This is a genomic window from Limnohabitans sp. Rim8 (genome assembly GCF_945869175.1).
Taxonomy (GTDB): Bacteria; Pseudomonadota; Gammaproteobacteria; order Burkholderiales; family Burkholderiaceae_C; genus Limnohabitans_A.
The window spans coordinates 1-42,230 of the sequence record NZ_CAMBNZ010000015.1 but is presented as its reverse complement, the minus strand read 5'-3'; the positions used below and the strand labels follow the sequence as shown (position 1 = coordinate 42,230).

The window sequence follows — 42,230 nt, the reverse complement described above, 5'->3', positions numbered from 1 at the left end:
ATTGGCACTTTGTGGACGTGGTGTGGTTGGGCCTGTACATCTTGGTTTATTGGATGTAAGCCGGCTACGGCCCTGTAAAAAAAGCGCCCCAGGGCGCTTTTTTAATGTCATAACTGCCCGATTCAGTAGGTGCTTCGTCGCTCGCAGCGATGCTCAGCGAGGAGCTTTAAGGCCCCTGATCATGCTCATGCACCCGGTGGAATGCCTGTAGGCTGAATCCAGCCCATCTTCCAGGACACCAGAACGCAGATGAAGAGGACAATCGAGAAACCGACCCGAAAGGCGAGGGCAGTGGCCATATTGCCTTTAGGGCGGGCTTGACCCTCCGCAGGTGGGGCACTGCCCCGCATCATGTAAAACAAAGCCGAGCCTAAGCTCAACACAATGCCAATGAAGGCGATAGCAACCAGTATTTTCATGATCGCATTATCCAATGACTGACAAAAACCCAAGTTGGCACAGATGGCTTGTTCTGGGCGTGGCGGCTTTGGGTGTGGCCATCACTTTTTCGCTGGGACTGTGGCAGGTGGGGCGCGCTGCCGAAAAAACAGCCTTGCAAAATGCCAAGCAACAGCAAGCAGACCAATTGGTTCTGGATGGCCGCAGCCTGGGCACGGAACTGAATGAGGCGCCACAGCGGCGAGCCTTGATTTACCGGCGCATGACGCTGAAAGGCCACTGGTTGCCTGAACACACGGTGTTTCTGGACAACCGGCAAATGAACGCGAAACCGGGCTTTTTTGTACTGACCCCAATCAAGCTAGAGGGCACGGGTGCGGTGGTGTTGGTGCAGCGCGGCTGGGCACAAAGGTCATTCACCGACCGAACGGCCTTGCCTGTGTTGCAAACACCCGAGGGCTTGGTGGAGGTGCAGGGTCATTTGGCCCCATGGCCATCAAGGCTCTATGACTTTGGTGGGGCCGAGACAGGCCCAATACGGCAAAATCTTGACTTGACGGCTTATCGGGAAGCGACGGGTTTGCAGTTGCTCGAAGTCACCTTGTTGCAGTCCGGCACAGCCTCCGAGGGCTTGTTGCGTGAATGGCCTCTGGTGGCCAGCGGTGTCGAAAAGCACCACGGATACGCTTTTCAATGGTTTGGCCTGAGTGGTCTGATCGCATTACTTTATGTCTGGTTTCAAATTGTCCAACCCCGTCGAAAAAAACAATCTGCCTAACAGCCCACTGGCCATGACGGTGCACGAGATGCCCCGTCCAGGCGATGTGGTCCAGGCCGATGCGCAACGCACACGCGCGGGGCGCTGGAAAATGATTGCCCTGATGCTGGTCTGCGCCTCCCCCGTCATTGCCTCATATTTCACCTATTACGTCGTGCGGCCTGAAGGACGTCGCAATTACGGTGAACTCATCCAGCCGCAAAAAGACTTGCCAGGGGTCAGTGCCACAAATCTGCAGGGCGAAACGGTGCCTTTGGTCGGCCTGAAAGGCCAGTGGTTGTTGGTGAGTGTGAGCTCGGGGGCCTGCGCCGAGCGTTGCCAGCAAAACCTTTACTTTCAGCGCCAGTTGCGAGAAATTCTGGGTCGTGAAAAAGACCGAGTTGACCGTGTCTGGTTGATCACCGACAACGCGCCAGTGCCCGAAGCCTTGATACCCTTACTCGACACGGCGCAAGTTTTGCGCATGGATGCGAAGGCCGTGCAAAGCTGGATAAGTCCTGCGAAAGACCAGCAACTCCAAGACCATTTGTATGTGATCGATCCCATGGGGAACTTCATGATGCGCTTTCCCGCCCACATGGATGTGCCCGGTGCTTCCAAAGCCAAGCGCGATCTGGAGCGTTTGCTCAGGGCCTCGTCGTCTTGGGACCGGGCGGGGCGCTGAAGCATGACCGAAGTGGACCTTTACAACTTGGCACCTGTTTTCCAATTGATGGCGGTGGGCTTGGCCGTAGCGGCTTTGCCGCTGGCCTGGTGGTTTTGGCGCCAACGCAAGGCCACACCTGCCAGCCGTTTGAAGGCCTTGACCCTGATCACCTTGTTCCTGACCTTTGACTTGGTGTTGTTCGGTGCTTTCACCCGTTTGACCGATTCTGGCTTGGGCTGCCCGGATTGGCCGGGCTGCTACGGCAGTGCCACGCCCATTGGGGCCAAAGTCGAAATCACCGCAGCCCAGACCGCCATGCCTACCGGACCGGTCACGCACGGCAAGGCCTGGATCGAGATGGTGCACCGCTATCTGGCCACCGGAGTGGGTGTCTTGATCCTGACGCTTGCCGCCATGACTTGGTGGTTGCGCCGCCAAAGCCGAGAGGTCAGACCTTGGCTGCCCACGTTGACGCTGGTTTGGGTGTGTATGCAAGGTGCGTTCGGGGCGCTCACGGTCACCATGAAGTTGTTCCCGGCCATCGTGACCTTGCATCTGATGTTTGGCATTGGCTTGCTGGCTTTGTTGATGGCGCAGGCCGTGCGTTACGACGGGGCGGGCACACGGCCTTTGCCTTTGGCATTGCGACTCGGTTTGTGGGCGGGCTTTGCCTTGTTGTGGTTCCAAATCGCTTTGGGCGGTTGGGTCAGCACCAACTACGCTGTGCTGGCCTGCCCGGATTTTCCGACTTGCCATGGCCAATGGGTACCCGAGATGAACTGGCAAGGCTTCAGCGTCTGGCGCGAGCTGGGTTATACGCCTGAGGGCCAGTTACTGCCTTTTACAGCACTCTCATCCATCCACTTTGTGCACCGATCGGCCGCTTGGCTGGTGCTGGGTGTCTTGGTCTGGTTGGGCTGGCGCTTGCGTCAACAACCGGGCTGGGTGGTTGTTGGTCAATGGTTGTTGGGTTTGTCCGCCCTTCAATTCATCACGGGTTTGAGCAATGTGGTGCTGGGCTGGCCCTTGTTGGCCGCCGTGATGCACACGGGCGGAGCTGCTGCCATGGTCCTCACCTTGACCTGGGCCTTGAGCATGGGTCGCGCCGATAATTCACGTTCACCCTCCCTTTTGAAAAAGTCTCTCACATGACTGCCGTCACAGCCCCGATGCCTCACTCCACTTGGCGTCAATATTACGCATTGACCAAGCCGCGTGTGGTGCAGTTGATTGTTTTTTGTGCGCTGATCGGCATGGTGCTGGCCGTGCCCGGCGTGCCGAGTCTGGCCGAGTTGAAGCTGGGTTTGTGGTCATGCATCGGTATCTGGCTGGTGTCTGGTGCAGCGGCGGCCTTCAACTGCTTGGTTGAAAAAACCATCGATTCCAAAATGAAACGCACCGCTTGGCGACCCACCGCCAAAGGCGAGCTGAGCGACCGCCAGGCCTTGGTGTTTTCTGCTGCCTTGTGTGCCTTGGGATCGTTCGTGCTTTATGTGTTTGTCAATCCCCTCACGATGTGGCTCACCTTTGCCACCTTTGTGGGTTATGCCATCGTCTACACCGTGATTTTGAAGCCGCTCACGCCTCAAAACATCGTGATTGGCGGCGCCAGTGGCGCCATGCCGCCGGTGTTGGGCTGGGCGGCCATGACAGGACAAGTCGGCCCCGAGGCGCTGATCTTGTTCTTGATCATCTTCTTGTGGACCCCACCGCACTTTTGGGCGCTGGCCTTGTACCGGGTGGAGGATTACCGCAAGTCGGGCCTGCCCATGTTGCCTGTGACGCACGGCAACGAATTCACCCGTCTGCAGATCTTGCTTTACACCATCGTGCTGATGGCGTCTTGTTTGATGCCGTTTGTCTATGGCATGAGTTCGTGGCTTTACCTGGTGGTGGCGGTGCTGCTGAGCATCGGCTTCATCGGCTATGCGGTGGCGCTTTACCGCGCTTACTCTGACGAGTTGGCCCGCAAGACCTTCCGTTTTTCCTTGATCCACCTGAGCGCCTTGTTTGCCGCTTTGCTGCTGGACCACTACATTTTCTGAGGCCCCAGGCATGTTGCAACGCAGACTATTGACAAGAGCCGCCCTGGTCTTGGGTTTGGCCAGCGTGGTGTGGGGCTTGAGCGGCTGCGGCGAGGACAAGCCTTCATTTCGCGGCGTGGACATCACCGGAGCCGACTATGCCCAAGGCTGGGAACTGAGCGACCAAAACGGGCAAGTGCGCACGCTCAAGGATTTTGCGGGCAAGGCGGTGGTGGTGTTTTTTGGTTTCACCCAGTGCCCCGATGTGTGCCCCACGGCTTTGCAGGAAATGGCCCAGGCTCAACAGCTCTTGGGTGCCGACGGGGCCAAACTCCAGAGCGTCTTCATCACCGTCGACCCCGAGCGTGACACGCCCGAATTGCTCAAAGCCTATATGGCCAATTTCGGTCCGGATTTTGTGGCCTTGCGACCCACAGCGGAGCAACTGCCCAAAGTGACCAAAGACTTCAAGATTTACTACAAAAAGGTAGAGGGCAAAACGCCCACCAGCTACACCATGGACCACTCGGCGGGCAGCTTCACTTTCGACCCGCAAGGCCGAATCCGCTTGTACAACCGCCATGCCAGCGGCGCGGAAGCTTTGGCGGCGGATGTGAAAATTTTGTTGAGTGGGAAATAAATCCTGGCATGGCCAAGATGTACCCACACCGCGTCAAAGCCTCAGTTTTGTTCGATTTTCTGGCTGCGGATGATGTCGCCCAGCGCTTGGGTGTCGGACAAGACCCGATTGCGCAAGCCCTCGGGCGAAGAGCCCACAACCTGCCAGCCTTGCTGGAATAAACGCGCGCGCATCTCCGGCGATCGCACGATCTCGCTCACCACCGCAGACAAGCGACTGGCCACGGATGCTGGCATCGTCACAGGGGCAGCCACCGCGTTCCAGATTTCGAGTTGGTAATCTTTCACGCCGATCTCTGACAGACTGGGCACCTCAGGGGCTACAGGGCTGCGGCCTGTGCTGGACGCACCGATGGCCCGCAGCTTGCCGCCGCGCACCTGTGCGGCCGACAGGGCCGGTGGCAGCAAAGCCAGTTGCACCTGACCACCCAGCATGGCGGTGATGATTTGCGGGTTCCCGGGGTAAGGCACATGCACGGGCGCAATGCCCGCTTTGGTCTTGAGCAGTTCCATGCCCAAATGCGCCACGGTGCCTACACCGGGCGAGGCATAGCTCAGTTGGTCGCCCGCTGTTTGGGCCAAGCTCAGCCACTCAGCTGCGGTTTGGCCGGGGGCATTGGCGGGTACGGTGAGCACCAGTGGTGCTTTGCCGATCAAGCTGATGGGTGCAAGGTCTTTGAGGGGGTCATAAGGCACCTTCGGGTTCAAAATCCGGGCAATGGTCATGTTGCCGTTGATCATCAGACCCAGGGTGTGGCCGTCGGTGGATTTGGCCACGAAGTCTGCCGCGATGTTGCCGCCCGCGCCGACTTTGTTCTCGACGATCACGTTTTGGCCCAAGGCTTTAGACAATGGCTCGGCCAGGGCGCGGGCCGTCAGGTCGGGGCTGGAGCCTGCCGGAAAACCCACCACCAAGCGCACAGTTTGTGTGGGCCATTGAGCGGCCGATGAGACGCCCCAAGAGGGCGTCAGTCCCACAGCCAAAGCAGCGCCAAGGGCTTGGGCCAAACGGCGGCGAGAAAAACCTGGGGATGTGCGGGCAGCCATGGTGGTGTCTTTCAAAAAACAGACCTGACTTTAGCGCACTGTGGACGAAAAAACACCCGGACCAAGCCGGGTATCAGAACCAGAGGTCAAACACTTGGCTGTATTCAAGCAAACTCGACCAACGCCTTCTTCATTTTCTTCATGGCCGCCACCTCGATCTGGCGGATGCGTTCGGCGCTCACGCCATACTCATCGGCCAAATCGTGCAGGGTCATGCCGCCCGAGCCGTTGTCGTTCACCTTGAGCCAGCGCTCTTCCACAATGCGTCGGCTGCGTTCGTCCAACACGTTCAGAGCGTTGGCCAAGCCGTCACTGGCCATCACATCCCGCTGGTGTGCTTCGATCATTGCGGTGGGCTCGTGGTTCACGTCGGCCAAGTAAGCGATGGGGCCAAAGGCTTTTTCGCCATCGTCAGAGGGTGCCGGGTCCAACAGCACGTCACCGCCGGACATGCGCATTTCCATCTCCAACACTTCTTCGCGCTTGACGTTCAGGCTGTGCGCCATCGAGGCCACTTGCTCGGGCGTCAAGGTGTCACGGTGTGTGCCATCGGCCGCATCGGCCTTGAAGCCCTGCTTCATGGAGCGCAGATTGAAAAACAGTTTGCGTTGGGCCTTGGTGGTCGCCACTTTGACCATGCGCCAGTTTTTCAGGATGTACTCGTGGATTTCGGCCTTGATCCAGTGCAAGGCATAGCTGACCAGGCGCACGCCTTGGTCGGGGTCGAAACGCTTGACGGCCTTCATCAGGCCCACATTGCCTTCCTGGATCAGGTCGCCTTGCGGCAGGCCGTAGCCCAGGTATTGGCGTGAAACCGACACCACCAAGCGAAGGTGCGAGAGCACGAGTTTGCGAGCGGCTTCCAAGTCATCATTGGCTTTGAGTTGGCGGGCGGCTTCCTGCTCTTCCTCGAGGGTGAGCATGGGCATGCGGTTGACCGCAGAAATGTAGGCATCGAGGTGGCCAAGCGAGGGCACCACCGCCCATGGGTTGCTCAGCGTGATCGCAGAGGTGGGCGAACCAGTTTGAATGTTCATACCAGAACTCCTTTCAGAATACTCCAATATTAGCACTCTCTGGTGAGGAGTGCTAAAGACCCGCATCGGAGGGCCGACAGGTCTAGGGGTTTCACTGATTTTGAAGGAGAGTGGTTGGCGCGTCTGTGCGCTGGGAAACGGCGCAGGCTGGCGTTCAATTCAACAGGGCTTGGGCAAATTCGCGGGCATTGAAGGTCTCCAAATCTTCAAGTTTTTCGCCCACGCCAATGAAATACACCGGAATCGGCTTTTCCCGTGCAATGGCGCACAGCACACCGCCCTTGGCCGTGCCGTCCAGTTTGGTCACAATCAGACCGGTGAGGCCCAGTGTGTCGTCAAAAGCTTTGACCTGGGCCAAGGCGTTTTGGCCTGTATTGCCGTCGATCACCAACAACACCTCGTGCGGGGCGCTGCTGTCGGCCTTTTGCACCACGCGCTTGATTTTTTTCAGCTCTTCCATCAGGTGCGTTTGTGTGGGCAGGCGGCCTGCCGTGTCCACCAGCACCACATCGCGGCCCCGGGCACGGCCAGCGCTCACCGCATCAAAGCTCACGGCGGCCGGGTCACCGCCTTGTTGGCTGATGATTTCGACCGTGTTGCGGTCGGCCCAGACGGCCAACTGCTCTTTGGCGGCGGCGCGGAAAGTGTCGGCGGCGGCCAACAGCACGCTCAGGCCTTCGTCGGCCAGGTGTTTGGTCAGCTTGCCAATGGAGGTGGTTTTGCCCGCACCGTTGACCCCTGCCACCATGATCACCGTCGGGTGGTGGTCGCCAATGGCCAAGGGCTTTTGCAGGGGTTGCAACAAGTCGGTGATGGCATCGGCCAGCAGGGCTTTGACCTGAGAGGGGTCTGTGGCCTTGCTCTCTTTGACGCGGCGTTTGAGGTCTTGCAGCAAATGCTCGGTGGCTTTGACCCCGGTATCGGCCACCAGCAAAGCGGTTTCCAGCTCTTCATACAGTTCGTCGTCGATGCGCGTCCCGGTGAAAACCGTGGTGATGCTGGAGCCGGTCTTGCGCAAGCCCGCCTTCAGGCGGTCCATCCAGCCTTGGCGCGCCTCAGGTGCGGCAGGCATTGTTTCACGGGGTGCGCTGGCGGCTTGAGGGGCTGTTGAAACTGCAGGTGCTGGCTTCGTTGAAGCCACAGCCAAGGCCGTTGGCGCTGGCTGGGCCGCAGAAGTGCCCTCGGTGGTGGGGGATTTTTTTTTGAAGAAACTGAACATGGTGAGGATTTCAAGGATCATGCATTCTATGAAACCGAACTTTCTTTTGGCGCTTTGTTGGACAGCGGCCTTGTTGGCCACCCCCTGGACCGCTTGGGCGCAGCCTTCAACAAGCCCGCAAAACACCCAGGCTTCGCCCGTTCTCACCTATACCTTGGCCAACGGCATGGCGCTGTGGGTGAAACCGGACCGCCGAGCCCCCACGGCGGTGCACATGGTTTGGTTGCGTGTGGGTTCGATGGACGAAGTCGATGGCACCAGTGGGGTGGCCCATGTGCTGGAGCACATGCTCTTCAAAGGCACCCCCACACTGGCGGTGGGCGAATTTTCAAGGCGGGTGGCGGCCTTGGGTGGGCGCGACAACGCCTTCACGGCCAAAGACTACACCGGCTATTACCAACAAATCCCGTCCAGCCAACTTGAAGCGGTCATGCGACTGGAGTCGGACCGCTTTGCCAACAACCAGTGGCCCGATGCTGAATTTGTCAAGGAACTGGAAGTGGTGAAAGAAGAGCGCCGCCTGCGCACCGAGGACAACCCCCGCGCCCAGTTACACGAAATGCTTTCGGCCACCGCCTTGTCGGCCTCGCCCTACCGCCGCCCCATCGTGGGCTGGATGAGCGATCTGGACGCCATGACCCCCCAAGACGCCCGCGACTTTTACCGCAAGTGGTACACCCCCGCCAACGCGGTCGTGGTGGTGGCGGGCGATGTCGACCCGCTGCAAGTCAAGGCGCTGGCCGACAGGTATTACGGCAGCATCCCCACGCGCGCTGTCCCTGAGCGCAAGCCCCGGGAAGAGCCCGCACAACAAGGTCTGCGCCGCTTTGAATTCAAAGCTGCGGCTGAGCAGTCGTACGTGGCGCTGGCCTTCAAAGTGCCACGTCTGGCCAGCTTGGCGGCTACACCTGAGCACGAAGATGCCCTGGCTTTGACGGTGCTGGCTGCCGTGCTCGACGGCTACAGCGGTGCCCGCCTCGACCGCGCCCTGACGCAGGGTGACAACCGCTTGGCCGACAGCGCGGGGGCCTACAACGGGCTGATGGGCCGCGGCCCGCAATTTTTTTACCTCGAAGGCGTGCCTGCCAAAGGCCAAACCCCCGAGGCGCTTGAATCCGCCTTGCGTGCCCAGGTCCAGCGCGTGGCCACCGAAGGCGTGGACGAGGCCGAGCTGCAGCGTGTCAAAACCCAGTGGGTGGCCAGCGAAATTTACAAGCTGGACTCGGTCTTCAACCAAGCCCGTGAATTGGGTGTGGCCTGGACGCTGGGCTTGCCGCCGGACCACGGTTCGCAGTTGATCGCTCGCTTGCGTCAAGTGACCCCAGCCCAAGTGCAAGCCGTCGCCCAAAAATACTTTGGCGACGACAGTTTGACCGTTGCCACCTTGCGGCCTCAGCCTTTGTCGGGCCAGTCCCGGCCTCGCCGTGCACCCGCGGCTGCGCGGCATTGAACCCGGTGAATGCCATGCCAAACCACAGCATCTTGCGATTGACTTCTTCTTTGTCCCAAGCTGGGAAAACCTGCTTCAAGTTCAGCTGGGCGCTGGCCTGCTGGAGTGTCTGCACCTGGGCGCAAGCCGCGTTGCCCATCCAGCACTGGACCTTGCCCAGTGGTGCACGCGTGTACCTGGTTGAAAGCCATGCCATCCCCATGGTCGATGTACAGATTGACATCGACGCAGGCAGCCGCCGTGACCCTGCTGCACAAGCGGGCCTGGCCTCGGTCATGGCTGGGCAAATGGCCAACGGCACGCGGGCCGAGCCAGATGGCCAAGGTCCTTACCCGAAAGCCATGGACGAAAACCAGATCGGTGAGGCTTGGGCCGACTTGGGGGCGAGCTTTGGGGCGAGTGCGGGGGGCGACCGCATGAGCTTTGCCCTGCGCAGCCTGAGCTACCCCGACTTGCTGGACAAAGCCGTGGCCTTGGCCGCACGCCAAATGGCCCACCCGGCGTTTCCTGAGGCTTTGTGGCTGCGAGACCGCGAACGCATCAGCGCTTCCATCCGTGAGTCCTTGACCAAGCCGGGTACCTTGGTGCAGCAACGCTTTGCACAGGCCGTTTATGGCACGCACCCTTATGGCTTTCGCATGACGCCTGAAAGCTTGTCGCGCATTGGGGTCCAAGGTCTCCAAAGCCTGCACGCCCAAGCCCTGCGGGCTTGTCGTGCCACCGTCAGCGTGGTGGGTGCTTTGACCCGCAACCAAACCGACGCCTTGGTGCAGCGCCTGCTGGCGCAGTGGCCGCGCGAATCCGGCTGCCAGAGCTTGCCGCCCGTGCCCGAAGTGGCCCCTTTGGCCGCAGCGCAAAGCCTGAGTGTGCCGTTTGAATCGGCCCAAGCCCATGTGCTGATCGGCCAGCCCGGGTACAAACGCACCGACCCTGACTTTTTTGCACTGCTCTTGGGCAACCACATTTTGGGCGGTGGCGGCTTTGTCTCTCGCTTGACCGAGCAGGTGCGCGAAAAACGCGGACTGAGCTACAGCGTGTACAGCTATTTCTCTCCGGGCCTGCACGCGGGGGCCTTTGCTGTGGGCTTGCAAACACGGCCCGATCAAGCCGCGCAAGCGGTGGGGGTGGCCAAAGAAGTGGTGCAAGCGTTTGTGCGCGATGGCCCCACCGAGGCCGAATTGCTGGCCGCCAAATCCAATTTGGTGGGTGGCTTTGCGCTGCGCATCGACAGCAACCGCAAGTTGCTGGACAACGTGGCCAACATCGCCTGGAACCGTTTGCCCTTGGATTACTTGGACACTTGGACCCAGCAGATCGAGCGCGTGACTGCAGCCCACATTCAAAGGGCCATGGTTCGTGTGCTGCAACCTGACCGCATGGTCACCGTGGTGGTGGGCGGTCAACCCTGAAAGGCCTGGAGGTTTGGGGCCTTTACACTCGCAAGCTATGTCTTCAGCTTCCACCCAACGCCCCCCCCTCAGCGGTGCAGCCCGCCATGCGGCGGCCAAAAAGCCCAAAAATCCGGTGCCCAAAGGTCCGTCCTCGCACGAAGTGCGCATCATCGGTGGGCAGTGGCGGCGCACGCGCCTGAAGGTGTTGGACAAGCCGGGCCTGCGCCCTACACCTGACCGCGTGCGCGAAACACTGTTCAACTGGCTGGGCCAGGACCTGAGCGGCTGGCGCTGTGTGGATGCGTTTGCGGGCACGGGCGTGCTCGGCCTTGAGGCCGCCTCGCGCGGCGCGGGCCATGTGTTGATGGTCGAGCAAGACGCTGTGCTGGTGCGCGATTTGCAAGGCAACGCCGCCCGCCTCCAAGCCAGCATGGTCAGCGTGCAACGCGGCGATGGTGTGGCCGCCTTGCTGCGTTTGCCCTCGGGCAGTGTGGACTTGGTTTTCATCGACCCGCCCTTTGACGGCCCTTTGTTTGAGCCTGCACTGAAAGCTGCTGCCCGTGCGGTGCCTGAGGGCGGCTGGATTTACCTGGAAGCCCCCGTGGCTTGGCCCACTGAGGCGCTCGGCGCTTTGGGCTTGCACTGCGAGCGCCACCTCAAAGCGGGCGCAGTGCATGCGCATTTGCTGCAACATGTCAGTCTGGACGCCTTGCCCAGTTCACCGCCGCTGGCCACCGACACCACCCAGACCCGCGCCACCATGAACCCCTCCAAGGAAGGAGACGCTGCATGAACCCACCTGCCAAAGAAGGCGTGACCGTTGTTTATTCCGGCACGTTTGACCCGCTGACGCTGGGCCACGAAGACGCCATCCGCCGTGCGGCCCAGATGTTTGACCTGGTCATCATCGCCGTGGCCCGGGCGCACCACAAAAACACGATGTTCACCTTGGACGAGCGCTTGGCGCTGGCCCAAGCTGCGATGGCCGACTGCCCCAATGTGAAAGCGTTGCCATTTGAAGGCTTGATCGTGGAGTTTGTGCGTGCGCAACATGCCCAGGTGATCGTGCGCGGCCTGCGCTCGGTGACCGATTACGACTACGAAACGCAAATGGCCGGCATGAACCGCCATTTGGCCCCTGAGCTGGACACCGTGTTTTTGCACACCAGCGCGGGCGTGCAGCACATCAGCAGCACACTGGTGCGCGAAATCTCCAAACTCGGTGGTGATGTGTCGGGTTTGGTTTCGACGCCCGTGCTCAACGCCTTGCAAGCCAAGGTCGCGACCCAGCACTGAAACTCAAAACTCTGCGCCTTCCACCAAAAAGCGCACGCGCTTTTGGCCTTGCCATTCGTCGGCGTCCAGTCGGTAAGCCAGTTTCACCTTGGCAGGCAATGGCTCGGTGCGGCCAAACCAGATCCCGTCGACTGGCTGGCCCTGGTGCTTCATCTTGAGCGACAGGTGTTTTTCGCCCACCAAGCGCTGCGACAAAACCTCGATCTCCTCGCAAAACACGGGCGGTGCAAAGCCTTGACCCCAGACTTCGTGGTGCAGCATCTCCACCAGGTCGACCCGGCGGTACTCCGCAGGCAATGGGCCATCGGTTTCCAGGCGGCGTTGCAGCGTGGCCGCGTCGAGCCACTCCAAGGCCACCTGGTTCAGGGTTTCTTCGAACACCTCCAGGTGTTCTTCGGCAATGGTGCAACCTGCTGCCATGGCGTGGCCGCCAAAGCGCAGCAACACGCCCGGGGCGCGTTTGGCCACCAAATCGAGCGCGTCGCGCAAATGAAAACCTGCAATCGAGCGACCTGAGCCCTTGAGTTCGTGCTCTTTGCCCGGGGCGCTGCTGGCTGCAAACACAAAGGTGGGGCGGTGCAGTTTGTCCTTGATGCGCGAGGCTACGATGCCCACCACGCCTTCGTGAAAATCCGGGTCGAACACACAAATCGCGGGGGGCGGTTCGTCGCCTTCGTCAAACAGCGATTCGGCCATGTCCATGGCCATCTCGCGCATGTCGCCTTCGATCACGCGGCGCTCGCGGTTGATCGCGTCCAGTTGCCTGGCCAACTCGTCGGCGCGGCCCGCGTCGTCGGTCAGCAGGCATTCGATGCCCAGCGTCATGTCGGCAAGCCGTCCTGCGGCGTTGATGCGTGGCCCCAAGGCGAAGCCAAAATCAAACGTGCTGGCTTTGGCCGTTTCGCGGCCCGCTGCCCGCATGAGCGCAGACATTCCGGGTGGCAAAGCCCCGGCCCGTACGCGGCGCAGGCCCTGGGCCACCAGGCGGCGGTTGTTGGCGTCGAGCTTGACCACGTCGGCCACCGTGCCCAAAGCGACCAAGGGCAGCAGGGCGTCTAATCGGGGCTGGTTGCTGGCGTCAAAAATGCCACGCTGGCGCAGCTCGGCCCGCAGGGCCAGCAGCACGTAAAACATGACGCCCACGCCGGCGATGGATTTGCTGGTGAAGCTACAACCGGGCTGGTTGGGGTTGACAATGACTTCGGCACTGGGCAATTCGTTGCCGGGCAAATGGTGGTCGGTCACCAGCACCTGCAGACCCAAGGCTTGCGCCTTTTGCACGCCCGCTACGCTGGCGATGCCGTTGTCCACCGTGATCAGGACATCGGCACCTTGCTGGTGCACACGCTCGGCAATCGGAGGTGTGAGGCCATAGCCATCGACTACGCGGTCGGGCACCAGGTAGCTCACGTTGCGTGCCCCCAGCATGCGCAGGCCGCGCACGCCCACGGCGCAGGCGGTCGCACCGTCGCAGTCGTAATCGGCCACGATGCACAGGCGCTTGTTTTGCGCCATGGCGTCGGCCAGGAGCTTGGCCGCCTCTGAAGTGCCCAACATGCTGGCTGGCAGCAGCAGCAGGTTCAGGGCATCGTCGAGTTCGTCTTTGGACTGCACGCCACGGGCGGCGTAAATGCGGGCCAGCAGCGGGTGGATGCCCGCTTGTTCCAGCGCCCAGGCGCTGCGGGGGGGCACATCTCGGGTGAGCAAATTCATGGGTGGATCAGGCGGTGATGAGGGCTTGGAGTGCCGCTGCAGGGGATGGGGGTTTGAACAGCCGGGAGAGCCGCTGGTGCCAGGCGACAGGCGCAGCGTTGTAGGTGTGGGCGGTGTGCTCGCTGCACAGGCTGAGTGTGCCTTGGCCCGTGGTTTTGATGTGTTGCAACAGGTCGGCCACGGCCGTGGCATCGAGCTGCTGCCAAGCTTGGCACCAGACCTGAGCGCGCCCATGCAAGGCACTGGAGCGCAAGGCGGTGGTCAGGCTCACGGGCTGCGCCATGGCAGGAGTGCCCTCTTGCAGCTGACCCGCGCCATGCAGCCAAAACGCGTTCACGGTGTGCTGCCTGCGGGCATCGCGGGCGTCGTTCACCGGGTGGTTGTACAGCAACATCTGCATCTCGCTTTGCAGGCGTTGCAGGTGCCGGGCCGGGGGGTTATGGGGTATCCAGTCTTTCACGTTTTGGCCAATCACCCGGTCGAGCGAGGCGCTGGGCAGGTCGGCCAACATGGTGCCTTGCGCATGCCAGAGCAAAGCGCTGTGCCAAGTCACTTGCAAGCCGTCTTCTTGTAAAAACGGTTGCATGGCCTGCAGCAGTTGCTGCGACTCTGGGTCTGACAGTTGCAAATGCTCTGGGTCGGCCATCACCACCTGGTCCATGCCGACTTGCCAGTGGCAGGGCGTCATCCAGGCTTGGGCTTGGGTGCTGTGCAGGCCTTGTTGCGCCGAGTTCCATGCGGCCCAGGGGAGGGCGGGTGCCTCAAGGGGCCAGCCCAAGGCTTGGGCTTGCAGCCGTTCGTGCGGCAGGTGCAGTGCGGGATTTTCAGGCGTTTGCAGCACCTGCTGGCGCTGCATCAAGCCCAGCAGGGCTTGCAAATGGGGCAGTTGCAAACTGGCCCAGACCTCAGGGCCGTTGAGGTTGTGACTGGCTGCATAGGGAATGATCAGGTGCATGGGCTGTGATTGTCGCAGGCCCCCCATGACCTTTCAGGTTTGAATGGGGAGCGCTTCAAGCCGCGTTCATGGCGTAGATCACCGCCAGCGCGATGGCAAAAATGACCGCCCATATGGCCCGGTTGTTCTTTTCAATGAATTTGAGCACCACGTCTTCGAGGCTTTTGGAGGTGTGCGGGGGGCGATCGGGTTCCATGGGTGGCTTTCAGGGCGTGGCGGGTTTTTAGTACTTGGGATCAAGCCCAGTCTTCGCCGGTGTCCCAAGAGGCGTCGCCCGCATCGTCTGCCGAAGCCTGTGGCGTGTCCAGACCGTGCAATGTTTCATTTTGGGTGTCGCTCAGGGGTGATGCGGCCTGTGACTCGGGCGAGGGTTTGTGGCTCCCCATCAGGTTTTGCATGCCCTGAAACAACAAGCCGCCGGCCACCACGCCCGCTGCGGTGGTGGCCATTTGGGCCATCATGCCGCCACCCCAGGCGCTGGCGGGGGCAGCCGCTGGGGCAGGCATGGCCGCTGCGCGTGCACCCACAGGGGCGCTGTTCGAGAAACGGGTTGCGGGGGTTGGCGAGGACTGCGAGGGTGTTTCACTCCCACGGCCCCAGGCCTGTGCACCGGACATCCAAGACCCGTTGGCGGCCGGTGCAGACGATTGTCCTGCTGGGCTTTTTTGCATTTGGGCCAGTTGTTCCAAGTGCTGAGCGCATTGCGTCTCCAGTTGCTGAATTCGGCCCTGAGCCGCCTCCAGCGCAAAGCCCAAACCCATGGCCCGTTGCACCAGCAAATAGGGGGCGTCGGCTTGCGAACCGACCGCTTCTCGGATGAGGCTGTCTGCCGTAGGGTCTTTCGGGTCAGCACGGGTCTGGCGCAAAGCGCTCAAAAATTGCTGCAGCTGGTCACGTTCTGTGGTGTTCATCGGGGGCCTTTTTGGCAATGGATGCTTCATTATGGGCAAACCCAGGGGGCAAGGTGCACTCTGGATTGGAATCCTCTGATTCAAGAGGGCATGCCTAGGGGTCAAGGACAAGATCCCCGGCCGAGATAGGTCTGTCACCCAACCGGTCCATGCGCAGGGCTTCAAAGGCACAATGGCTTGCACCTCGAAAGAACCGGAGACAAGATGAAAGAAACCCCCTACGCCTGGGTGATGGTTTGGGCCACCTTTGTGTGCCTGGCGCTGATCTTTGGGGTGTCGTACTCGTTTGCGGCATTTTTTGAGTCGTTCGCCGCCGAGTTCTCGGCGAAGCGGGCCGATGTGTCCTGGATTTTTGGTCTGTCGGGCTTTGTCTACTTTGTGTTCGGTGCGGGCGGCGGCATGTTGGCCGACCGTTTTGGCCCACGCATCGTGTGCTCGGCAGGCATGATCTTGATGGCGGTGGGCCTGCTGGCCACCAGCTGGGCAACTTCTTTGTGGGCGGTGTATCTCAGTTACGGCTTGTTGGTGGGCCTGGGCATTGCGCTGGTCTACACCCCCTCGATTGCCAGCGTGCAACCTTGGTTCACCACCCGCAGGGGACTGGCGGGGGGCATTGCCAGCTCGGGCGTTGGCGCAGGCACTTTGCTGGTCCCCGTGCTGGTGGCCATGGCGATTGGACCCATACCCTGGCGCGAAGCCATGCAACTGCTGGCCTTGGTGGTGTTGCTGCTGGGGCTTTTGGCAGCAGGGTTGCTGCGTCGCGCCCCAGGGGTACAGGCCACCTCGGGTGCGGGCGGCGGCTCCTCCTCAGGCTTGAGTTTGCGCGAAACGCTGCGAACCCCGACCTTCCGCTGGCTGTACCTGGCCACCGTGCTGGCCTCCCCCGTGATGTTCATTCCTTTTGCCCATGTATCGGCTTCGGCGCGTGATTTGGGTTTGGGCGAAGCCTTTGCGGTGGGGCTGGTGGGTTTGATTGGCGTGGGCAGTTTGGTCGGGCGCTTTGCCATTGGTTGGCTGGCCGATCGGCTGGGCCGCGCGCAGACCCTGGTGCTGATGCAGTTGTCCATGGGTGCGTCGTATCTGTTGTGGGGTGCGGCGGGTGGGCAGGGCCTGTTGGTGGTGTTTGCACTGTGGTTTGGGCTGAGCTATGGCAGCATCGTGTCGCTTTTGCCGGCCATTTGCATGGATTACTTTGGCGGCAAGTCGGTGGCCAGCGTGGTGGGAACGCTTTACAGCGGTGCGGCCTTTGGCAATTTGCTGGGACCGGTGCTGGCCGGTGCCGTCTTCGACGTGAGCGGTCATTATCTGGGTGTGATGGCCGTTTGCGGCGTGTTGTCCTTGAGCGCCACTTGGGCGTCACGCCAAATGCAGCGCAGCGGGCTAGCCAGGTACTGAGCGACCCAGGCCCCTGCGAGTGCTGCGGACCCGTCTATTTTTGGGGGCACGGTTGATTGGTCACAATAGCGGCTTATGGCTTTTTTCAAAAACATTCCTTACGAGCTGGTGCTGGGTTGGCGCTACACGCGCGCAGGCCGTGCCACTCGGCGCAACGGCTTCATTTCCTTTATTTCGGGCGTGTCCATGTTGGGCATCGGCTTGGGTGTGGCAGCCCTGGTCATCGTGCTGAGCGTCATGAATGGGTTTCAAAAAGAAGTCCGCGACCGCATGCTCGGTGTGGTCTCGCACATTGAGGTGTATGCCACAGACGGTGCAGCCGTGACCGATATGCCAGCACTGTTGGCCCGAATGAAAGCGCATCCGCAGGTGCTGGGCGCTGCGCCTTTCATCACCGCCCAAGCTTTGCTGGCACGGGGGGAAGACATGAAAGGTGTGCTGGTTCGCGGCATTGACCCGGTGCTGGAACCCGAGGTCAGTGATCTGTCAAGCGACACCCAAGCGTGGGTGTTGATGGGGCTCAAACCCGGCGAGTTCAGCCTGGTGCTGGGCCGTGACCTGGCCAACAACTTGGGCCTGCAAAGCGGAGACCCGGTGACGCTGGTGTCTCCATCGGGCCAAGTCACCCCGGCCGGGGTCATGCCGCGCATGAAGCAAATGGGTGTGGTGGGCACTTTTTCTTCCGGACATTACGAGTACGACTCGGCCCTGGCGCTCATGCATGTCGCGGATGCTGCACGCATGTTCCGGCTGGAGGGCCCCAGTGGGGTGCGCCTGAAATTGCGCGATTTGCATCTGGCCCGCGAGGTGGCGCGTGATCTGCAGCGGGACCTGGGGCCACAGTTTTTTGTGCGCGACTGGACCCAGCAAAACAAGACCTGGTTTGCTGCTGTGCAGGTTGAAAAACGCATGATGTTCATCATCCTCACGCTCATCGTGGCGGTGGCGGCTTTCAACTTGGTGAGCACCTTGGTGATGACGGTGACCGACAAGCGCGCCGACATCGCGATCTTGCGCACGCTGGGGGCCAGCCCGCTCAGCATCATGGGTATTTTTGTGGTTCAAGGGGCGACAGTGGGGGTGATCGGCACCATGGGTGGTTTGGGGCTGGGCCTGTTGGTGGCTTTTAACATCGATGTCATCGTGCCCGCCCTGGAAACGCTGTTCAACGCCAGCTTCTTGCCGCGCGACATCTATCTGATCAGTCGCATGCCCAGCGAGCCGCTGGCCAGTGACATTGGGCCGGTGGCGATCATCGCTTTGGTGTTGGCTTTTGTGGCCACGCTCTACCCCAGCTGGCGCGCCAGCCAAGTCAACCCGGCAGAGGCGCTGCGCTATGAATGACATGACAAGCCCGGTGGTGCTGAGCGCCCAAGGCCTGACCAAGCGCTTCACCGAAGGACGGCTGGACGTGACCGTCCTGCAAGGCGTCGACCTGGCTGTGCACGCGGGCGAAACCCTCGCTATCGTGGGCGCTTCGGGCTCGGGCAAAAGCACCTTGCTGCATTTGCTGGGCGGTCTGGATGCGCCGACTCGGGGCAGCGTGCAGCTGCAGGGGCAAGGGCTCTCGGACTTGAGTGCTGCCGAGCAAGGCCAGTGGCGCAACCGCTGTTTGGGGTTTGTGTACCAGTTTCACCATTTGCTGCCCGAGTTCAGCGCCATGGACAACGTGGCCATGCCCTTGTGGATTCGCCGCCAAGACCGCAGCGAAGCTGCAGCCGTGGCCACGGCTTGGCTGCAGCGTGTGGGCTTGGGTGAACGACTTCAGCACAGGCCTTCTGAATTGTCGGGTGGCGAACGTCAGCGTGTCGCGCTGGCCCGAGCTTTGGTGAATGACCCGGCCTGTGTGCTGGCCGACGAGCCCACTGGCAATCTGGACCGTGAAACCGCCGACGGTGTGTTCGCGATGATGTTGCAACTGGCCCGTGAGCGCGGCACCGCTTTTGTGGTGGTCACGCACGACCAAGCCCTGGCCGCGCGCTGCGACCGGCAGCTGCACCTGGTCAAAGGTGTGCTGCAAGCGCCTGTTTGAGCCAGCGTGAGAATGGACCTGCGGCATGTGGATTGACACGCACTGCCACCTGGACGCAGCCGAGTTTGACGCCGACCGCGATGCGGTGCGTCAAGCTGCCCGCCAGGAAGGGGTGACGCGCTGCGTGATTCCTGCGGTTCAGGCGGCGCACTGGCCTCAAGTGGCACAACTGGCCGAACGCCATGGAGACGCCTACGCTTTGGGCATTCACCCTTTGTATGTGCCGCATGCGCATGTGGCAGATTTGTTGGCGCTGGACTTGGCCTTGACCGATCGGCGCGATGACCCGCGCCTGGTGGCGGTGGGCGAGATCGGTTTGGACTTTTTTGTGCCGCAACTGTGCACACCCGACATGCGCAAGCGCCAATGGTTTTTTTACACCGCGCAACTGAAGTTGGCCCAAAAGCACAGCTTGCCCGTCGTCTTGCATGTGCGGCGCTCGGCCGATTTGTTGCTCAAAGGCTTGCGCCAGTGCCGCATCGCTTCAGGCATCGCGCACGCTTTCAATGGCAGCGCACAGCAAGCACTGGCTTTTGTGGACATGGGTTTTGCGTTGGGCTTTGGCGGCACCCTGAGTTACGAGCGTTCTTTGCGGTTGCGACGCCTGGCCTGCGATCTGCCACTGAGCGCTTTGGTGCTGGAAACCGATGCGCCCGACATCCCGCCGCAATGGCTTTACCAAACCGCCGAGCAACGCGCGAAAGGTGCAGTTCAAGGGCGCAACAGCCCGGCACAATTGCCGCGCATTGCGCAGGTGTTGGCCGAGTTGCGGGGGCTGTCGCTGGCCGATCTGGCCCAAGCCACCTGCGCCAATGCCTGCCGCGTGCTGCCCAAGTTGGCCCATGGGCCTCTGTACCATCTGCCCCCATGACCCGAAAAAAAGCCGCTGTTTCCAGCCTTGAGTTGCCCGAAGTCAATTTCTCCGAAGACGGCGAGATCCGTTACCTGCATCTGGGCACCGAGTGGATTCAGGGCTCGATGTTCCTGGACCGCCCCTTCGACATTGAGCTGGAATATGTGCAGCGCATGTTTGCCTGGCTCTTGTTCTTCCCGCCTGGCGAGGTCAAGGGCGCACACGCCATGCAGCTGGGTTTGGGCGCAGGCACCATCACCAAGTTTTGCTACAAAAAACTCAAGATGACCTGCACCGCTGTGGAACTGAACCCCGGTGTGCTGCACGCTTGCCGGGGCTGGTTCCGCCTGCCACTCGACGACGAACGCTTACGCGTGGTGCTGGCCGATGCGTCGCTGGAAATCCAAAAAGACGAATGGCGCGGCACGGTCGACGCCCTGCAAGTGGATTTGTACGATGAACAAGCGGCAGCGCCGGTGCTGGACACCCCCGATTTCTACCGCCACTGCCGTGAGCTGTTGGCGCCTCAAGGCTGCATGACGGTCAACCTGTTTGGTCGCTCTTCGAGCTATGACGAGAGCGTGGAAAAAATATGCGCCGCCTTTGGCGAAGACGCCGTCTGGGCCTTCAAACCCACCCGAGAGGGCAACGCCATTGTGTTGGCGCAACGCACGGCCAGCCGACCTTCGCGCGAAGACATGGCCCAGACAGCCGCCGCTTTACAAGCCCAATGGGGGTGGCCCGCTTCTTTGTGGCTCAAGGTGTTCAAGCCCTTGGTCAAATGAGTGGCGCCCACCTCAAAGTCCTTTGAGGTGGGCCAGAAACTCAGGGTAAACCATGTGTTTTTAGTCGCCAAAACATAGGTGTAACCCACATCCACAAAACCGGATTGTTCACGCAGAATCTCGTCAACTCAAACCAGAGGAGATTTCTCGTGAACATCAAGAGTCAGAAAGACTTTTTTGCCGGGCTGTTTTACACCGTTGCAGGTGCAGCCTTTGCCTATGGCGCCACCAACTACTCCGTGGGCACTGGGGCTCGCATGGGCCCCGGTTACTTTCCCTTGTTGCTGGGCTCATTGCTGGCACTGATCGGTGCGTTCGTCATGTTCAAGGCGCTGACGGTCGAGACCTCAGACGGTGACAAAATCGGTTCATGGGCCTGGAAGCCCCTTGTCTTCATCATTGCCGGCAACGTGTTGTTCGGTATCTTGCTGGCGGGTTTGCCCAGTATGGGCTTGCCCGCCATGGGTTTGATCGTTGCGATCTTTGGGACCACCTTGGTGGTCAGCTTGGCGGGTGACACTTACAAGCTCAAAGAAGTCTTGATTTTGGCCACGATCCTGTCGATCGGCTGCTACTGTGCTTTTGTGCTTTTGCTCAAGTTGCAGTTCCCCGTCTGGCCTACCTTCATCACCGGTTGAGGAGAAATAATTCATGGAACTGTTTGACAACCTTGCGCTCGGTTTTGGGGTGGCGTTCACCTTGCAAAACCTGCTTTACGCTTTCCTTGGCTGTTTGCTCGGCACTTTGATCGGTGTGTTGCCTGGTGTGGGCCCTGTGGCCACCATCGCCATGCTCTTGCCCGCCACCTATGCGCTGCCCCCTGTGGCTGCGCTGATCATGTTGGCCGGTATTTACTACGGTGCCCAATACGGCGGGTCGACCACCGCGATTTTGGTCAACTTACCCGGGGAAGCCTCATCGGTCGTGACCATGATCGACGGTTACCAAATGGCCCGCAAAGGCCGTGCCGGCCCCGCTTTGGCGGCAGCTGGATTGGGGTCGTTTTTCGCCGGTTGTGTCGGCACTTTGATCCTGGCGGCATTCGCAGCCCCCTTGACCGAAGTGGCTTTCAAGTTCGGCCCCGCCGAATACTTCTCCTTGATGGTCTTGGGCCTCATCGGCGCGGTGGTGTTGGCCTCGGGCTCGCTCATCAAGGCGGTGGGCATGATCGTGTTGGGCTTGCTGATGGGCTTGATCGGCACCGACGTGAACTCGGGTGTGGCACGTTTCAGCTTCGATATTCCTGAGTTGACCGACGGCGTGGGCTTCATCGTGATCGCCATGGGCGTGTTCGGTTATGGCGAAATCATCTCCAACCTGTCCAAGCCTGAGGAAGACCGCGAAGTTTTCACGGCCAAAGTCACGGGTTTGTTGCCCACTGGCGAAGACTTCAAGCGCATGGTGCCTGCTGTCTTGCGCGGTACTTTCTTAGGTTCCGCTTTGGGCATCTTGCCCGGTGGCGGCGCTTTGCTGGCGGCCTTTGCGGCCTACACCATCGAGAAGAAAACCAAGCTGTCTGCAGGTGAAGTGCCTTTTGGTCAAGGCAACATCCGCGGTGTGGCAGCCCCTGAATCGGCCAACAATGCCGCTTCGCAAACCTCTTTCATTCCTTTGTTGACGTTGGGCATTCCACCCAATGCGGTGATGGCTTTGATGGTGGGTGCGATGACGATCCACAACATCCAGCCTGGCCCTCAGGTGATGACGAGCAACCCCGAGTTGTTCTGGGGCCTGATCGCCTCGATGTGGATTGGCAACGCCATGCTCATCATCTTGAACCTGCCTTTGATTGGCATCTGGATCAAGTTGTTGTCGGTGCCTTACCGTTGGTTGTTCCCGGCCATCGTGTTGTTCTGTGCGATCGGTGTGTATTCCACCAACAACAACACCTTCGACATCTGGATGGTGGCGATGTTTGGTGTGATTGGCTACGGTTTCATCAAACTGGGCATGGAGCCTGCACCCTTGCTGCTGGGCTTCATTTTGGGCCCGATGATGGAAGAAAACCTGCGCCGCGCCATGTTGCTCTCGCGTGGTGACTGGAGCGTGTTTGTGACGCGTCCTTTGTCGGCCAGCTTGTTGGCCGCGGCGGTGCTTCTTTTGATCATTGTGGCTTTGCCATCGATCAAGTCCAAACGCCAAGAGGCTTTCGTCGAAGAGTGAGTTCGGATTGTCCTCTCGCTCAAAACGGCCTCCTTGGAGGCCGTTTTTGCTTGAGGCGGCCTCGCCTGCGTTGCCCATGGTCTTGTCACTTGGGCGCAGCCAAAACAGCGCAGCTCTGTGAGAATTCGAAGAGCAATCAAGTGGATGGATCCCCGACAGGAGTGTTGAAATGCAAAAAAGAAATTGGCTTCGTGGCGCGTGCGCGCTCACGCTGGCTCTGGCAGGGCTGGGCCTGGTTCAGGCGCAGTCTTATCCCACCAAACCTGTGCGGCTGATCGTGCCCTTTCCGGCCGGTGGCGCAACCGACTTGTTTGCCCGCACGCTGTCGCAAAAGCTCAGCGAGAAAATGGGCACCTCTTTGGTGGTCGAAAACCGCCCCGGTGCAGGCGGCACCTTGGGCTCAGACCTGGTGGCAAAGGCCCAGCCTGATGGCTACATCTTGTTGCTGGCCACATCGAGCACGCACTCGATTGGTCCCAACCTCAACCCCCGGATGCCCTATGACGCGGTGAAAGACTTCACCCCCATCAGCCAGGTGGGCAATGCGCCGAGCATCATGTTGGTGCCCAACAGTTCACCCGCAAAAACCGTCAAGGAATGGATCGACTACGCCAAAAAGAATCCGGGACGCCTGAATTACGCATCGAGTGGCAATGGCACCATCGTTCAATTGACGGCCGAACTGTTCAAGGCGCAAGCCGAGTTGTTTGTCGTTCATATCCCTTACAAGGGCACGGCCCTGGCCATTCCCGATCTGGTCAGTGGCAAGGTGGATGTGCTGTTTGACAGCTTGCCCACAGGCTTGCCCCACGTGCGCGACGGCCGTTTGCGCGCGCTGGGCGTGACCTCGCTCAAAGCCACGCCCTTGGCCCCTGGGGTCCCGCCGATCGCCGATGTGCTGCCCGGTTACGAATCCAACACCTGGTTTGGTCTGTTTGGTCCCAAAGGCTTGCCGGCCGATGTGGTGAGCCGGGTCAACACCGCCGCCAACCAGGTGCTGCAAGACCCTGAGGTTCTCGATAAGCTTCAGCGTTTCGGCATTGAACCGGTGGGCGGCACACCTGCGCAATTCACCACCATGCTGGCGAAGGAATCGGCCAAATGGAAAAAGACCATCACTGAACGCAAGATCACATTGGACTGACATGAACTTCGATTACCAGTTCCCCTACACCAGCACCCGCTTGCCGCTGTTTGCGCGCAACGTGGTGTCCACCTCCCATCCTCTGGCCGCCCAAGCGGGCTTGCGCATGATGCTCAAGGGCGGCAACGCGGTCGATGCCGCCATCGCTGCTGCTGCCGTCCTCACCTTGACCGAGCCGGTGAGCTGCGGATTGGGTTCGGACGCGTTCGCGATTTTGTGGGACGGCAAAGAACTGCACGGCCTCAATTCATCCGGCCCAGCCCCTGCCACCTGGACGCCCGAGTACTTTCACCGCAAGTACGGTCAAGATGCCAAGACACCCCCCAAGCGCGGGTTTGACTCGGTCACCGTGCCCGGTGCAGTGGCCTGTTGGGTGGCCTTGAATGAGCGTTTTGGCAAACTGCCTTTCGCCGATTTGTTGGAGCCCGCCATTGAGGTGGCCGAACGCGGTTATTTGATCCCGGTGGTGGTGCAGCAAAAATGGGCCGCTGCCACGCCCGAGCTGCAGTCGCAACCGGGCTTTGCACAAAGCTTTTTGCCCTGGGGCCGTGCACCCCAAGTGGGTGAGTTGTTCCAGTTCAAAAACGCAGCGCGGGGCCTCAAAGCCATTGCCGCGACCAAGGGCCAAGCGCTTTACGGCGGTGAGATTGCCGAAGCGATCGAGCGCTTTGCCAAAGACAACGGCGGCAGCATCACCGCCAAAGACCTGGCCGACTTCAAGCCCGAATGGGTCAAGCCCATGGCGCAGGACTACCGGGGCTACACCCTGCACGAGATTCCGCCCAACGGCCAAGGCATCGCCGCGCTGATCGCTCTGGGCATCTTGTCTCACTTCGACCTGGCCAGCCACAAGGTGGACAGCGCCGACTCGCAGCACTTGCAGATCGAGGCCATGAAGCTGGCCTTTGCCGACGTGTACCGCTACGTGGCCGATCCGCGCTTCATGGAATTGCCGCCTGAGCAAATGCTGGACCCGGCTTATTTGGCCGGCCGCGCCAAGTTGATTGACATGAAAAAGGCGCAAGACTTCAAGGCCGGCAACCCGGTCAAAGGCGGCACGATTTACCTGACGGCGGCCGATGAAAGCGGCATGATGATCAGCTTCATCCAGAGCAACTTCATGGGCTTTGGTTCCGGCGTGGTGGAGCCCACTTACGGCATCAGCTTGCAAAACCGGGGCCACGGTTTCAGCACCGATGTGCAAGGCCCCAACCCCGCCAATTTGGTCTTGCCTGGCAAGCGGCCTTTCCAAACCATCATCCCTGCCTTTTTGACCCAAGACGGCCAGCCGGTGATGAGCTTCGGCGTGATGGGCGGCAACATGCAGCCTCAAGGCCACATGCAAACCCTGGTGCGCATGCTCGACTACGGCCAAAACCCCCAAGCCGCATGCGATGCACCCCGTTGGCGCTTCAACACAGGCCTGAACATCAACGTTGAAGCCGCCATGAACGGGGCCACTGTGCAAGAGTTGATCGCCCGTGGCCACCAGCTGGACGTCATCAACGACTCCTATCAGGACTTTGGCGCGGGCCAGTTCATCTGGCGCATGGGCGATCCGTCTGTCGAGGGATACCAAGCCGCCAGCGACCCGCGCCGCGATGGGCAGGCCGTCGGCTTTTGATGCAGGTCAGCCACCCGTCGAAGATGACCTCGGGCCTGCTGCTGGCGGCGGCAGGCTCGATCGCCTTCAGCGGCAAGGCCATCATCGTCAAACTGGCTTACCGCCATGGCGTGGACGCGGTCACCCTCCTGATGTACCGCATGCTGTTTGCGCTGCCCTTGTTCTTGCTCATGGCTTGGTGGGCGGGGCGGGGCAAGGACCCGCTCACACGGCGTGACTGGCTGGGTGTGATTGGTTTGGGCTTTTGCGGCTACTACCTGTCGAGTTTTCTGGATTTTTGGGGCTTGGAGTTTGTCAGTGCCTCGTTGGAGCGGCTGATCTTGTACCTCAACCCCACGCTGGTGCTGGTGCTGGGTTGGGTGCTGTTCAAAAAGCGCATCACCACTCGCCAAGCGGTGGCCATGGCCATCAGCTACGCCGGTGTCTTGCTGGTGTTCGGGCACGAGGTCACTCTGGCGGGCGCGAATGTCGCCTTGGGCGCCTTGCTGGTGTTCACCAGCGCCTTCACCTATGCGCTGTACATGACTTACAGCGGCCAGTTGGTGCAGCGCCTGGGTTCCTTGCGGCTGGCGGGTTTGGCCACCACGGTGGCGTGCTTTTTTTGCCTGCTGCAGTTTGCCCTGCTCAGGCCCTGGGAAGCCGCCTTGGTGCCCGAGCCGGTACTCTGGTTGTCGGTGCTCAACGCCACGGCTTGCACAGCGTTGCCGGTGTTGCTGGTCATGATGGCGATTGAGCGCATCGGTCCGGGGCTGACGGCGCAGACGGGCATGATCGGTCCCATGTCCACCATTTCGATGGGGGTGTTGATTTTGGACGAGCCGTTCAACGCGTGGATCGTTGCTGGCACTGGCCTGGTGGTCAGTGGTGTGTTTTGGGTGACGCGGCCAGCGGGCCGCACAAATTAACTTTCGGGAGATTGACATGGATTTGGGCATTGCAGGCAAATGGGCTTTGGTGGGTGGCGCGAGCAAAGGCTTGGGCTGGGGTTGTGCGCGCGCCTTGGCGCTCGAAGGCGTGAACGTGGTCATGGTAGCCCGTGGTGCCGAGGTGCTGAACAAGGCGGTGGATGACCTGCGACTTGAGACCGGTGGCCAAGTCCAATTGATTGCGGTGGCACAAGACATCACCACCGAAGCCGGGCGCGAAGCCATTTGGAACGTGGCAGGTGGCCCCGGCCAAGACTACGACATCGTGGTCACCAACGCGGGTGGCCCGCCCCCCGGCGATTTCCGCGACTGGGACCGTGAGGCCTGGATCAAGGCGATTGACGCCAACATGCTCACGCCCATCGAGCTGATCAAAGCCACGGTGGACGGCATGGCCGCTCGCGGCTTTGGCCGCATTGTGAACATCACCTCCAGCTCGGTGAAATCGCCCATCGATGTGCTGGGCTTGTCCAATGGCGCCCGCAGTGGCTTGACGGGTTTTGTGGCCGGCACCTCGCGCAGCAAGATCGCGGGCCAAGGCGTGACCATCAACAACCTGCTGCCCGGCAAGTTCGACACCGACCGCATCCGTTCGACTTTGCCCGCCATGGCGCAAAAGCAGGGCAAAACCGTGGAAGAAATGCGCGCCATTCAGCAAGCGCAAATCCCGGCCGGGCGCTACGGCAACCCGCAAGAGTTTGGTTCGATTTGCGCCTTCTTGTGCAGCCAGCACGCGGCTTACATGACGGGGCAGAACGTGTTGGCCGATGGTGGGGCTTATCCAGGGACTTATTGAACTTCAGAGGGTGTCATGGCCGCGATGACACCCAAATCCCGCCCCCAATCAGCGCAAAGGCCACAGCATGGTAGAGATGCGGCAGCTCGCCCAAAAAGGCGGCCGAGAAGATGGCCGCAAAGAGCGGCGTGAGGTTGGCAAAAAAGCCGGCCACCGCTGGCCCTGCCTGCTGGATACCCAGGCCCCAGCAGCGGTAGGCCAGCACGGCCGGACCCACCGCCACAAAGGCCAAGGCACTCACCAGAGGCCATCCCCAGGTGATCTGGGCATCGGTCAGGCCCCATTCCAGACCGGCGAACAGCCCAGACCAAGCCAGCCCGAAAACCACTTGCGCCAGCAAAAAGGCGGCCCAGTCGTTGCGGATGGTTTCGGGCTCGTCTTTGCGGCTGAGCAGCCAGCTGTACCAAGACCACGAAGCCACCGCCAGCAAAATGAACAAATCGCCGGTGACCAGACGAACCGCCATGAGTTGCGCCCAATCGCCCCGGGACATGACCACCAAGACCCCAAAAATGGACAGTACGGCGCCTTGAACTTGAGCGCGGCGAACGGGGGCCTGGAAGAAAAGTGCCCCGATGGCCAGCATCCAAAACGGCCCACTGGCGGCGACCAGCGTCACGTTCAGAGGCGTGGAGGTTTGCAACGCCAAGTACTGTAGCGCGTTGTAGCAACCTACGCCCAACAAACTGAGCAAAGCGAAACGCCGCCAATGCGACCACAGGCCACTGCCCGGGCGCAGCACCTTCCAGGCCAGCGGCAGCAAGATGAACAGCGCCACGAACCAGCGAAGAAAGTTGAGCGTGATGGGCGGGACCAGGTCGGTGACCAGGCGACCGATCACCGCATTGCCCGCCCACATGAGCGGCGGCACGGTCAGCAGCAAGGCCGTGGCGAGAGACAGTTTTTGGGGCATGGGGCACTGTAGCGGCGTTCGGGTTTTCCCGCTGTCGCCAAACTGTCCCCGACGCACACCTTGGCATGAGTTTCGTGGCAAAGTCAGGCATCTATTGTTTTTACCTCTTACGGAGAAACCCATGAGCCTTGCAGTCCAGATCGACCAAAACGGTGGTCCCGAAGTCATGAAACTGGTCGATGTGACCGTGGGCGAGCCCGGCCCCGGCGAGATCCGCATCCGCCACAAGGCCATCGGCCTGAACTTCATCGACGTTTACCAGCGCAGCGGCCTGTACCAGTTGCCCATGCCCCTCAAATTGGGCATGGAAGCTTCGGGTGTGGTTGAAGCCGTGGGCGAGGGCGTCATGCACCTGAAAGTGGGCGACCGCGCCGCCTATGCCAGCCAGCCCCCCGGCAGTTACTGTGAAGTTCGCGTCATGCCCGCCAAGTGCGTGTGCAAGCTGCCCGATGCCATCTCCTTCGAGACCGGTGCGGCCATGATGCTCAAGGGCTTGACCGCTCAGTACCTCCTCAAGCGCACCTTGCCCCAAGGCGGCATCCAAGCCGGTGACTTTGTGCTCTTCCACGCCGCAGCGGGTGGTGTGGGCCTGATTGCTTGCCAGTGGGCCAAGGCGCTGGGCCTGCGCCTGATCGGCACCGCGGGCAGCGACGCCAAGTGCGCATTGGCCTTGGCCAATGGTGCCGAGTTTTGCATCAACTATTCGACCGACGACTTCCAGGCCAAAGTCAAAGAGATCACCGGTGGCAAGGGCGTCAAAGTGGTTTACGACTCGGTGGGCAAAGACACCTGGGACAAGTCGCTTGATTGCTTGGCCCCGTTTGGCTTGATGGCCAGCTTTGGCAATGCATCTGGCCCAGTGGCTCCGTTCGCACCCGGCATCCTTGGTCCCAAGGGTTCGATCTACGTGACGCGCCAGACCCTGTTTAGCCACATCACCACCCGCGAAAGCACGCAAGAGATGGCCGACGATTTGTTCGAAGCGGTGACCAGCGGCAAGGTCAACATCCACATCGACCAAACCTTCCCGCTGGCGAACATTCAAGATGCGCACACTGCACTGGAAGCCCGCAAAACCACGGGTTGCACCATCATCACGTTGTGATCGGGATCGCTGGCCTTGTCCAGCGCAGGCCCAAATGAAAAACCGCTGCCCAGAAGGGCAGCGGTTTTTTTGTGGGGCGTTGGGTCCGAATCAGGCCGCCAACTTGGCCTTGGGTGCGAGGGTCTCCAAGGCATCGCTCAGTTGTTGCAGCGTGCGCGGGACTTGGTGCCATTTGTCCAAGCCGAACAGGCCCATGCGGAAGGTCCGGAAATCGGCAGGCTCATCGCACTGCAGGGGCACACCTGCGGCGGTTTGCAGGCCCAGCGCCAGGAATTTCTTGCTGCTCTGAATCTCGGGGTCGGTGGTGTAACTGACCACCACGCCGGGGGCTTCAAAGCCGGGCGCGGCCACGCTGGGGAAGCCGTGCTCCAAGAGCAAGGAGCGCACTTGACGACCCAGTGCCATTTGCTCTTCGCGTACTTTGGCAAAGCCGTAGGCTTCGGTTTCCAACATGGTTTCTTGCAGACGCTGCAGTGCGTCTGTGGGCAAGGTGGTGTGGTACATGTGGGCACCACTCTCGTAGGTTTCCATGACCTGGAGCCACTTTTTCAGGTCCATCGCAAAGGTGGTGCTGGTGGTGCTGTCGATCGCTTGGCGCGCGCGCTCACTCAGCATGACCATGGCACAGCAAGGTGAGCTGCTCCAGCCTTTTTGGGGGGCGCTGATCAGCACATCCACGCCCGTGGCTTGCATGTCCACCCACATGGCGCCTGAGGCAATGCAATCGAGCACAAACAGGCCGCCTACCGCGTGCACCGCATCGGACACGGCTTTCAAGTAATCGTCGGGCAGGATCATGCCGGCCGAGGTTTCGACGTGCGGGGCAAACACCAGCGCGGGTTTTTCAGCAGCAATCGCGGCTTTGACTTCCTCGATCGGGACAGGTGCCCAAGCAGCCTGTGAGCCCGTGGCAATGCGGCGGGCCTTGAGCACGCTGTGGCTTTTGGGAATCTGGCCCATGTCAAAAATTTGCGTCCAGCGGTAGCTGAACCAGCCATTGCGGATCACCATGACATGTTGGTTGGTGGCGAACTGGCGTGCCACCGACTCCATGCCAAATGTGCCGCTGCCGGGGACCAAGGCGACCGAATGTGCACCGTAAACGGTTTTGAGCATGCGCGAGATGTCGGTCATCACGCCGCCAAAGCGCTTGGACATGTGGTTCAGTGCGCGGTCGGTGTAGACCACCGAAAACTCGAGCAGACCATCGGGGTCAATGTGAGGTAACAAGCCGGGCATGGAGTGTCTCCGTGTTTTTGAGTCAGGGCGTGAGCATAACCGAGATCACCAAAGGTGGTGGCAATGGGCCTGAGGCGCATCCCGCAGAATCGGGACTCAGCGTCCGCGCCGCACCCGCAATATTTCGTCCAGGATCAGCAAGGCCGCGCCCACGCTGATGCCCGCATCGGCCACGTTGAAGGCCGGGAAATGCCAGGTGCCCCAGTAAAAGTCCAAAAAGTCGACCACGTAGCCATGCAGCAGGCGGTCCACCACGTTGCCAATCGCCCCGCCCAAAATCAGGGCAATCGCCAAGCTGAAGAGTTTTTGGCCCGCGTGCGAACGCAGCATCCAGACCATGAAGATGGCCGCGAAAACGCCGATGCCTGTGAAGAACCAGCGCTGCCAACCACCCGCACCGGCCAAAAACGAAAAAGCCGCGCCGTGGTTGTGGACCCGCACCAAGTTGAAAAATGAGGTGATTGGCGTGCTGTCACCCAGCTGAAATGCCCCCAACACCAGCACCTTGGTGAACTGGTCGAGCAGCAGCACCAGCAGGGCAATGCCCAACCAGATGGCCAAGTTGGCGGAACCACTTTTGCCGAATTTTTTGGAGCTGGCCATGGGTTTGCCTTGTTCTTGCCTGATTGGGGGGTCAGGCGATGTGACGGGTTTCGCCCGTGCCGTGCAGGTTGCTCACGCAACGGCCGCAAATGGCAGGGTGAGCGGTATCGTGGCCCACATCGTCGGCATAGTGCCAGCAGCGCTCGCATTTCACAGCCTGGCTGGCGGCCACTCGCACCACCAGTGCATCCCCCGCTTGCAAAGTCACTTTGGAGGTAATGAACACGAACTTGATGTCTGCGCCCAGGCTCGCCAGCAAGGCGTGGTCTGCGGCAGGCGCAGTCAAGGTGATTTCAGCTTGCAGCGATGCACCCACCTGGCCTGTAGTCCGCAGGTTTTCGATGTCCTTGTTCACCAGATCGCGGATTTCGCGGATGCGGGTCCACTTGGTCAGCAGCGCGCTGTCCGCTGTGCCGAAATTGGTGAAGGTTTCCATGAAGATGGACTCGGAGTGGCCGAAGGTGCTCCAGGCCTCCTCGGCCGTGAAGGACAGGAAAGGCGCCATCCAGCGCAACATGCCGTGGGTGATGCGGTACAGCGCAGTTTGTGCACTGCGGCGGGCCAGGCTCTTGGGGGCGGTGGTGTACAGGCGGTCTTTCAGCACGTCCAGGTAAAACGCGCCCAGGTCTTCCGAGCAGTAGATTTGCAGTTTGGAGACCACCGGGTGGAACTCATAAGCGTCAAAGTGGGCGCGGATATCGGCCTGCAGTTGTGCGGCGCGCGCCAGTGCAAAGCGGTCAATCTCCAACATGTGCTCGTCGGGCACGGTGTCGGTGGCCGGGTCAAAGTCGCTCACGTTGGCCAGCAAGAAGCGCAAGGTGTTGCGGATGCGGCGGTACGCGTCGACCACACGGGCCAGGATTTTGTCGTCGATGTTCAGGTCACCTGAATAGTCGGTCGAGGCCACCCACAGGCGCACGATTTCTGCGCCCAGCTTGCTGGTCACGGATTGGGGGTCTACCGTGTTGCCCAGCGATTTGCTCATCTTGCGGCCCTGGCCATCGGTGGCAAAACCGTGGGTCAGCAAACCCTTGTAAGGGGCGCGCCCATACAAGGCGCAGCCCAGCAGCAGCGAGCTGTGGAACCAGCCGCGGTGCTGGTCGTGGCCTTCGAGGTAGAGGTCAGCCTCGGGGACTTCGTTGTGGGGTGAAGCGTGGAAGGGTGCGCGGTGGTTCACGCCAAAGTTGTAAGCGTCTTTGTGGCTGCCGCGCAGCACATGTTGGAAGGTGGAGCCGGAGTCGAACCAAACTTCCAGGATGTCGGTGCTCTTGGTGTAGTGGGGTGCATCGGCTGCGCCCAAAATCTCTTCCACCGTCACGCGGCTCCAGGCTTCGATGCCGCCTTTTTCCACAATGTCAGCGGCCTGGTCCAGGATGGCCATGGTGCGCGGGTGCAGCTCGCCGCTGTCCTTGTGCAAGAAAAAGGGCACTGGCACGCCCCATGAACGCTGGCGCGAGATGCACCAGTCGGGTCGGTTGGCGATCATGTCGCGCAGCCGGGATTGGCCGTTTTCGGGGTAGAACTGGGTTTGCTCAATGGCATCCAAGGCCAGCTGGCGCAAGGTTTTGGAGGCTTTGTCTGTCGTGAACACACCCTCGCCCTCGTCCATGCGCACAAACCATTGGGCGGCTGCGCGGTAGATCACGGGCGTCTTGTGGCGCCAGCAGTGCGGGTAGCTGTGGGTGATTTCCACCGTGGCCATCAGGCGGTCGCTTTGGCCCAGCACCTCGATCACGCGGGCACAGGCTTTCCAGATGTGCTGGCCACCGAAAAAAGGCAACTCGGGGGCGTAAACGCCATTGCCCTGCACCGGGTTCAGGATGTCGTCGTATTTCAGGCCGTGGGCCACGCAGGCGTTGAAGTCATCCACGCCGTAGGCGGGGGACGAATGCACGATGCCGGTGCCGTCGGTGGCGGTCACGTAGTCGGCCAAGTACAGCGGCGATGTGCGGCGGTAGCTGTATTCACCACCTTGACCTTCGCCACCTTGACCTTCGCCACCTTCGCCTTCGCCACCTTCGCCTTCGGCCACAGTGTCGTACAGCGGGTGGCGGAACACCAGGCCGCGCAGTTTTTCGCCCACAGCGGTGGCGATCACAGCGCCTTGCAGCTTGTAGCGCTCCAGGCATTTCTCGACCAGGCTGGCGGCCAAAATCAGCACGCCTCGGGGGGTGTCCACCAGGGCGTATTCCAGCTCGGGGTGGGCATTCAGGGCCTGGTTGGCCGGGATGGTCCAGGCGGTGGTCGTCCAAATGACGGCAAAGGCTTTTTTTGCACCGTCGCCAGGCAGCTGAGGCAGGCCAAATGCAGCGGCCAGGGCGCCCGCGTTGTCGGTTTCAAAGGCCACGTCCAGCGTGTCGCTCTTCTTGTCGGCGTATTCGATCTCGAACTCGGCCAGCGACGAGCCGCAGTCAAAGCACCAGTAAACAGGTTTCAGGCCCCGGTAGACAAAGCCGCGCTCGATCACGCGCTTGAAGGCGCGGATTTCACCTGCTTCGTTGGCGAAGTCCATGGTGCGGTAGGGGCGTTCCCAGTCGCCCAGCACGCCCAGGCGTTTGAAGTCTTCCCGCTGCTGGCCGATCTGCTCAGTGGCAAAAGCGCGGCTTTTGGCCTGCATCTCGTCGCGGCTCAGGTTGCGGCCATGCAGTTTTTCGATGGCGTTTTCGATCGGGAGGCCGTGGCAGTCCCAGCCGGGGATGTATTGCGCGTCAAAGCCCGCCAATTGCTTGGATTTGACGATGGTGTCCTTGAGCACTTTGTTCAGGGCATGGCCGATGTGCAGTTTGCCGTTGGCGTAGGGTGGGCCATCGTGCAGCACAAACAGCGGGGCATCCTGACGGGCAGCACGCAGTTTTTTGTACAGCCCGCCTTCGTTCCAGTCATTCACCCAATTCGGCTCGCGCTTGGGCAAGTCGCCGCGCATGGGAAAGGGGGTGTCCGGCAGGTTCAGCGTGGCGCGGTAGTCGGTGCTGGCAGCAGTCTTGGCGGGTTGGTTGTGTTCAGACATGAGAGGAATCCGGGGGCGCAGCCTTCAAAGCCGCTGGGAGAAAAAGGTGGGCTGTGCACATCGCCCGAGGGGGTGGGGCAAAAGCATGGCCAGGTGGGGTGCCGGGACGCGTGAGCGTCAAATTCGGTCGCGGGTGGTTTGGCGGCTGGTTTCACCGTGGCGGGATGCAAACCACGCCAGCGCGTCCTCACAGTCTTTGGCGATGCCCTTTGTCAGGGCCTCTAGACCGTCGTATTTGAGCTCGTCGTGTAGTTTGTGCAGCAGATCCACGCGGACGATTTTACCGTAGCCCCCCTCGGCACCCAGATCGGCCGGCCAGTCAAAGGCATGGGTCTCCAGCAGCACGCGACCGCCGTTGACATCGCTGGGGTCCAGCGAGGGACGGATGCCCAAATTGGCCACACCCCGCAAAGGCTGTGGCGACAGGCCATGGACCTGGACCACAAAGATGCCACTCGCGGCAGGTTTCCAGTGCGAAAAACGCAAATTGAGGGTGCGAAAGCCGTCACCTTTACCTTTAGAAGTGGCGGCCAACTCGCGCCCCAGCTTGCGCCCGTGCACCACATGGCCACTGATGCTGTAAGGGCGGCCCAGCAAGGCCGAGACGTCGGACATGCGCCCTAGGTTCAATGCCTCACGCACGGCTGAACTGGACACACGCAGGCCATGCACTTCATAACTGTTCATGCGGGCCACATCAAAGCCCAGGCGTTGACCCGCCGCGTCCAGCATGGCGTAGTCGCCCGCCCGTTTGGCCCCAAAGCGGAAATCATCTCCCACCAAGACATAGCGCACACCCAAACCCTGCAGCAGCACCTGCTGGATAAAGTCTTCGGGCAACTGTCTGGCCAGACGGGCGTCAAAGGGCAGCACCACGACCTGGTCGACCCCACAGCGCGCCAACTCCTGCAATTTGTCGCGCAAGGTGGCGATGCGGGCTGGCGCCAAATCGGGCTGGCTCAGGCTCTTGGCAAAGTAGTCGCGCGGGTGGGGCTCGAAGGTCATGACACAGCAGGGCACGCCCCGGTGCGCCGCTTCGCTGCGCAGCAGCGCCAGCATGGCTTGGTGACCGCGGTGCACACCGTCAAAATTGCCGATGGTCAAGGCGCAGGCGGGGGCCAGCTCTGGGTGAAGAAAACTGCGAAAAACCTTCATGTTGCGTCTGGGCGTTGGGTCTTGGACAGAAGGCTTTGGACCTGTGTCATGGTGTTGAACAATCTAGAGGTTATATTGTGACCGAGCCCGATCCTCTTCAGCCGCGGCCAAATGCCCAGCTGGCCTGGACCGAGACAGTCCCTTCCTTTTCAGTGCTTGCATCTGTTGTCAGGAGTCGCGTGTGAAGGTCTTGAAACTCTCTGCCCAAGGGCTGCCTCAGTCGTGGATCACACTGGAGCAAGCGGTCACACATTACGCCGCCAACGAGGTGCGATGGGAGGCGGGTTGCCAAGTGGCCGTTTTCCACGGCGGGCACAACGCGGTCACGGGAGAACAGTCGGTGATTGCCGTCAACAGCATCATCGGCACCCAAGGCGTGCCCCGCATCAACCCCTTCGATTTGTGCTCGGGTTTGACCAATCCCAAATTGTTTGCGCGAGACCGCAGTGTGTGCGCTTATTGTGGATGCACTTTCCATGAGTCGGTCTTGACGCGTGAACACATTGTTCCTGTGAGCCAGAAGGGACCGGACCACTGGATGAATGTCGTGACCGCTTGCCGCTCCTGCAACCACCGCAAAAGCAGCCGCACGCCCGAACAAGCCAACATGCCCTTGCTGTACGCGCCTTATGTGCCCAGCCTGTGGGAAGACTTCATCCTGCGCAACCGCCGCATCCTGAGTGACCAGATGGAGTTTTTGATGGCCCATGTGCCCAAAACCTCCCGCTTGCTGGTGTGACAAGACCCTCTGGCGCAACAAAACAGGGCCCCGCAGGGCCCTGTTTCTTTGGTGGGTGAACCTTGTCAGGCAAAAACGCCTGCCGTCTCCTGCATGCGGGCTGACACCTCGCCCAGCTGGTGCAAGGTGTCGCCAAAACTCATGTCCAGTTGCGTCAATTTCTTGAAGTAGTGGCTCACGATGTACTCATCGGTGACGGCAATGCCGCCGTGCAGTTGCACCGCTTGCTGGCCGATGAAGCGCATGGACACCCCCAGCTGGTACTTGGCGCGGGCCAAAGCGCGGCGGCGTTCGTCAGCAGGTGCGTGCAGTTTGAGGCTGGCGTAATAGCTCATGGAGCGGCCCAGCTCCAGCTGCATTTTCATGTCGGCCACGCGGTGGCGCAGGGCCTGAAAGCTGGCGATGTTCACGCCAAACTGCTTGCGGGTGTTCATATAGTCAACGGTGATGGCCAAGGTCTTGTCCATCACGCCCACCGCTTCGGCGCAGGCGCAGGCGATGCCGATGTCGACAGCTTCTTCCAATGCGGTCAAGCCGTCCAGGGTGATCAGCTGGGCTGGGGCTTGTTTCAGCACCACTTCGGCAGCGCGAGAGCCGTCTTGCGTGCCATAGGCCTGGGTGCTCACACCGATGGCGTTGCGCTCCACCAAAAACAAAGCCATCTGCCCGTTCACGTTGGCAGGCACCACAAAGGCATCGGCCTGGTCGCCCACGGCCACCACGCTCTTGGTGCCTGTGACGGACCATACACCACCCGATTCGGTGGCCTGTGCGCCGCAACGGCTCAGTTGGTAGCGTGCAACACGCTCTTGCTGCGCCAGCACGACGATGGCTTCGCCTGCAGCCATGCGCGGCAGCCAAGCGGCTTGCAGGGCGGTTGGTGCGTGGGTTTGCAGCGTGGCACTGCAAATCAAGGTTTGCGTCAGGGGTTCGAGCACGATGCCGCGCCCGAGCTCTTCCATGGTGACCATGGCTTCGGTGGGGCCCATGCCCATCCCGCCGTGGTTTTCGCTCACATACAGGCCCGTCAGGCCCAGTTCGGCCATTTCGCCGTAGGCGGCGCGGTCAAATCCCCCAGCGGCGACGATGGCGCGGCGGCGGTCAAAGTCGTAGCCCTTGTCCACCCATTTGCGTACCGCGTCGCGCAGTTGTTCTTGGTCGTCAGAAAAATCGAAATCCATGTGTCTCTCCTTAACCCAGAACTGTCTGGGCGACGATGTTGCGTTGCACTTCGTTGCTGCCGCCGTAAATGGTGGTCTTGCGCATGTTGAAGTAGTTGGCTGCCAGTGGCGCGTTGGCCACCACACCGCCGGGGAAGTGGCCTTGCCAACCTGCGTCCATGGCTTCGAAGATGAAGGGCAGGGCAAAGGGGCCGGCGGCTTGCATCATCAGCTCCGAGTAGCGCTGCTGGATTTCGCTGCCCTTGATCTTCAAGAGGCCGGCGATATCGAGTGAATTTTTACCGGACTTTTCGGCCGACAGGACGCGCAGCACCAGCATCTCCAGCGCCACGATGTCCACTTCGAGCTTGGCGATCTCGTCACGGAAACGCAGATCGTCGTAAACGCCTTCGGCTTTGGCGATGCGCTTCAAGCGCTCCAGTTCGCGCTTGGCGCGGTTCACATCGGCGATGTTGGTGCGCTCGTGGGCCAACAGGTGCTTGGCGTAGTTCCAACCCTTGTTTTCTTCACCGACCAGGTTTTCGGCGGGCACTTCGACGTTGTCAAACCAGACTTCGTTGACCTCGCACTCGCCGTCGAGCAACTTGATGGGGCGCACAGTGATGCCGGGCGACTTCATGTCGATCAGCAAAAAGGAAATGCCCGTTTGCGGCTTGCCTTCGGTGCTGGTGCGCACCAAGCAGAAGATCCATTCGCCGTACTGGCCCAAGGTGGTCCAGGTTTTTTGGCCATTGACGATGTATTTGTCGCCCACGCGTTCAGCGCGGGTTTTGAGCGAGGCCAGGTCCGAGCCAGAGCCCGGCTCGCTGTAGCCCTGGCTCCACCAGACTTCGCCGCTGGCGATGCCGGGCAAAAAGCGCTGCTGCTGCTCAGCGTTGCCAAAAGCCATGATCACCGGGGCCACCATCACCGGACCGAATGGCACGACGCGGGGGGCACCGGCCAAGGCGCACTCTTCTTCGAACAAATGCTTTTGCACGGCGCTCCAGCCCGGTCCGCCAAACTGCGTGGGCCAGCCCCAGCCCAGCCAGCCTTTTTGGCCCAAAATTTTGGCCCAACGTTGCATGTCTTCACGCGTCAGGCGCATGGCGCTGTGTACTTTTTGTGAAATGTCAGCGGGCAAGTTGTCCTTGACCCAAGTGCGGATCTCGTCGCGGAAAGCGAGTTCGTCGGGGGTGAATGCCAAGTCCATGAGGTGTTCTCTCAAAATCAAACGGTCGTGCTTTTTATCATGCCCAGCCTGCTCAAGCTTGTCTTTGGTGCGACAAACGCAGGAATACTGCGGCCAGCAGGGATAATCCATCCCCTCATGAGAAACATTGTCATTTTGATTTCGGGCTCGGGCTCCAACATGGCCGCCATCGTGCGTGCGGCAGAGCAAGGTCGATGGTCAGAACGCCTGAGCGTCCGGGTGGCGGCTGTGCTGAGCAACCGGGCCGATGCCCAAGGTTTGGACTTTGCCAAGGCGCATGGGATTTCTACGGCGGTGCTTGACCACAAGGCTTTTGCCAGCCGGGAAGAATTTGATGCCGCTTTGATGGCCGAAATCGATCGGTATGAGGCCGATTTGCTGGTTTTGGCGGGCTTCATGCGCATCCTCACGCCGGGTTTCGTGGCCCATTACGCTGGGCGCTTGCTCAACATCCACCCTTCGTTGCTGCCCGCTTTCCCGGGCCTGAACACGCACCAGCGGGCCTTGGATGCGGGTTGCCGCTTTGCCGGCGCCACGGTGCACCAGGTGACCGCCGAGTTGGACCATGGCGAGATCTTGACGCAAGCGGTGGTGCCGGTGCTCGTCCATGACACCGCCGACACGCTGGCGGCGCGCGTGCTCACGCAAGAGCACTTGATTTATCCGCAGGCGGTCGCTCAGTTTTTGGCTCAGTCGCCCACGCGTGTGAAGCGTGGCTGAACCTGCCCATTGAACTCGCCAACTTCGGCAAACATGGCTGCAGGTCTGACCCAAAGCCCTTGATCGCCATACAAGGCTTGGTACAGCGTCATGGGCTGCAGGTCTTCGCTGTGGCGCACAGTGCCCAGCACGCGGTACTGCCCTCCTTTGTAATGGCGGTAAAGGCCTTGGGGCGTTTCAATCAGGGGGGGCAAATCTTCGGTCATGGATTTTTGTCAGAGGGTTGATGCGGGGCAAGGGTGGGACAATACACCTCTATGCATCCAAAAGCCCTTTTAGACGCCTGTGCCGATTTGGTCAGGCTGGTTCTGCAATTCGAACATCCCGCCGACGCTGTCGTCTCCCGCTATTTTCGTGAACACCGATCATTGGGCCCGCGTGAACGGGCCACCCTGGCCGAAACCGCCTTTGCCGTCTTGCGCAAGAAACTCTTGTTTGAACAGTTGGCCCGATCAGGCTCTGGCCCCAAAGAGCGCAAGTTGGCGATTTTGGGCTTTTTCGGTCCACGCGATTTTCTGGCCTCTGCTCTCAACGACACCGAGAAAAAATGGCTGGCGACTTGCGACGCCATTCCAGACGACGCCTTGATGGCCCCGCACCGGCACAACCTGCCTGATTGGATGGCGCAGGCGCTGCAAGCGCAATTGGGTGACGATTTTTGGGCCTTGGCAGAGCATCTGCAGCAGCCCGGTACGCTGGACCTGCGCGTGAACATGTTCCAGGCCAAGCGCCATGAGGTCCAAAAAGAATTGGCGCAAGCGGGCATTGCCTCTGAGCTGACACCTTATTCCCCTTGGGGCTTGCGGCTGCAAGGCAAGCCCGCGTTGCAGAAAACCGATGCCTTTACCCGCGGCGCGATCGAGGTTCAAGACGAAGGCTCGCAACTGCTGGCCTTGCTGGTCGACGCGCACCGGGGCGAAATGGTGGTGGACTTTTGTGCTGGCGCAGGGGGTAAAACACTGGCACTGGGCGCGGCCATGCGCAGCACTGGTCGCTTGTATGCGTTTGACGTCTCTGGCCACAGACTGGATGCGCTGAAACCTCGCATGGCCCGAAGCGGCTTGTCCAATGTGCATCCAGCGGCCATTGCGCACGAGCGTGATGACCGCGTCAAGCGTTTGGCGGGCAAGATCGACCGGGTGTTGGTCGATGCCCCTTGCTCGGGGTTGGGCACCTTGCGCCGCAACCCTGACCTGAAATGGCGTCAAAAGCCCCAAGCAGTTCAGGAGTTGACCGACAAGCAGTTGGCGATCTTGCAAAGTGCTTCCCGCATGGTCAAGTCGGGCGGGCGGTTGGTGTATGCCACTTGCAGCGTCTTGCCCGAAGAAAACGAGCTGATCGCGCAAGTCTTCAGTGCCGCCAACCCCGATTTCGGGGTCTTGAATGTGGCTCAGGAGTTCGAGCGCTTGAAAGTGCCTGACGCCGTGAGTCTGTGTTCGCCTGCCCCATCTGACATGGCGAATCCCGAGGCCGTGCCGAGCGGCACATTCTTGCGCTTATGGCCCCATCGCCATGCCACGGATGGGTTTTTTGCAGCCGCTTGGGTCAGGAAATAATTGTTTCTAATTCATGTTTTGAGGTTTTGCTCGAAACATCTGTCCTTTTGAGGACGAAAAACTTAAAATTGATAAATTGCCTGAAATCAGGCGTCAGTTGAAAGACAAACTCATGTTGTTGCCGGATTGGGCTTTTTTGGATGCGGTGGTTCATTGGATGGGCCACGGCTTGTTGGACCTTTCTTGGTGGCAGATGGTTTTGATCACCCTCGGGCTGACCCACATCACGATCGCCAGCGTCACAATTTTTTTGCACCGCCATCAAGCGCACAGGGCTTTGGACCTGCATGCCATTCCCTCGCACTTCTTTCGTTTTTGGCTGTGGTTGACCACCGGTCAGGTGACCAAGGAGTGGGCGGCCATTCACCGCAAGCACCACGCCAAGTGTGAGCAAGCCGAAGACCCGCACAGCCCGCACGTGCATGGCATCAAAACCGTGTTGTTCACGGGTGCAGAGCTGTACCGCAAAGAATCAAAGAACCTGGAGACGATCAAGCGGTTCGGCCACGGCACGCCCGACGACTGGATCGAGCGCAACCTGTACTCCCGCTTTTCATGGCAAGGCGTGGCGCTCATGTTGATCATCGATGTGGCTTTGTTCGGCTTCATTGGCCTGACGGTCTGGGCTGTGCAAATGGCCTGGATCCCAATCACGGCTGCAGGCATCATCAACGGTGCTGCCCACTACTGGGGCTACCGCAACTTTGAGGCGCACGACGCCAGCACCAACATTTCGCCCTGGGGCATTCTGATCGGTGGCGAAGAGTTGCACAACAACCACCACACCTACCCCACATCGGCCAAGTTGTCGGTCAAGCCTTACGAATTCGACATCGGCTGGTTGTACATCCGAACCCTTGAAACTTTGGGTCTGGCGACGGTGAAAAAAACACCCCCGCGTTTGGCTTATGGCGATATTCGCCCGGTGGCTGACGAGAAAACGCTGGAAGCCCTGATTGCCAACCGCTACGAAGTCATGGCCGGTTATGCCCGCAATGTGCGTGCAGTGATGCACGAAGAAGCCAGCAAACTCAAACTCGATGCCGATGCCATGCAAACCGCCAAACGCTGGTTGCACCGCGACGCTGCGAAAGTGCCAATGGCGGCCCAAGCACAACTCAAACTCGCCCGTGCGGCCAGCCCAGTGCTCGACAAAATGGTGCAAATGCGCGAAGAGTTGAGTCAAATTTGGCTCAACACCTCCCATTCACGTGAGCAGTTGGCAGATGACTTGCAGGCTTGGTGCCGCCGAGCCGAAGAAAGCGGCATCGCCGCCTTGCGTGACTTCTCTGTGAAGCTGCGGGCTGTTCGACAAGCGACATGATCGTTGCTGGCGCTCAAAACAAAAGGGCCTTCGGGCCCTTTTGTTTTGGGCAACAAAAAACCCGCCAAAGGCGGGTTTTGTGAGAAGGCTCAGGCCGAATTACTTCAGCTTGATTTCCTTGTATGTAACGTGCTTGCGAGCTTTGGGGTCGAACTTCATGATCGACATTTTCTCGGGCATGGTTTTCTTGTTTTTGCTGGTCGTGTAGAAGTGACCAGTGCCAGCTGTGGATTCCAGCTTGATTTTTTCGCGTCCGCCTTTGGTTGCCATGGT

At 60.5% G+C, this 42,230-nt stretch carries 42 protein-coding genes; 25 read left to right on the top strand and 17 right to left on the bottom strand.

Features of this window, described 5'->3' with window-relative positions; translation table 11 throughout:
- Positions 1 to 185: 185 nt before the first annotated feature.
- On the bottom strand, positions 186 to 419 hold the full coding sequence (locus Q0O19_RS04110) for a twin transmembrane helix small protein (RefSeq protein WP_295520303.1): 234 nt from the start codon (positions 417 to 419) through the stop codon (positions 186 to 188).
- A 14-nt stretch (positions 420 to 433) separates the two neighbouring features.
- On the opposite strand from Q0O19_RS04110, the gene Q0O19_RS04105 reads away from it, so the two are divergent.
- Genes Q0O19_RS04105 through Q0O19_RS04085 form a run of 5 tightly spaced genes read left to right on the top strand, consistent with a single transcriptional unit; the run spans position 434 to position 4,487 of the window.
- Positions 434 to 1,177 carry an SURF1 family protein gene (locus tag Q0O19_RS04105; RefSeq protein ID WP_295520302.1) on the top strand — a complete coding sequence of 248 codons (744 nt, stop codon included), beginning with the start codon at positions 434 to 436 and terminating at the stop codon, positions 1,175 to 1,177.
- Positions 1,128 to 1,841 carry a hypothetical protein gene (locus Q0O19_RS04100; protein ID WP_295520300.1) on the top strand — a complete coding sequence of 238 codons (714 nt, stop codon included), beginning with the start codon at positions 1,128 to 1,130 and terminating at the stop codon, positions 1,839 to 1,841. Before Q0O19_RS04105 ends, Q0O19_RS04100 begins: the two co-directional genes overlap by 50 nt.
- 3 nt (positions 1,842 to 1,844) lie before the next feature.
- Complete coding sequence (locus Q0O19_RS04095; protein WP_295520298.1) at positions 1,845 to 2,975, top strand: heme A synthase; 1,131 nt, start codon at positions 1,845 to 1,847, stop codon at positions 2,973 to 2,975.
- Positions 2,972 to 3,868 carry a heme o synthase gene (gene cyoE / locus Q0O19_RS04090; RefSeq protein WP_295520297.1) on the top strand — a complete coding sequence of 299 codons (897 nt, stop codon included), beginning with the start codon at positions 2,972 to 2,974 and terminating at the stop codon, positions 3,866 to 3,868. The genes Q0O19_RS04095 and cyoE overlap by 4 nt, the downstream gene beginning before the upstream one ends.
- A gap of 10 nt (positions 3,869 to 3,878) precedes the next feature.
- A complete protein-coding gene (locus Q0O19_RS04085; protein ID WP_295520296.1) occupies positions 3,879 to 4,487 on the top strand; it encodes an SCO family protein in 609 nt (202 codons plus the stop codon).
- 41 nt (positions 4,488 to 4,528) lie between these two features.
- Here the strand turns inward: Q0O19_RS04085 and Q0O19_RS04080 are convergent, their stop codons facing one another.
- The 3 genes from Q0O19_RS04080 to ftsY all read right to left on the bottom strand — a co-directional run bounded on the left by Q0O19_RS04080 (position 4,529) and on the right by ftsY (position 7,789).
- The gene (locus tag Q0O19_RS04080; protein ID WP_295520295.1) at positions 4,529 to 5,533 is read right to left on the bottom strand and encodes a tripartite tricarboxylate transporter substrate binding protein; all 1,005 of its coding nucleotides are present in this window, start codon (positions 5,531 to 5,533) and stop codon (positions 4,529 to 4,531) included.
- 104 nt (positions 5,534 to 5,637) lie between these two features.
- Positions 5,638 to 6,570, bottom strand: coding sequence for an RNA polymerase sigma factor RpoH (gene rpoH, locus Q0O19_RS04075; RefSeq protein ID WP_295520294.1), 933 nt, complete (start codon positions 6,568 to 6,570; stop codon positions 5,638 to 5,640).
- Between the two features lie 154 nt (positions 6,571 to 6,724).
- On the bottom strand, positions 6,725 to 7,789 hold the full coding sequence (gene ftsY, locus Q0O19_RS04070) for a signal recognition particle-docking protein FtsY (RefSeq protein WP_295520293.1): 1,065 nt from the start codon (positions 7,787 to 7,789) through the stop codon (positions 6,725 to 6,727).
- Positions 7,790 to 7,817: 28 nt separating this feature from the next.
- On the opposite strand from ftsY, the gene Q0O19_RS04065 reads away from it, so the two are divergent.
- The 4 genes from Q0O19_RS04065 to coaD are packed head-to-tail and all read left to right on the top strand — an operon-like array spanning position 7,818 to position 11,926.
- Positions 7,818 to 9,239 (top strand): pitrilysin family protein, encoded by a 1,422-nt coding sequence (locus Q0O19_RS04065; protein WP_295520306.1) that lies wholly within the window; start codon positions 7,818 to 7,820, stop codon positions 9,237 to 9,239.
- A 14-nt stretch (positions 9,240 to 9,253) separates the two neighbouring features.
- Positions 9,254 to 10,648 (top strand): pitrilysin family protein, encoded by a 1,395-nt coding sequence (locus Q0O19_RS04060; protein WP_295520292.1) that lies wholly within the window; start codon positions 9,254 to 9,256, stop codon positions 10,646 to 10,648.
- A 37-nt stretch (positions 10,649 to 10,685) separates the two neighbouring features.
- Positions 10,686 to 11,423 carry a 16S rRNA (guanine(966)-N(2))-methyltransferase RsmD gene (rsmD, locus tag Q0O19_RS04055; protein WP_295520290.1) on the top strand — a complete coding sequence of 246 codons (738 nt, stop codon included), beginning with the start codon at positions 10,686 to 10,688 and terminating at the stop codon, positions 11,421 to 11,423.
- Complete coding sequence (gene coaD, locus Q0O19_RS04050; RefSeq protein ID WP_295520289.1) at positions 11,420 to 11,926, top strand: pantetheine-phosphate adenylyltransferase; 507 nt, start codon at positions 11,420 to 11,422, stop codon at positions 11,924 to 11,926. Before rsmD ends, coaD begins: the two co-directional genes overlap by 4 nt.
- Before the next feature lie 3 nt (positions 11,927 to 11,929).
- Here the strand turns inward: coaD and recJ are convergent, their stop codons facing one another.
- Genes recJ through Q0O19_RS04030 form a run of 4 tightly spaced genes read right to left on the bottom strand, consistent with a single transcriptional unit; the run spans position 11,930 to position 15,505 of the window.
- The gene (gene recJ / locus Q0O19_RS04045) at positions 11,930 to 13,639 is read right to left on the bottom strand and encodes a single-stranded-DNA-specific exonuclease RecJ (RefSeq protein WP_295520287.1); all 1,710 of its coding nucleotides are present in this window, start codon (positions 13,637 to 13,639) and stop codon (positions 11,930 to 11,932) included.
- A 7-nt stretch (positions 13,640 to 13,646) separates the two neighbouring features.
- Entirely contained in the window at positions 13,647 to 14,594 is a 948-nt protein-coding gene (locus tag Q0O19_RS04040) for a hypothetical protein (RefSeq protein WP_295520285.1), read from the bottom strand.
- A gap of 55 nt (positions 14,595 to 14,649) precedes the next feature.
- On the bottom strand, positions 14,650 to 14,790 hold the full coding sequence (locus Q0O19_RS04035; RefSeq protein ID WP_295520283.1) for a hypothetical protein: 141 nt from the start codon (positions 14,788 to 14,790) through the stop codon (positions 14,650 to 14,652).
- 40 nt (positions 14,791 to 14,830) lie between these two features.
- Positions 14,831 to 15,505, bottom strand: a complete 675-nt coding sequence (locus tag Q0O19_RS04030) for a DUF2076 family protein (protein ID WP_295520282.1) — start codon at positions 15,503 to 15,505, stop codon at positions 14,831 to 14,833.
- A gap of 204 nt (positions 15,506 to 15,709) precedes the next feature.
- On the opposite strand from Q0O19_RS04030, the gene Q0O19_RS04025 reads away from it, so the two are divergent.
- From Q0O19_RS04025 to Q0O19_RS03975, 11 genes are all read left to right on the top strand, one after another.
- Positions 15,710 to 16,900: an MFS transporter gene (locus tag Q0O19_RS04025; protein ID WP_295520279.1), complete on the top strand. Its 1,191-nt coding sequence runs from the start codon at positions 15,710 to 15,712 to the stop codon at positions 16,898 to 16,900.
- A gap of 75 nt (positions 16,901 to 16,975) precedes the next feature.
- Complete coding sequence (locus Q0O19_RS04020; protein WP_295520277.1) at positions 16,976 to 18,244, top strand: lipoprotein-releasing ABC transporter permease subunit; 1,269 nt, start codon at positions 16,976 to 16,978, stop codon at positions 18,242 to 18,244.
- Positions 18,237 to 18,932 carry a lipoprotein-releasing ABC transporter ATP-binding protein LolD gene (lolD, locus tag Q0O19_RS04015; protein ID WP_295520275.1) on the top strand — a complete coding sequence of 232 codons (696 nt, stop codon included), beginning with the start codon at positions 18,237 to 18,239 and terminating at the stop codon, positions 18,930 to 18,932. Before Q0O19_RS04020 ends, lolD begins: the two co-directional genes overlap by 8 nt.
- Positions 18,933 to 18,957: 25 nt before the next feature.
- Entirely contained in the window at positions 18,958 to 19,803 is an 846-nt protein-coding gene (locus Q0O19_RS04010; RefSeq protein ID WP_295520273.1) for a TatD family hydrolase, read from the top strand.
- A complete protein-coding gene (locus Q0O19_RS04005) occupies positions 19,800 to 20,570 on the top strand; it encodes a spermidine synthase (RefSeq protein WP_295520271.1) in 771 nt (256 codons plus the stop codon). Before Q0O19_RS04010 ends, Q0O19_RS04005 begins: the two co-directional genes overlap by 4 nt.
- 149 nt (positions 20,571 to 20,719) lie before the next feature.
- Positions 20,720 to 21,208 (top strand): tripartite tricarboxylate transporter TctB family protein, encoded by a 489-nt coding sequence (locus Q0O19_RS04000; protein WP_295520270.1) that lies wholly within the window; start codon positions 20,720 to 20,722, stop codon positions 21,206 to 21,208.
- 13 nt (positions 21,209 to 21,221) lie between these two features.
- A complete protein-coding gene (locus tag Q0O19_RS03995; RefSeq protein ID WP_295520269.1) occupies positions 21,222 to 22,733 on the top strand; it encodes a tripartite tricarboxylate transporter permease in 1,512 nt (503 codons plus the stop codon).
- 169 nt (positions 22,734 to 22,902) lie between these two features.
- Positions 22,903 to 23,877: a tripartite tricarboxylate transporter substrate binding protein gene (locus Q0O19_RS03990; RefSeq protein WP_295520267.1), complete on the top strand. Its 975-nt coding sequence runs from the start codon at positions 22,903 to 22,905 to the stop codon at positions 23,875 to 23,877.
- Between the two features lies 1 nt (position 23,878).
- Positions 23,879 to 25,501 (top strand): gamma-glutamyltransferase family protein, encoded by a 1,623-nt coding sequence (locus tag Q0O19_RS03985; protein ID WP_295520266.1) that lies wholly within the window; start codon positions 23,879 to 23,881, stop codon positions 25,499 to 25,501.
- The gene (locus Q0O19_RS03980; protein WP_295520264.1) at positions 25,501 to 26,406 is read left to right on the top strand and encodes a DMT family transporter; all 906 of its coding nucleotides are present in this window, start codon (positions 25,501 to 25,503) and stop codon (positions 26,404 to 26,406) included. The genes Q0O19_RS03985 and Q0O19_RS03980 overlap by 1 nt, the downstream gene beginning before the upstream one ends.
- A gap of 16 nt (positions 26,407 to 26,422) precedes the next feature.
- Positions 26,423 to 27,223: an SDR family oxidoreductase gene (locus Q0O19_RS03975; protein ID WP_295520263.1), complete on the top strand. Its 801-nt coding sequence runs from the start codon at positions 26,423 to 26,425 to the stop codon at positions 27,221 to 27,223.
- A gap of 13 nt (positions 27,224 to 27,236) precedes the next feature.
- On the opposite strand, the gene Q0O19_RS03970 is transcribed toward Q0O19_RS03975, so the two are convergent.
- Complete coding sequence (locus tag Q0O19_RS03970) at positions 27,237 to 28,136, bottom strand: DMT family transporter (protein WP_295520262.1); 900 nt, start codon at positions 28,134 to 28,136, stop codon at positions 27,237 to 27,239.
- Positions 28,137 to 28,257: 121 nt separating this feature from the next.
- Here Q0O19_RS03970 and Q0O19_RS03965 point away from each other — a divergent pair, with 121 nt between their 5' ends.
- Entirely contained in the window at positions 28,258 to 29,241 is a 984-nt protein-coding gene (locus Q0O19_RS03965) for a quinone oxidoreductase (RefSeq protein WP_295520260.1), read from the top strand.
- Between the two features lie 90 nt (positions 29,242 to 29,331).
- On the opposite strand, the gene Q0O19_RS03960 is transcribed toward Q0O19_RS03965, so the two are convergent.
- The 4 genes from Q0O19_RS03960 to Q0O19_RS03945 all read right to left on the bottom strand — a co-directional run bounded on the left by Q0O19_RS03960 (position 29,332) and on the right by Q0O19_RS03945 (position 35,245).
- Positions 29,332 to 30,480 carry an aminotransferase class V-fold PLP-dependent enzyme gene (locus tag Q0O19_RS03960; protein ID WP_295520258.1) on the bottom strand — a complete coding sequence of 383 codons (1,149 nt, stop codon included), beginning with the start codon at positions 30,478 to 30,480 and terminating at the stop codon, positions 29,332 to 29,334.
- A 96-nt stretch (positions 30,481 to 30,576) separates the two neighbouring features.
- The gene (gene lspA, locus Q0O19_RS03955; protein WP_295520256.1) at positions 30,577 to 31,083 is read right to left on the bottom strand and encodes a signal peptidase II; all 507 of its coding nucleotides are present in this window, start codon (positions 31,081 to 31,083) and stop codon (positions 30,577 to 30,579) included.
- Positions 31,084 to 31,114: 31 nt separating this feature from the next.
- Positions 31,115 to 34,090 carry an isoleucine--tRNA ligase gene (gene ileS / locus Q0O19_RS03950; RefSeq protein ID WP_295520254.1) on the bottom strand — a complete coding sequence of 992 codons (2,976 nt, stop codon included), beginning with the start codon at positions 34,088 to 34,090 and terminating at the stop codon, positions 31,115 to 31,117.
- 117 nt (positions 34,091 to 34,207) lie between these two features.
- Positions 34,208 to 35,245 (bottom strand): bifunctional riboflavin kinase/FAD synthetase, encoded by a 1,038-nt coding sequence (locus tag Q0O19_RS03945; protein ID WP_295520252.1) that lies wholly within the window; start codon positions 35,243 to 35,245, stop codon positions 34,208 to 34,210.
- A 181-nt stretch (positions 35,246 to 35,426) separates the two neighbouring features.
- Between Q0O19_RS03945 and Q0O19_RS03940 the strand changes: the two genes are divergently transcribed.
- Entirely contained in the window at positions 35,427 to 35,984 is a 558-nt protein-coding gene (locus Q0O19_RS03940; protein WP_295520250.1) for an HNH endonuclease, read from the top strand.
- A 65-nt stretch (positions 35,985 to 36,049) separates the two neighbouring features.
- On the opposite strand, the gene Q0O19_RS03935 is transcribed toward Q0O19_RS03940, so the two are convergent.
- Both Q0O19_RS03935 and Q0O19_RS03930 read right to left on the bottom strand, forming a co-directional pair.
- On the bottom strand, positions 36,050 to 37,165 hold the full coding sequence (locus Q0O19_RS03935) for an acyl-CoA dehydrogenase family protein (RefSeq protein ID WP_295520248.1): 1,116 nt from the start codon (positions 37,163 to 37,165) through the stop codon (positions 36,050 to 36,052).
- 10 nt (positions 37,166 to 37,175) lie between these two features.
- Positions 37,176 to 38,357 carry an acyl-CoA dehydrogenase family protein gene (locus Q0O19_RS03930; RefSeq protein WP_295520246.1) on the bottom strand — a complete coding sequence of 394 codons (1,182 nt, stop codon included), beginning with the start codon at positions 38,355 to 38,357 and terminating at the stop codon, positions 37,176 to 37,178.
- Positions 38,358 to 38,474: 117 nt separating this feature from the next.
- On the opposite strand from Q0O19_RS03930, the gene purN reads away from it, so the two are divergent.
- Positions 38,475 to 39,077: a phosphoribosylglycinamide formyltransferase gene (purN, locus tag Q0O19_RS03925; RefSeq protein WP_295520245.1), complete on the top strand. Its 603-nt coding sequence runs from the start codon at positions 38,475 to 38,477 to the stop codon at positions 39,075 to 39,077.
- Here purN and Q0O19_RS03920 read toward each other — a convergent pair.
- Positions 39,047 to 39,283: a DUF1653 domain-containing protein gene (locus tag Q0O19_RS03920; RefSeq protein ID WP_295520244.1), complete on the bottom strand. Its 237-nt coding sequence runs from the start codon at positions 39,281 to 39,283 to the stop codon at positions 39,047 to 39,049. The two genes, purN and Q0O19_RS03920, sit on opposite strands and share 31 nt — an antisense overlap.
- Before the next feature lie 51 nt (positions 39,284 to 39,334).
- On the opposite strand from Q0O19_RS03920, the gene Q0O19_RS03915 reads away from it, so the two are divergent.
- Together Q0O19_RS03915 and Q0O19_RS03910 are read left to right on the top strand one after the other, a co-directional pair.
- Positions 39,335 to 40,633 (top strand): RsmB/NOP family class I SAM-dependent RNA methyltransferase, encoded by a 1,299-nt coding sequence (locus Q0O19_RS03915; protein WP_295520242.1) that lies wholly within the window; start codon positions 39,335 to 39,337, stop codon positions 40,631 to 40,633.
- A gap of 112 nt (positions 40,634 to 40,745) precedes the next feature.
- Complete coding sequence (locus Q0O19_RS03910; protein ID WP_295520241.1) at positions 40,746 to 41,957, top strand: fatty acid desaturase; 1,212 nt, start codon at positions 40,746 to 40,748, stop codon at positions 41,955 to 41,957.
- 99 nt (positions 41,958 to 42,056) lie between these two features.
- On the opposite strand, the gene rpmG is transcribed toward Q0O19_RS03910, so the two are convergent.
- On the bottom strand, positions 42,057 to 42,227 hold the full coding sequence (rpmG, locus tag Q0O19_RS03905; protein ID WP_295520305.1) for a 50S ribosomal protein L33: 171 nt from the start codon (positions 42,225 to 42,227) through the stop codon (positions 42,057 to 42,059).
- Between the last annotated feature and the right edge of the window lie 3 nt (positions 42,228 to 42,230).

Bases quoted from the DNA above. Each gene is read 5' to 3' on its own strand.
- Q0O19_RS03975 (WP_295520263.1), top strand. From the start codon at position 26,423: ATGGATTTGGGCATTGCAGGCAAATGGGCTTTGGTGGGTGGCGCGAGC.
- Q0O19_RS03995 (WP_295520269.1), top strand. From the start codon at position 21,222: ATGGAACTGTTTGACAACCTTGCGCTCGGTTTTGGGGTGGCGTTCACC.
- Q0O19_RS03985 (WP_295520266.1), top strand. From the start codon at position 23,879: ATGAACTTCGATTACCAGTTCCCCTACACCAGCACCCGCTTGCCGCTG.
- recJ (WP_295520287.1), bottom strand. From the start codon at position 13,639: ATGAATTTGCTCACCCGAGATGTGCCCCCCCGCAGCGCCTGGGCGCTG.
- Q0O19_RS03910 (WP_295520241.1), top strand. From the start codon at position 40,746: ATGTTGTTGCCGGATTGGGCTTTTTTGGATGCGGTGGTTCATTGGATG.
- ileS (WP_295520254.1), bottom strand. From the start codon at position 34,090: ATGTCTGAACACAACCAACCCGCCAAGACTGCTGCCAGCACCGACTAC.
- Q0O19_RS03990 (WP_295520267.1), top strand. From the start codon at position 22,903: ATGCAAAAAAGAAATTGGCTTCGTGGCGCGTGCGCGCTCACGCTGGCT.
- Q0O19_RS04085 (WP_295520296.1), top strand. From the start codon at position 3,879: ATGTTGCAACGCAGACTATTGACAAGAGCCGCCCTGGTCTTGGGTTTG.
- Q0O19_RS04030 (WP_295520282.1), bottom strand. From the start codon at position 15,505: ATGAACACCACAGAACGTGACCAGCTGCAGCAATTTTTGAGCGCTTTG.
- lspA (WP_295520256.1), bottom strand. From the start codon at position 31,083: ATGGCCAGCTCCAAAAAATTCGGCAAAAGTGGTTCCGCCAACTTGGCC.
- Q0O19_RS03920 (WP_295520244.1), bottom strand. From the start codon at position 39,283: ATGACCGAAGATTTGCCCCCCCTGATTGAAACGCCCCAAGGCCTTTAC.
- Q0O19_RS04105 (WP_295520302.1), top strand. From the start codon at position 434: ATGACTGACAAAAACCCAAGTTGGCACAGATGGCTTGTTCTGGGCGTG.
- Q0O19_RS03930 (WP_295520246.1), bottom strand. From the start codon at position 38,357: ATGGACTTGGCATTCACCCCCGACGAACTCGCTTTCCGCGACGAGATC.
- coaD (WP_295520289.1), top strand. From the start codon at position 11,420: ATGAACCCACCTGCCAAAGAAGGCGTGACCGTTGTTTATTCCGGCACG.
- Q0O19_RS04110 (WP_295520303.1), bottom strand. From the start codon at position 419: ATGAAAATACTGGTTGCTATCGCCTTCATTGGCATTGTGTTGAGCTTA.
- rpmG (WP_295520305.1), bottom strand. From the start codon at position 42,227: ATGGCAACCAAAGGCGGACGCGAAAAAATCAAGCTGGAATCCACAGCT.
- Q0O19_RS04020 (WP_295520277.1), top strand. From the start codon at position 16,976: ATGGCTTTTTTCAAAAACATTCCTTACGAGCTGGTGCTGGGTTGGCGC.
- Q0O19_RS03980 (WP_295520264.1), top strand. From the start codon at position 25,501: ATGCAGGTCAGCCACCCGTCGAAGATGACCTCGGGCCTGCTGCTGGCG.
- Q0O19_RS04035 (WP_295520283.1), bottom strand. From the start codon at position 14,790: ATGGAACCCGATCGCCCCCCGCACACCTCCAAAAGCCTCGAAGACGTG.
- Q0O19_RS04025 (WP_295520279.1), top strand. From the start codon at position 15,710: ATGAAAGAAACCCCCTACGCCTGGGTGATGGTTTGGGCCACCTTTGTG.
- Q0O19_RS04040 (WP_295520285.1), bottom strand. From the start codon at position 14,594: ATGCACCTGATCATTCCCTATGCAGCCAGTCACAACCTCAACGGCCCT.
- lolD (WP_295520275.1), top strand. From the start codon at position 18,237: ATGAATGACATGACAAGCCCGGTGGTGCTGAGCGCCCAAGGCCTGACC.
- Q0O19_RS04065 (WP_295520306.1), top strand. From the start codon at position 7,818: ATGAAACCGAACTTTCTTTTGGCGCTTTGTTGGACAGCGGCCTTGTTG.
- Q0O19_RS04010 (WP_295520273.1), top strand. From the start codon at position 18,958: ATGTGGATTGACACGCACTGCCACCTGGACGCAGCCGAGTTTGACGCC.
- Q0O19_RS03935 (WP_295520248.1), bottom strand. From the start codon at position 37,165: ATGGATTTCGATTTTTCTGACGACCAAGAACAACTGCGCGACGCGGTA.
- rpoH (WP_295520294.1), bottom strand. From the start codon at position 6,570: ATGAACATTCAAACTGGTTCGCCCACCTCTGCGATCACGCTGAGCAAC.
- Q0O19_RS03970 (WP_295520262.1), bottom strand. From the start codon at position 28,136: ATGCCCCAAAAACTGTCTCTCGCCACGGCCTTGCTGCTGACCGTGCCG.
- Q0O19_RS04005 (WP_295520271.1), top strand. From the start codon at position 19,800: ATGACCCGAAAAAAAGCCGCTGTTTCCAGCCTTGAGTTGCCCGAAGTC.
- cyoE (WP_295520297.1), top strand. From the start codon at position 2,972: ATGACTGCCGTCACAGCCCCGATGCCTCACTCCACTTGGCGTCAATAT.
- rsmD (WP_295520290.1), top strand. From the start codon at position 10,686: ATGTCTTCAGCTTCCACCCAACGCCCCCCCCTCAGCGGTGCAGCCCGC.
- Q0O19_RS04095 (WP_295520298.1), top strand. From the start codon at position 1,845: ATGACCGAAGTGGACCTTTACAACTTGGCACCTGTTTTCCAATTGATG.
- ftsY (WP_295520293.1), bottom strand. From the start codon at position 7,789: ATGTTCAGTTTCTTCAAAAAAAAATCCCCCACCACCGAGGGCACTTCT.
- Q0O19_RS03965 (WP_295520260.1), top strand. From the start codon at position 28,258: ATGAGCCTTGCAGTCCAGATCGACCAAAACGGTGGTCCCGAAGTCATG.
- Q0O19_RS04080 (WP_295520295.1), bottom strand. From the start codon at position 5,533: ATGGCTGCCCGCACATCCCCAGGTTTTTCTCGCCGCCGTTTGGCCCAA.
- Q0O19_RS04060 (WP_295520292.1), top strand. From the start codon at position 9,254: ATGCCAAACCACAGCATCTTGCGATTGACTTCTTCTTTGTCCCAAGCT.
- Q0O19_RS04100 (WP_295520300.1), top strand. From the start codon at position 1,128: ATGTCTGGTTTCAAATTGTCCAACCCCGTCGAAAAAAACAATCTGCCT.
- purN (WP_295520245.1), top strand. From the start codon at position 38,475: ATGAGAAACATTGTCATTTTGATTTCGGGCTCGGGCTCCAACATGGCC.
- Q0O19_RS03960 (WP_295520258.1), bottom strand. From the start codon at position 30,480: ATGCCCGGCTTGTTACCTCACATTGACCCCGATGGTCTGCTCGAGTTT.
- Q0O19_RS03915 (WP_295520242.1), top strand. From the start codon at position 39,335: ATGCATCCAAAAGCCCTTTTAGACGCCTGTGCCGATTTGGTCAGGCTG.
- Q0O19_RS03945 (WP_295520252.1), bottom strand. From the start codon at position 35,245: ATGAAGGTTTTTCGCAGTTTTCTTCACCCAGAGCTGGCCCCCGCCTGC.